This is a genomic window from Thalassospira profundimaris, from assembly GCF_003326795.1.
Lineage (GTDB): Bacteria > Pseudomonadota > Alphaproteobacteria > Rhodospirillales > Thalassospiraceae > Thalassospira > Thalassospira profundimaris_C.
On the sequence record NZ_JPWI01000019.1, the window covers coordinates 1 to 50,309 of the forward strand.

The following is a 50,309-nucleotide window of genomic DNA, read 5'->3' on the forward strand; positions in this document are numbered from 1 at the left end:
ACGGTTTATCCGATGGTGCTTTTTTGTTTTTCACCCCGAAATCCGGTCAAAACTGCCCCGATTGAGATGGTTTCATTTTTCTTTGAAAATCGGTCAGAAAACACTTGCCTCCGTCCGGTGGGCTTTATATAAACCGCGCCACGCACCATGCGGGTGTAGCTCAGTTGGTTAGAGCGCCGGCCTGTCACGCCGGAGGCCGCGGGTTCAAGTCCCGTCACTCGCGCCATTCCCTCCCGATGGGAATGAAACAAAAAAGCACCACGGTTCATCCGATGGTGCTTTTTTGTTTTTACCCCCGAAGCCCCTCCCTTCCTGCCTCGCAGAATCAGATTTCGACCAACAACAATGCCTGCGCACATGACACCGTCGAAAAATCAACCATTTGCACGGTAAATTCTGGTGAAATCTGTCATTTGTTCAGTTTTGCGGCAATCCTGACCGTCTGGTCATTGATTAATCGTATAAATTATGCTCAGCTTTGCGGGCATTAAGCGAAATACTTGCAGGCCGCCCCACTTTCGGGCTTGTAGGCATTGACCGCGATCTGCCTGCCGTGCGCCGACCGGTGCACAGCCCCGGATTGTTGTTTGATTGTCTATCGGTCTTCGCCTTGGCCTGCAGTCCCACAACAACAAACGGGAGGCGCATCATGCGCAAATTAATCGCAGGGCTGGTCATGGGGACCGCGCTCGCTACCATGCCGCTGGCGGCACAGGCTGAAACGCCGAAAAACGTGCTTGTCATGGCGAATGCCATTGATGACATGATCACCCTTGATCCTGCTGGCATGTTCGAGTTTTCCGCCCTTGAGTATGAAGGCAATACATATGATCGCCTGATTACCTTTGATAACGACGATGTCTCAAAGATCTCCGGTCAGGCTGCCGAGAGCTGGGATATCTCCGAAGATGGCAAGACCTTCACCTTCCATATCCGTAAAGGTATCAAATTCGCCTCCGGCAATGATCTGACCGCTGAAGATGCGGCCTTCTCGCTGCAGCGCGTGATCCTGATTGATGGTTCTCCTGCATTCATCCTTGGTCAGTTCGGTCTGACCCCGGAGAACGTCAAAGAAAAAATCCGTGTTATCGACGACTACACCTTCTCGATGGAAGTTGATCAGCCTTACGCACCAAGCTTTGTGCTGTATTGCCTGACCGCTGGTGTTGGTGCTGTTGTTGACAAAAAGGTTGTCCTTGAAAACGAAGTAAATGGCGACCTTGGCGCAGAATGGATGAAAACCAACTACGCCGGTTCCGGTCCGTTCAAACTGAACAAATGGACACCGGGCGAAACCCTTAGCCTGACCGCGAACGAAGACTACTGGGATGGTGCGCCCGCAATGAAGCGCGTGATCATTCGTAATGTCAAAGAAGCCGCATCGCAGCAGCTGCTTCTGGAAAAAGGCGATATCGATATCGCCCGTAACCTTGAAGCAGACCAGATCGCAGCCATTTCCGGCAATGACGACCTGAAAGTCATGCCGAAGGGCAAAGGCGCTCTGTGGTACCTTGGTCTGTCCCAGAAAAATGAATATCTCTCGAACCCGAAAGTTCGCGAGGCTCTGAAATACCTTGTCGATTACAAAGGTATTTCCGAAACCATCATGGCCGGTCGTGCACAGACCCATCAGGCATTCCTGCCCGAAGGCTTCCTTGGTGCCTATAACGAAAATCCGTACAGCCTTGATATCGAGAAAGCAAAAGCGCTTCTTGCCGAAGCAGGCCTTGCTGACGGTTTCTCCGTAACCATGGATACCCGCAACACCACCGCCGTCATGGCAATGGCACAGTCGATTCAGGCAACCTGGTCGCAGGCCGGTATCAACCTGGAAATCATTCCGGGTGACAACAAACAGACCCTGACCAAATATCGTGCCCGTCAGCACGACATCTATATCGGTCGTTGGGGCCCGGATTATCAGGATCCGCACACCAACGCTTCGACCTTTGCCTGGAACCCGGACAATTCCGACGATGCATCGGCAAAGCCGCTTGCATGGCGTAACTCCTGGAACCCGGGCAGCATGACCGAAGAAACCGATGCTGCGATCCTTGAGCGTGACAATGCGAAACGCGAAGCAATGTATATCGAACTTCAGAAAAAAGTTCTGGCTGATGGTCCGTTCGTGATCATGTTCCAGGAAACTGAAATTGCTTCGATGCGTGGTAACGTGAACAACTTCGTTCTCGGCCCGTCATTCGACACCAACTACTATCGCTTTGTCACCAAAGACTAAGGAGACAACGGTCGTAATGTCCGCTGTTACACGCAAAAACCGGGACGGGCGCACACGCGCCCGTCTCATTTCCGGCAAGGCAGGAAGCTTCCTGCGCATTGCCTTCTCGCTCGCCATCACATTCTTTGGCCTGCTGCTTGTTACCTTCCTGATCGGTCGCGTTTTGCCGATTGATCCGGTTCTGGCCGCAGTCGGCGACCATGCTTCACAAAGCACCTATGACCGCGTTCGCGAAGAAATGGGGCTTAACCTGCCACTTTGGCAGCAATTCTTTATTTATGTTTCCAACGTCCTGCAGGGTAATTTCGGCCAGTCGGTTCTGACCTCGAACGCTGTGCTTGACGACATCAAACGTGTCTTCCCCGCGACCTTGGAACTGGCGACCATCGCCACCATCATTGGCGTTGTCCTTGGCATTCCCGCTGGCGTATTTGCTGCGATCAACAAAGGGAAATGGCCTGACCACGTCGTGCGTGTGATTGGTCTTGCCGGATATTCGATGCCGATTTTCTGGCTCGGCCTGATGGGACTTCTGGTCTTCTATATGAAACTGGACTGGGTTGCCGGGCCGGGACGCCTTGATGCCTTCTATATCGATTTTATCGAGCCGACCACGGGCCTGATGCTGATCGACACATTGATCGAAGGCGACATGGATCTGTTCTGGAATGCGGTATCGCATATCATTCTGCCCGCTTCGATCCTTGCCTATTTCTCACTGGCCTATATCGCCCGCATGACCCGTTCCTTCATGCTTGAACAGCTTAGCCAGGAATACATTCTGACCGCACGGGTCAAAGGCATTTCCGAACATCGCATCATCTGGCGTCATGCGCTGGGCAACGTGATGGTTCCGCTGGTTACGGTAATTGCCCTGTCTTACGCCAACCTGCTCGAAGGATCGGTTCTGACTGAAATTATCTTCGCATGGCCGGGACTTGGTCTTTACATCACCAACTCGTTGCTCAATGCCGACATGAATGCTGTTCTTGGCGGAACGGTTGTCGTTGGTGCGGTCTTTATTGGCGTGAACATGCTTTCTGACGTGCTTTACCGCCTGCTCGATCCCAGAGCGCGGAGATAATCATGAATACACAAGCTCACATCTCCAAACCGGGCCTGAAACAATGGCTGACATCTGACACGCCAAAATCACGCTTTCAGGCCAAATGTGGCCGTGCATGGCTCGGCTGGATCAAGTTTTCCGAAAACAAGCTGGCCATGATCGGCCTTTCGATTGTGATCGGCCTGATCCTTGTCACCATTTTCGCACCACTTCTGGCCCCCTATGATCCGCTGGCTGCTGATCTGACCAACCGTATCCAGTCACCTAGTGCACAGCACTGGTTTGGCACCGACCAGCTTGGTCGAGATATTCTGTCGCGCCTGATCTATGGTGCGCAATACACCCTTCTGATTGTCGGTCTTGTGGCCATTACCGCCGCCCCGCTTGGCCTTCTGGTTGGCACGGCTGCCGGTTTCTTCGGGGGCTGGGTCGATGCCACCCTGATGCGCATCACCGATATCTTTCTGGCCTTCCCGAAACTGATCCTGGCACTGGCCTTTGTCTCGGCACTTGGTCCGGGACTTGAGAACGCCATCCTTGCAATTGCCATCACCGCATGGCCGCCCTATGCGCGTATTGCACGTGCTGAAACCATCACGGTGCGCAAATCCGACTTCATCGAAGCTGCCCGCTTGCAGGGCACATCGAATATGGGCCTGATCGTCGGCCATATCATGCCGATGTGCATGAGCTCGCTGGTCGTGCGTGTCACCCTTGACATGGCGGGCATGATCCTGATTGCAGCGGGTCTTGGCTTCCTTGGCCTTGGCGCACAGCCACCAATGCCCGAATGGGGTGCCATGGTGTCTGACGGTCGCCAGTTCCTGCTTGAACAATGGTGGGTTGCGACCGTTCCCGGTATTGCCATCTTCATCGTCAGTCTTGGCTTCAACCTTCTGGGTGATGGCCTGCGCGATGTTCTTGATCCGCGTGGAGGGGATTGATCATGAGTAACGAACCCCTTCTGACGGTCAAGAACCTCGAAGTCACCTTTAACACCCCGAAGGGTGAAGTGAATGCCGTACGCGGTGTTTCCTTTAACCTTGGGCGTGAACGTCTTGGCATTGTGGGTGAGTCAGGATCTGGCAAATCCCAGACCGGGCGTGCGATCTTGGGTCTTACCGCAGCCAATGGCCGCATTACCGCTGATCAGCTGACCTTCCACGATGTTGATCTGGCCAACCTCACGCCCAAGCAATGGCGCAAGGTGCGCGGTGCGCGTATTTCCATGATCATGCAGGATCCGAAATACTCGCTGAACCCGGTCATGACCATTGGTGACCAGATCATCGAAGCCTATCGCGAACACCACAAGGTCAACGCCAAGGAAGCCCGTCATCGCGCGATTGACATGCTCGAAGCCGTCAAGATCCGTGACCCGGAACGCGTTTTCAATTCCTACCCGCATGAAGTATCGGGCGGCATGGGGCAACGCGTGATGATCGCCATGATGCTGATCCCTGATCCCGAACTGATCATCGCCGATGAACCGACATCGGCCCTTGATGTCACGGTTCAGCTTCAGGTGATGGCAATTCTTGACGATCTGGTACGCGATCGCGGCATGGCACTTATTTTCATCAGCCATGACCTTCAACTGGTTTCAAGCTTCTGCGACCGGGTTCTGGTGATGTATCAGGGACATGTGGTCGAAGAACTTGCGGCCTCTGCCCTGCACGAAGCCAAACATCCCTATACCAAGGGCCTTTTGAACTGCTTGCCGAAAATGGATGGCGATCATGGCGATCTGCCGATCCTTGAACGCGAAGCAAGCTGGGCAGAAGGATAAGAACATGATCGAGATTTCAAAACTCAATGCCTGGTTCGATGATCATCACGTTCTGAAAGACGTCGATATCTCTGTACCTGCAAATGGCTCGTTCGGTCTGGTTGGTGAATCCGGATCGGGCAAATCGACGGTCCTTCGCACCATCACCGGCCTTGTTGATGACTGGGAAGGCAACATACTGGTCAACAGCAAGGAACTGGGTGCCAAGCGCGACAAGGCGTTTTACCGTCTTGCCCAGATGGTGTTTCAGGACCCGTTCGGATCGCTTCATCCGCGTCACACCATCGACCGCATTCTGACCGAACCGGTCAATATTCACGGTCTTGGCAATTCCGATGCCCGTGTGGTCGAGGCGCTCAATCAGGTCGGTCTGGATAATTCGTTCCGGTTCCGTTACCCGCACCAGCTTTCCGGTGGTCAGCGTCAGCGCGTGGCTATTGCCCGTGCACTGATCCTTGAACCCAAGATATTGCTGCTTGATGAACCGACATCGGCCCTTGATGTCTCCATTCAGGCCGAGGTGCTTAACCTTCTCAGCCGCCTTCGGCGCGAGCTTGGCCTGACCTATATCATGGTCAGTCACGATCTCGCCGTTGTTGCGCATATGTGCGACGATATCGCCATCATGAACCATGGCCGCATTGTCGAACGTGCCACCGCAGAACAGCTTGCCGAAGGCAAACTTGAACATCCCTACTCCCAGCAGCTTTACAAGGCCGCCGGGGGTTATGACCGTGCTGTCGTTGACAGCTTTGTCGACTGGGATTGATCTGATCTGTGCAATGCCTGAATACGGGAACCTGATTGAATGACGATTGCCACCAATCCCTCACGCCCGGCAAGCTATCGCCCCAGCTTCACCTGGGATGCCCATGCCTGTCTGCCGCTTGATGAAAAGACGCCCGAAAGCCTGCTTGATGAGTATGTGAAGGGCAATGTGGATTATGTCTGTGTCAATGTCGGCATGGACATGAACACCATCCCCCACATCATGCGTGTGATTGCCGCCTTCCGGGCCAAGATCGCAGCCCACCCGGACAAATACATGCAGATCGAAAAGTTTGACGATCTTGCCATCGCCAAATCCAAAGGCCTGCTGGGTGTCGGCTTTGATCTTGAAGGATCGGTCATGCTCCAGGACATGCCCGAAATGATCCCGGTTTTTGCCAAGCTCGGCGTCAAGCAAATCCACTTTGCCTATAACCGCAACAATTCGGTCGCGGGCGGCTGTCACGATGTAGATATGCCACTCACCGACCTTGGTGTGGAAATGGTCAAATCGGTCAATGCCAGCGGCATGATCATGGATTGCTCGCATACCGGGCGGCAAAGCTCGCTTGATATCATGCGCGTTTCATCAAAGCCCGTGGTGTTCAGCCACGCCAATCCCAAGGTTCTTGGCGGTCATGAACGCTGCGTCGATGATGAACAGATCAGGGCCTGCGCTGATACCGGCGGTGTGATCGGCATTTGCGGCTTCCAGCGCTTCATCAAATCCCCGAACGCACCCGAAGTTCCCGATATGGTCCGCCATATCAAATATGCGGTTGATCTGGTCGGTGTCGATCATGTCGGCATCGGCCTTGATACCATGCCCGAAGTCGCCGGATGCAACGACTTCCCTGATGGTGTTGACCGTTCATATTACTGGCCGGTCACCAGCGGCTATGGCCCCGGTGCAGGTGGTGCAGCGGTGTTTGACCCGAAAAAGCTCCCTGCCCTTGCCGACGCCCTGATTGGCATCGGCTATTCGACCGATGACGTCGACAAAATCATGGGTGAAAACTTCATCCGGGTTGCGAAGGCCAGTTGGTAGCACATCTCCGTTCGGCAAGCATGCGAGAGAAACTGGAAAGTTTTTTAGGTATCTCGCATGCTTTCTTTCCCAAACCTTGCAAGTGCCATTTCAAGAAACGCGCGCAATCGACGCGAACGACGCATGTCCCTGTGGTATCCGACCCATGTAGTTCTTGAAGGAGGCCTCTCTGCCAGCGGCAATTCGACAAGCCCGGAATATGATCGGGCCAGCAACCTTGGCAACACAGCAGCTCCAACTCCTTCCTGGCACAACCTTGCCTGAACATCGCGGCTGTTGCTGCGACCAGCAATGTGCGAATTCGGAAACATGGACTTAAGCCACCTGGCATCGGGCATGTCCGAAAATGCATCGTCCATCGTAATGACATTCATTACCTCCGGCCGGTCGGCGCTATGGCCGTCCTGAACATAGACGCCATACTCAACGGTCAGAATTCTGCGTGAGATAACATCAGGCTCGGTAAACGGAGTAATCCGGAAAACGATATCTGCTTCTCTGCGAGGTAAACTCAATAGTCGCGCGTCCGTTAGAAGTTCGACACTGACATTCGGATAAGACCGGCAAAACTCCCCGATCAACGGGGACAAAACATGCCACCCGAACCAGTCTGAAGACGAAACACGCAGGCTTCCATCCAGAGATTTTTCTGACCCGGTTAACTCACGCTGCAGGGCAAAGGCTTCCTCTTCCATGCGCTCTGCATGACCCAGAATAACGCTACCCTCGTCTGTCAGAATAAATCCGTCCGGTGTTCTCTGAAAAAGGCGGCATCCCAAACTGTCTTCAAGTTTCTTGATGCGCCGCCCCATTGTTGGCTGCGTCATTGCAAGTCGACGGGCGGCGGCGCCAAGCGTCCCTTCCCGTGCGATTGCCAGAAATATTTCGACGTCACTCCAGTTCATCATACCCATTCTTTTTTGCATGAACATTTCTCATTATCCTTCATTTCCATTCACAAATCAAACTCTCACAATCAGACCATCCAAATCAAACAGGAGTAAATCTGATGACCAAAATGAAAGCCGCTCTCCTCGAAGCATATGACCAGCCGTTCCGTATTACAGAGCTTGACCGACCTGTCCCGGCAGAAGGCGAAGTTCTGGTACGTATTGCAGCAAGTGGTGTAAATCCGCTTGATTCCAAAATCCGTTCGGGAAAAGCCGCACATGCTCGTCATCCGCTTCCGGCTGTTCTCGGCATTGATGTCGCAGGAACCATCGAACAGGTGGGACCGGGTGTAACCTCGTTCCATGTCGGCGAAGAAGTTTACGGCATGACGGGTGGCGTTGGCAGCGTCCAGGGATCTCTTGCCCAGTACGCGGCTATCGATGCGCGGTTGCTTGCCCCAAAGCCCTCGAATTTTTCCATGCGTGAGGCCGCTGCACTACCACTGACATTTATCACCGCGTGGGAAGGCCTTGTTGATCGCATCGACTTGCAGCCTGGTCAAACCTTGCTTGTGATCGGCAGTGGCGGCGTTGGCATGAATGTTATCCAAATTGGAGTGGCACTCGGCGCCACGGTCTATGCCGTAGATTCCGGTACAAAAGCCGATACGATCAGATCCCTGGGTGCAACACCAATCGACTATCAGGAACAGGCCGTCGAAGACTATGTCAAGGAGCACACCAACGGCAAAGGCTTTGATGTGGTCTATGACACGATTGGCGGCGCAGGACTTGATGCCGCATTTGCAGCAGTTACTCGATTTGGTCACGTGACCAGTTGTCTGGGATGGGGAGCCCACTCCCTCGCCCCTCTTTCCTTCAAGGGTGCCAGTTATTCTGGTGTAGCCCGCCACATGTTTCTGGAGTGTTCGTCACTTGTATCTGGAGGAAGCGGAAAAACGTTTTCTTCCGATCTGAGAGCATTCTCAGAGGCCTTTTATATCACTCTCAGAAGGCTCAAAGAAACGGCCACAGCACTGTACCACTGTGGCCGTTCCGCGTGTAGGAGTAGAGGTTGGTAACAGCAACGGCTCACGCGATGAACTTATTGGTATTTTTAGAGATAAATTGCCATGCCGCCAGTTATGTCTCTCGACCAGCTATCCATCCTTGATCAAACCCAATCTGACTATCGTTTCTGCCACCTCTCGCTTTGAAGGCACAGGGACGCCCTCTGGCAAATGCTTTGGCAAACTTAGCCATGCCTTTCCTATATTGCCTTTAGCGCCTCCTTTCAGGATACGCATGAAAGGTAAAACCCACGGCGGTGCGGTATTATCCTCTTCCGGCTCAAAATACTCAGGTGCCGGTTCTATTTCGGGCAAGATCTCCACCTCAACGTCCACATCGTCATAGGACCTCGGCACAGCCAATATCCGCGATATCAGCGCATCGAAAGCACGAGCCGGAAGATCCGAGTAATGATATTTGAATCGCTTGCCGCCTAGTCCCTTCGCATCAAGTCTGCGCCAGCCACGGGCGTTTGCAAGCCGGGTAATTGCGGCCTTTGAGGCAGGCATCCCCGGCAACCGCAAATCAAGCAATTCCTGTGCATCATACCATTCCTGAATACGGTTTTTATCGTGCAAAACCTGAACCAGCACGGCCTCAAGATATGTTGTCCGACGCTGGCAATAGGCCCATTCTTCTATGGGCACCTGCACTGTCAGGTCGAAACTATCGGTTTTGTCCGTCATGCAACCTCCATAAAACCGAAGTGCCGGATAAACCCGGCACCGGTACAGGTCAGGCAGTAGCGGCCATATCCGTGCCGCTACTATCCGGATCAATGTCGGAGATTGCACCGCTGTCGCGGAGTTGTTCGATTATCCGCTGGACGGTCTGTTTTTTAAGATTAACCGCTTTGGCGATTTCCTCGACTGGATGACCTTGGCGATAGGTCGCAATGATTGCATGGTCACGTACAGAGAGCTTTGGATAGCTCTCATCAGCACTTGATGTTGTCGCATTTTCCTGCTGACTGCTGTGTTCTGTCGAGGCCATTTTATGCATCATCATCCCGGCTCGCAGTCCCCGTTGCTCAGCTTCCCGCAACTGATGATCCAGATTTTCCGTCCCGGTACGATGGAATTGTTCGTCAAGTTCATCTGTTGCAATCGCTATGTTTTTACGGATTGCGCCGACCAGCGTCACGAGCCCGGAAATTGAATTATTCAGAGGATTGCGGTCCAACATGCTCAAATCCTGACTGCCAGAGATCAGGCAATCTATCAGGTCCAAAACATCCATTGAGTCCTGAAGCCCTTCCATAGGGCTGTGGCTATTGAACGGATAAGGGTTTTCCATAGGGTTTCTCCAGTGTGCTTTCTAGGGCATCCACTGTCTGCGACCACCGCAGACAGCCGGGGGCTAGAAACCGTCACTGGTACGGCACCATGACCTTTGGGCTTACGCCTTGGACATTCGCCATGGTCCCCCGGCCTGAAATCCGCAAATGTAGGCCTGTCGGAATTCAGGCACAAAAAAACACCTTCAACGACCTCAATCTAGGAAGCCGTTCGGCGGTGTTTGCCGCCAGTGGATGGGTTTCTAGGCCCGATGAAAAGATATTCGCATGGGCCGGTTTCGTCAACCTGTTTGAGAACGCAATGATTGCGTTCTCCATAATGGAAAACGACACAATGTCGTTCTCCATATTTTCTGAGGTGCCTATTGAGAACGACATCGTGTCGTTCTCGCAGCGTGGTCGATGCAAACGACACGATGTCGTTTGCAAACTTGCTATGAGCTACCTTGAATGTTTGATTTAACAATGGACACGGTGTCCGTTGCTAAACGCAATCATTTCGTTTAGCAGATTTCTTTACGATCCACCCATTGCGTAGCCTGCATAGACGGATGGCACAAAATCGGGGTTGTCGGATTTGACTTCCTTGACCCGCATGTTTGACGGGGCGTTCTCGAAGGAAACCTTAACCTCACCACCAAAGCGGCCCTGAGGCTGCCCATTTTGCCGCCCGATCGCGGGTGCTATCGCCGACGCGGCATTGCCCATAGCACCGGGCATCTGACCAAAGCCGCCGGCATCGACACCAATCCGTTCTTTGACCCAATCAGGCATCCAGTCCATCAATTCGGTCACGGCAGAACTTAGCCAGGCAATCAGTTCGGACATTTTTGCCTGCATACCTTGCAAGAGACCATCAATCCATTGCCCGCCAATGGCCGAAAGGCTGAAACCGGAGAAGGTCGAAAAGACGCTTTTGACGAATGAATTGAATGTCTCTTTGACACCTTCCCACAACTCAGAGAAGTACTTTCCGATAGGTGCCCATGCCCGCTTGATGGCAATCGATGCGCGTTGCATCGCCTCAATAAAGAACGTCGAAACGGCTTCCCAGTTGTAAACAACGAGGGCCAACCCAGCCAATGCCGCGACCACCGCAGCAATCGGGGTCAAGAGTAGACTGAACCCTGTGGCAAACACCCCAGCGGCAGAAGCCGCAAGCCCCAGACCGAAAACCAATGGCCCAATTGCAGCCGCCAGAACACCCGCAACAAATGCAACCTGTGTCAGCAAGGGATTTGCCTTTGCGAAATCCCGGAAACCAGCAGTCACGCGCTGAATCGTAACGATCAAGCCATCCAGCCCGCCTTTGATGCCAAGCATTTCGGTCATTACTTCGCCGATCTCGGTAAAGAACAGGCCGATATTATCCATCAATGTTGAGAGTTTGCCGAATAGGGTTTTGGACTGTTCTTCCATCTGTTTGTGGAATACGCCGCCCTGCGCTGTCATGGTTTCCATTGCTCGGGTGAGAATGTCGAAGCTGATCCGCCCCTGAGACGCAAGTTCGAATATCTCGTCTTTCGATTTTCCCAGCCCTTTTGCCAGTACGTCAATGACTGGAACGCCCCGGTCAGAAAGCTGCAAAAGCTCCTCGGTCATAGCCTTTCCTTTGGCCTTGACCTTGCCATAGATTGCGGCCATTTCAGTCAGTGGGATATTCGCACCAGCCGAGATATCGCCCAGCATGGTGAGCTTTTTGATTACCTTGCCACCTTCAACGCCGAACGCGAGAAGTTGTCTCGCGGCCTGTCCGATCCCTTCCATCTGGAAGGGTGTGCGTGCAGCGAACTCAGACAACCCCTGAACCATTTTCTTGGCAGCGTCTCCACTGCCCAACATAGTTCGGAACGATGTTTGAAGTTGCTCCATTTGCCCGAATGCTCGCAAGGCAAAGCCACCAATTGCCGCAAGAGGCGCTGTCACCTTCATAAGTGCTTCGCCACCAAAATCGCGGAACCGCTGCCCCACATTACGGGCAGCTTGACCAAGCGCCTGTAACCGTTCCCGCGCGGCAGCAAGATTTGCCTGAAGACGATCCAGACGCGCTCGGCGAGCAATATCGCCTAGTGCAGCGCCGATCTGGCGGGCCGGTTTGGTTACCCGATCAACGGCCTGAATGATCATCTTGAGATTCAATTCGCGAGACATGGTTGCTCTCCAGTGTTTTTTCCAAAGCGCACAAGCCCGAAAATCGCCCCGTCAGTGCGCGTAACATGATTTGATAGGGATGGGTGCGAAAACATCGGACACACATCTCTTAGCGGCTCTTATCGCCTCTTAAGCAATGGAATAGGCATTGCCAGAAGGATTATGATCCCTTAACGTCAAGCATCAGGATCGAAGAGTGCAATCTGGTCACGGCGAGACGCCCAACCTCGCTACGATCTAGTGGTCGCATCTGGACGATATTGCACCGACCAGATTGCAATATTGAAGCATACTTCAAAAATAATGGATGATAAGGCTGCGTATCTCCCGGAACAGTTCCGGGAGTTTTCATTTTGTCTATCCGTGAAATGTTCCGGTCTATTCAAATGGATCGGAATAACATGCGCCATTTACCGGATATCTATTACCATCAATCTTTTTTGGCATTGGCCGATATTATCGGGTTTCATGCGGCCTTCACATTTGTGAATGCGATGCCTCAGTCAGACCGTTTCTATATCCCGAAGAAGTTTGTGGCTGACCACAGGATTTCCCTGACTGTTGGTGATGATAATTTCCGTAAGCTCATTGATGCTTTCGGTGGCTGTCATATTCTGATCCCGAAATCACCAGAAGTCTCCAGTAAGAAACATCGCATCATCGGAGTACTGATGGAGGGCAACCTGTCTCAGCAGGCAATCGCTCAACGGTTTAACGTCACTGAACGTTACGTGAGGAAAATCTTCGCTGAATTGCGTGACATCGGGGTTGGACGCCCCGAAACACCTGACACCCGCCACCCTCAAATTTCACCTGAACTATTAAGAATACTGGGATGGAATGCTGACAGCCCCGAAAGTTTAATTGCAAATTGCAATGAACAGACTGCCGCTCGTGTCGCGACTAAGCTCAATTTGCCACAAGAAAAGTGCAGCAGCGTGCGGAGCCTCATCAACTCGATATTGAAAGATACGCCTCTCACCAAACGGGCGATATCCTGCCTTTCGGCTTCCAATCAGATCGCGTACCGGGAAAATCCCGTACAATTTCTGGCAAAACTTAGAGCCGCTGCCGAACCAAATGGCCACGCCATCCTCCAAAAGGATACTGTAAAATGACCGATACCCTGATGGCGATGCAGACACCGCAAGAAGATGCATACAAAGGGCGCTTCAAAGTGCGGGTTATCCGGGCAGGGTTGTCGGGTAACATGAATTTTTATCCCGACGAAACTTTGAAAAAAGCGGTACCTCTTTTTGAGGGTGTCCGGGTTTTTGTTAAATCTGACAACGAACATCTGAAGAGCCAAGGTAAAGATGTTCGCAATTTGATCGGTAGAATTGTTGATGTGTCTTTCTCTGACGGACAATCTCCTGACACCGGTCAGATTGAAGGCACTTTGGAAATGATCGATCCGACCGCTCCTGAATCCCAAAAGCTGAAGTCAGCGTGGGACCGAAAAATGACCGACCTAATGGGTCTCTCCATAGATGCAAAAGGAAAATCTACAGTCGGCAAAATTGGGCGGCAGCGTGCACGCATCATTACCGATTTTTCGGCTGTTAGTTCCGTGGATTTGATCGTTGAACCCGGTGCCGGTGGTCAAGTCCTCAACCTGATTGAAAGCAATGGAGCTCAAGAAATGGACCCGCAATACCTGAATGATGAAGACGTCAAAGCCACCGTCAATGCCACTCGCTTGCCTTTGGTCGCCAAACAGAAATTGATCAACCAAAATTCGTCCCCCTCTCAGGTGACCTCCGATGACTTGCGGGAAGCCATAAATACAGAGGCCGACTATTTGGCATCGGTATCCGATAGCGGGAAAGTTAAAGGCTTGGGTGATGACGCTTACCACTCAAATAGCCGCGTCCAGATCCTCGAAAGCCGGGATGAAAAGGTCAGCAAGATGCTCGATGCGTTTTTTGATCCTTCGGACCGTTCAGTTATTTCAATCCGCGAGTGCTATCTGGATATCACTGGCGACCGAACTTTTTCCGGAATTTTGCGCAACTGCGATCAGGCACGGCTTCGGGAATCTCTTGGTAGTCAGAGTTTTGGTGATGTTCTGGGTGACAGTATTTCTCGTCGTCTTGTCGCCGAATACAACAATCCCAGCGTTTATGACGTTTGGCAAAATCTTGTCAGCATTGTTCCAGTGAATGACTTCCGTGCCCAGGAGCGCACGCGGTTTGGTGGCTATGGCGACTTGCCGAAAGTTCTAGAGTCAAATCCATACACCTCGCTGTCCTCTCCAACCGACGAAAAAGCCACCTACTCGGTAGAAAAGCGTGGCGGCACTGAAGACCTCACTCTCGAAATGATCACCAACGATGATGTCGGCGCGGTCCAACGCATCCCGACAAAATTGGTACGATCAGCCAAGCGAACTTTGTCAAAGTTTGTTCTGGATTTCCTGAAAAACAATCCTGTCGTTTATGACGGGGTTACCTTGTTCCATGCCACTCACAACAATCTGGGTACGTCAGCACTTGACGCGGCATCGGTTGCTGCTGGAAGGCTTGCTATCAAAAGTCAGCCAGAGAAGGATTCCGGCGAAAAGATCGGGATCGGGCCGCGTTTTCTCTGGGTGCCGGACGAACTGGAAGAAGAAGCTGTCAATCTGTTTCGTAGAAATACGGAACAGGACAAAACTTTCATCCAATCTCTCAGCCTTGACGTTATCCCGGTTTGGTACTGGACAGATGTGAATGATTGGTGCCTGTCAACTGACACCAATGACGTTCCCGTTATTGAACTCGGTTTCTTGGGTGGAACAGAAGAGCCGGAAATTTTCGTTCAAGACAGTCCGACCAGTGGATCAATGTTCACGCACGACAAAGTGACTTACAAAATCCGCCATATCTATGGCGGCACGGCGCTTGATTATCGCGGGGTCTACAAATCCGTAGTCGCCTAATCGACCTTGGGCCACTGGCAGCTTCTGGCCCAATGCCGCCACCATGTAGATTGTGCTTCTCACGTGGTGGCGGCTTCCCTTTTCATATCTTGGCAAATCAATAGGATCGTAATGGACTTCGCAGAACACAACTACGCAGACGCCGCAGTCGATCTAGCGGAACAACTAGATGATGTTCCTCTGATGATCGCCGATGTGGTACTTGACGATGTGCGGCGGTACTTGTGGCTGCGACAATTCTCCGGTGCCTCGAAACAGGCATTAATTCTTGGTATGACAACCGAAGAAACAGAGCAGGCCATCCAGATTGCCAACTCATTGGATGGATCAGTGACCTTGAATGAGGCCGAAGAAATCATCCACGAAGCAAGGGCGATAATGTGGGGGGCAACCTTCTCTCAGATACCTCGTTCACACTTTGCTAAGAGCATTCTGGCCAATGCCGGAAAAAAGGGTGAGAGTGTCCATTAATCTGTGCTGACGAGAAGTTTTTATTTACTCTTCAGCATGCACCAGAAAATGAAACTTCCTGAATTTTAACAAGTCATATCAGCTACATACAAAGAACCGTAAACATAGAGAGAACCAGTAAGCAGACTTTACGGTTGCGGTTCTAAACCGTAAAACCGAAACTTCTGTCAATCCGAATGAATGGTCAGGTAATTTACCCAAATTCGTTCCGGGTTGGGCGAAAGTTATCGACCGAAATACCCACTCGTCAACAGTGTTTAAGCATCTGAACTATAACAATAATTATTGAAATTTTGATCAACTCGGAAACTATCGCTGAAGTGGGAAAGTTCGTTCCGACTTCTCTCGCCCAACCCGGAACCACCGACAATGGCCGCGACTACCTTGATCCCGCGCAAACATTAGATTAAGAGCCGATTTAGAGACCGTTCAGTGCGCACTGACTTTCTCCAACTTCAACTGGCGAAAACTGTGACTTTCCGTTTTACTCCAGATTCAAACACCTTTTGGGTGCGGGCCAATGCAACACCGCATAAGATGTTTATTATCAATGCCATCCCACTAAGTCCCGCCTTATCCCGGTATATCCCGGATTACTCTAAGAACAAGTGACGGTTAACATCTGGTGTCTTCACCCTGATGCCTCTTCTCGACAACGAAGGCCGTGCCCATCATGGTGACATCATGCGCAAAGCCACACAGCTGGCCGAGGCAGGCAAGCTCTCTGTTAAACTTGACCCCCGCAACTTTGGGCTGACCGATGTGCTCGAAACCCACAATCTGCTGGAAAACCGCCTGAATGAAGGGAAGCTCGTAATTTCCATTTCACACTAGGTAAAATGTCTCAGGCAATGCCGTGATTTACCCGAACATAACGAAGCCCCGTCCTGCAAGCGCCGACTGATCATCAAGAATGTTAAAACCCGGCTTTGCAGGACGGGGCTTCTTTAAATTTCCGGGATTATCTTGCCTATACCCTGATCTCATCCTTACGCACCGGACGCGGGCGGCCTTCGGCGTCGATGGCGACAAAGGTAAAGGTTGCCTCGGTGACCTTGATGCGTGGCGGCTGGTTGCGGCGAAGCACCCAGGCTTCAAGATGCAGCACGATGGATGTGTTGCCGATCCGTTCGATATCGCCATAGACGCAAACCGTATCGCCGACATAAACCGGGCGCAGGAAGGTCATACCGTCAACGGAAACCGTCGCAATACGGCCCTCGGCAACCTGGCTGGCCAGAACACCACCGGCAATATCCATCTGTGACATCAGCCAGCCACCGAAAATATCCCCGCTCGGGTTGGTATCGGCGGGCATGGCAAGGGTGCGGGTACAAAGATCGCCCCGTGGCATGGTGTTTTCACTCATCAAGTTCTGCTCATTTGCTGTCGCCATCAGGCTCACTCCTGTTTCGGGCCTGTCGATAAAGACGGGCCAATTTTTTTATTGGACCTCCCGGTCTCGATTTTCTGCGCCAATGCCGCAAAAATGTGATCTATGGTCAAGACCACTACTTGCATTGAACCTGAAAACACATTTTTATGGGCTGTGCGAACCGACATATGGCACAGACCAGTGGACATATGGTACTCGTTTAGCGCCGAGGCATCCAACGCTCAATATCGAGAAACAGATATGCGTTGTTGGACCTTGTTTTAACACAATTAAAAGAAGTTGCGTTCCGGGGCATGACCGACCTTTTTGAAGATTCAAACCAATCAACAGACAAAGCCTATTCCGCCAAGGATATTGAGGTTCTCGAAGGCCTGGAGCCTGTTCGCAGACGCCCCGGTATGTATATCGGTGGCACGGATGATGCAGCCTTGCACCATCTGGTCGCAGAGATTCTCGATAACTCGATGGACGAAGCGGTCGCAGGCCATGCTGACTGGATCGAACTGGAACTCAGACAGGACAACACAGTCCTTGTCCGCGACAACGGTCGTGGTATTCCGACCGATCCGCATCCGAAGTTCCCGGATAAATCAGCCCTCGAAGTCATTCTGACCACCCTGCATTCGGGTGGCAAGTTTTCGGGCAAGGCCTATGAAACATCCGGCGGTCTGCACGGTGTCGGCATGTCGGTGGTGAACGCCCTGACTGAAAAATTCCGTGTCGAGGTCTGCCGTGACCGCAAGATGGTGTTTCAGGAATATTCGCGCGGTGTGCCGCAAATGCCGCTTCAGGATGGCGGCGCGATCAGCAACCGTCGCGGCACCACGGTCATCTTCAAACCCGATCCCGAGATTTTCGGTGCACGGGCGAAGCTCAAGGCAGCAACCATCTTCCGCATGGCGCGATCAAAGGCCTATCTTTACAAGGGCGTTGAAATCCGCTGGTCGGTTGACCCGCTGCTTCTGACAAGTGACGACCCGACCCCGCAGCAGGAAGTCCTGAAATTCCCGAACGGTATTCTCGACTATCTGGAAATGACGCTTGAGGGTCGCGACCTTGTGACCGAACGTCCCTTTGCGGGCGAAGCCAAGTTTTCCGATAGTCCCGGTCGTGTTGAATGGGCAATCGGCTGGCCCGAAAGCGGCGAAGGCTATTTCCATTCCTACTGTAACACCGTCCCGACCCCGCTTGGCGGGACGCACGAAGCGGGCTTCCGCTATGCTCTGACCAAGGCAATCAAGTCCTATGGTGATATGACCGGCCAGAAAAAGGCCGCAGCCATCACCGCCGAGGACGTCTTTGGCGGCGGCTGCGTGATGCTTTCGGTCTTTATCCCCGACCCGCAATTCCAGGGACAGACCAAGGAAAAGCTGGGCACACAGGGCGCAACCAAGCTGGTTGAAACCGCTGTCCGTGACCATTTTGACCACTGGCTGACCGGGGATACCGAAAACGCCAAGCGTCTGCTTGAACGCATCATCCTGCGCGCCGAGGAACGTCAGCGCCGCAAGGAGAAAAAGGAAACCAAGCGTCAGTCGGCAACCCGCCGCCTGCGTCTGCCGGGTAAACTTGCCGACTGTTCGCGTTCAATTGCCGCTGGCACTGAAATCTTCCTGGTCGAGGGTGACTCGGCAGGTGGTTCTGCCAAGCAGGCCCGTGATCGCGAAACGCAGGCTGTCCTGCCGCTGCGCGGTAAAATCCTGAACGTTGCGTCGGCGACCTATGAAAAGATGATGGCCAACCAGGAAATCAAGGACATGATCGAAGCCTTTGGCTGCGGTTCTGGTAATGATTTCCGTTTGAACGACCTGCGCTACGAACGCATCATCATCATGACCGATGCTGACGTAGATGGCGCGCATATCGCGTCGCTTCTGATGACCTTCTTCTATCAGGAAATGCCTGGTCTGATCGAAAGCGGCCACCTCTACCTGGCCATGCCGCCGCTTTATCGTCTGACCCAGGGTGGTAAATCGATCTATGCGATGGATGACGCCGAGAAGGAAGTCATCCTCAATACCGAGTTCAAGAACCCGAACAAGGTCGAGATTTCCCGATTTAAAGGTCTGGGTGAAATGCCGCCGCAGCAGCTGCGTGAAACCACAATGGCGCATAAAAAGCGTACATTGCTGCGTGTCACCCTGCCCGATGCGGCCGAACCCGATGAACGCGGACAGACCAAGGATCTGGTCAATCGTCTGATGGGCAAAAAACCGGAACTGCGTTTCCAGTTCATTCAGGAACATGCCCGCTTCGTCGAGGATATCGACGTTTAGACAAGACTTGAAAACCTGTTCAAAACCCGGCCATTTGTGCCGGGTTTTTTATCAACTTCCCCATCTCTGCCCCCGTAAAACAGGATCGCATAATGTCGCACAGTTATGCCACCATCCTTGAACAAATCGCCGACCATATTGCCACTGCCGACTTTGGCACAGCGCGCAAGGCTGACTATATCCCGGCTCTGTCTTGTGTTCCTGACGAACATTTTGCCATGGTGATCTGTGGCACCGATGGTCAGGAATTTGCAATTGGTCAGGCCGATTTGCCCTTCTCGATCCAAAGCATCTCGAAAATGTTCGCGCTGGTCCTGGCACAGCGAGCACATGGTGATGCCCTTTGGCAGGCCGTGCGTCGAGAACCATCGGGATCGGCCTTCAATTCCCTGATCCAGCTTGAACAGGAACACGGCATTCCGCGAAACCCGTTCATCAATGCCGGGGCAATCCGCGTCGCCGACCTGATCTCGTCGCGCTATGCCAATCCGGATCGTTCTGTGGCGGAATTTCTGGGTCAGCTTTGTGGCAAACCGGCCATTCGTGTCGATAACGACGTTTATCTGTCCGAGGATCAGCATGGCGACCGAAATCGCGCCATTGCCTATCTTATGAAAAGTTTTGGCAAGCTCGACAATCCGGTCGAAGATGTCGTGCGCGCCTATTTCAAGCAGTGCGCGGTTGCCATGACGGCGCGCGAACTGGCCCGCGCCTGCCGTTTTCTGGCATGCAAGGGTGTCGGCATGGATGGCAAGCCGGTCATCACGCCCGAAGAAACCAGTCGCATCAATGCGCTGATGTTGACCTGCGGAATGTATGACGGGGTTGGTGACTTTGCCTTTACGGTCGGCATTCCAGCCAAAAGCGGGGTTGGCGGCGGCATCATCGGCGTTATTCCGGGGGAATTTTCGGTGTGTGTCTGGTCCCCGCGTCTGGATCAACGCGGGAATTCCGCCGCCGGCATTCGCGCCCTTGAAATGCTGATCCGGGCCATCGGACGGTCTGTGTTCTAGGCCCTTTGATCACATGCACCCCGTTCAGGGATGTCCACTATCCTTGCATCAGAATGCACAAAGACCCTCAACCGGCGCGATAACGATGGTGTGATTGCACACCATTTTTGATCGAATTTGCCTTACCACACCGTATGATGACAGAATGACATCAAAGGACTTGTCCAATGAACACGCGCATATTTGAAAGAGCACCTCTTGCCGCTGGTTGCGCCATCCTGCTCGGGCTTGGCGGATGTGGTGTGGCCTTGATCGAAGCCCCGAATTATCACGTATCCGAAGTGCAAAGTTTTAAGGTTGCGGGCGCGCCAAGCGGAGTCATGATGCTTGAAATTATCGACCCCGATAATACCCTGCCCGCACAGACATGGGCCGATGCCTTGTCCGACCAGCCACCACCACCGCGCCTGCGTTTTGTCACAGACCCTGCAGACGTTAAAGACGGTCAAACTCTGAAAGCGGAAAACCGTCTTGTTGCCGTCGTCAATCCTTCCCAGAACACGTTTGGCAATGCGATTTGCACCGACCCGCAAACCGGCGGAATGGAAGGCATTTCTGATCGCCTGATTGTCCGGTTCGGATTTTGCGTCGGCGATGATCTGATTTCGGAAACACGCGCACGTTTCGTGCCCGAAAATTTCGAAACACAGCTCTATAATAACGCCGACACTATCAGTTTTCAGCTATTCCCGCGGCACATGCGCAACAACGATGATGATCGCACCTGCAGCCCGTTTGAAACGGTTTGCTGAACTTCACATTACTTAATGCAGCACATGTGAGTGCGACTAATCAACTATTCCCGCGCAGCCGAAACGATCAGTCCCCGATCAGCCTGCTGGCGAGAACCGGTAATGCAAACGCACGCATCCGCGATCAAGCATTTGCGTGCTGATCAATGTCGGACTGCTGCGAAAACCTGTCTGGGGGAAAAGCGGTTTTCCCCCACCCAGTATTTCCGGCATGACGTAAATTTCAATTTCGTCGAGTGCGTCTCGTTCAATGAACGCCATTTGCAGCTTTCCACCGCCCAGCATCCAGACATCCCCATCATCAAAAGCACGAAGCTCGGAGATCAATGCGTCAACGTCACTTCGCACGTCAATATCCGCGACGGGATTATCAATCGGACGGGATGTGACCACAATTACCCGCTTTCCGTGATAAGGCCATTCCGACGGTTGGCTTGCAACAAAATCATAGGTTGCCCGCCCCATCACCAGGGTTTGAATACGCTTGATGAACTTGTTGTAATCGTATGCACCAAGATCCATCCCGTCATATGCAAATAACCAATCGAGATTGTCATTTCTGTCCGCGATCATCCCGTCAAGACTGGTTGCGATATACCCAAGAATTCTTGCCATGACCAAATCTCCGTTGATTTATAAACGAATATACGTTTATAAATAATCATGGCAAGAAACAAGACAATTCCCGACAGTCAGGTGCTCGACACCATCTTTGAAACCGTGCTTGAAACCGGACCGTCAAACCTGACATTTGCCCGGGCATCAAAAGCCTGCGGCCTTTCACCAGCGACACTTGTGCAACGCTACGGCACGCGTGATGCTCTGCTCCTTGCGACATTGCTCCGCGCTTGGGACCGGCTTGATGCTGAAACGCATGCAGCGGATCAGGAAGAACCATCAAGTCCGAATGGCGCAATCGAAATTCTGCTGCGCCTGATGCCGCCGGAAACAGCAGACCGGGACACCAGCAACGGCTTGCTGGTTCTGCATGAAGACATCCGCAACCCGCAACTTCGCGCACGCGGGGCTGCCTGGGGACATCGCCTTGCCGCAATACTTGGCCGCCGCCTGTCAAAACAGCCCGAAGAAGGAAGAAAGCTTGGCTGGCAAATGGCCAGCATATGGCAAGGGGCACACACATGGTGGGCTTTCACCCGTGAGCAACCTGCCGATCAGACAATCAGGGAAATGCTCCAAGAATGGGTTGCCCGCAACACATAAAAAAATCCCGCCCTACCGTACGAGAAGATCAAGCAACGCACTGGCGAAAATTTCCGGCTGTTCAAGTGGCACATAATGTCCGGCCCCGGCAATTTCGTGATAGGTCGCACCGGGAAGAGCATCCGCCATCTCCCGGTGGCTTTCCGGACTGATGATCCGGTCGTGGGTCCCGACAACTACGCTACAGGGCACAACAACATCGCCAAGATCCGCCATGCTGTCCGGGCGCATGGCTACCGCGTGGTTCTGGCGTTCAAACACACCGACCCCGCAGGCGTCACCCATTGCCGTCAACAGTGAAACCAGCGTCTCATCATTGCGATTATCAGGATGCAGCATCTCGTCAAGCATCCCTTCATTGACTGCGACAAACGGTTGCCTGGCTGCCACGAAACGCGATAGCAACAATCGCCGGCGTCGGACCGCCTCGCTGTCGGCTGTTGCCCGGGTATTGACCAGCATCAGGTGACTGACCCGTTCCGGGGCCTGACGCATGATTTCAAAGGCGGCATATCCGCCCATCGACATACCCACCAGCGCAAACCGTTCGGGTACGGCTTCCAGCACCGCACGTGCCATATCCGATACCGTATCCTGATCAAACAATTCGCAAAATACCGGTACAATGGCGGGCTTTCTGACGTCGCGAAGATCATCATAAGCCGTCAGCGCCTGATGCCACATGCGCTGATCGGCCAGCATGCCCGATAAAAACACAACGGGCACGCCATCGGCTGATGCGTGCCCGATATTCTGATCCGGTCGGGATATCATTTGATCAGCGCACTCAATTCCTTGAATTCCGGGGTACCCGCCACGCGCAGCCATTCAAACATCACGCTTTCGCGCGTCACGATCTTTGCACCGGCATCGCGCATGCGTTCAAGGCCGAAAATCTTGTCTGACATGCTGCGCGATGTTACCGCATCGGCAACCACATAAACCTCGCGGCCACGCTCGATCAGTTCCATCACGGTCTGCAACACACAAACATGGGTTTCCATGCCGATGACCACCACCTGATCACGGCCCGGACTTTCTTCCATTTTCTCGATAAAACCATCGGCGGGGATGGCTGAAAACGCCACTTTGGAAACCACATTTCCACCTTCGGAGGCATCGCTTGGCTTTTCGATCAGATCAAGAATGGGTTTTGCCGTATGCCCAAGGCCCTTGGGATATTGTTCGGTGACAATCACCGGAACACCCAGCCGATTGGCGCATTTCACAAGAAAACAGCAATTGGCGATGATCTGTTCAGGCTCCTGACAGGCCGGATAGAGTTTTTCCTGAACATCGATAACCAGCAAACTTGCACGCGTTGCATCCATCAGCACGGCTTTTCTCCCCTGTGCATTATCTATTTAGACAGGTTACGCCGCCAAATTGTTGCAAACAAGCCTCTCAACAAGGTGTTTATCGGTTTTCGAAGCGAATTTTGCGGCGTTTTTCTTGACTTAATTAAGGGTTAGCTTTACGACGCAAACAGATTTTTGCATATCCGCTTAACTTAACGCATTCTATTGCGGGAAAACGAACCATATGAATTTCGCCGATCTCGGTCTGAGCGAAGATATCCTCAAAGCCGTCGCAGACGCCGGCTACGACACCCCCACCCCGATCCAGGCTCAAGCTATTCCGTCGGTGCTGATGGCGCGCGACATTCTGGGCTGTGCACAGACGGGTACGGGTAAAACTGCCAGCTTCACCCTGCCGATGCTTGATATCCTGCATCATGGCCGCGCGCGTATGCGTATGCCGCGTTCCATCATTCTGGAACCGACCCGCGAGCTTGCAACACAGGTAGCGGCAAACTTCGACACCTATGGCAAATACATGTCTTTGTCGAAGGCATTGATCATCGGCGGCGAGTCTGCTGTCGAACAGGGCAAGATCCTGGAAAAAGGCGCTGATGTGATCATCGCGACGCCGGGCCGCCTGATTGATACCTTTGAACGTGGCAAACTGCTTCTTTCCGATTGCAAATTGCTTGTGATCGACGAAGCCGACCGCATGCTCGACATGGGCTTCATCCCCGACATCGAAAAGATCGTCAATATGCTGCCCAAGCAGCGCCAGACGCTTTTCTTCTCGGCGACCATGCCCACTGAGATCCGTCGTCTTGCCGACAAATTCCTGTCCAATCCAAAGGAAATCACCGTTGCCCGCCCATCCAGCATGGCATCAACGGTTGAACACAAACTTGTGGTCATGGATGACATGGACAAGCGCGAAGCACTTCGCCGTTTGATCCGTGCCGAAGACGTCAAGAACGCCTTCGTATTCTGTAACCGCAAAAAGGATGTCGACATCCTTTTCAAATCTCTGACCAAGCACGGCTTTAATGCCGGACGCATGCATGGCGATCTGGCACAAAGCGAACGTACCGAAACGCTTGCGAAATTCAAAACCGGCGAGATCACTTTGCTGGTCTGCTCGGATGTTGCCGCACGCGGTATTGACGTAGCCGATGTATCGCACGTCTTTAACTTCGACGTTCCTTTCAACTCCGAAGATTACGTCCACCGTACCGGCCGTACCGGTCGTGCAGGCCGCGACGGCAAGGCCTTTACCCTTGCCGTGCCTGAAGACGGCAAGCTGGTCGCGGCAATCCAGAAGACGATCAATATCGACATTCCGCTGACCGACCTTGAAGGCATTGAAACGCTTGAGCTGGACTTCACCGGCAAGAAGCGTCGCAACAAGAAAAGCCGCAAGTCATCAAACACCCGCGATGACAAACCGGCCCGTTCGGCAAAGTCGAATGAGCGTGCAAAACCGGAAGCCCCGGCAAAGTCCCAGACGGAAGCCCCGGCTGTCGCCAAGGAAGAAGAAGCTCCCAAGGCACCGGCACGCGAAGCCAGAACCAATCATGACCGCCACGAACGTCATGACCGGACCGAACGCGCGGATCGTAACGACCGCAATGATCGCAACAACCGCAATCATCGCCGTGATCGTGACGACCGTGATGACAAACCGGTTGTCGGCTTTGGCGATCACGTTCCGTCCTTCCTGCTAACAGCAGTTCCGGCATCAAGCCTTGGTCGCAAGTCAACCGACGACGAAGACGTGAAAGAGGAGCCGAAAAAGGCCCCTGCACGCAAGGCGGCGGCAAAATCGACAAAGACGGGCAAGACCACGCGCGCCAAAACGCCGCGTCGCGCGCCTAAAAAGGCCGCTGACGAAGCACCGGCAGCCGATGCAAGCCCGGCGACCGAGGCACCTGTTTCGGCCAGCACAGAAACAGAAGCGGCGCCGGTTGCAGAAAAGCCTGCTGAGAAAAAACGCGCTCCGCGTCGTCCGCGCAAAAAAGCAGCCCCAAAGGCCGCAGCTGCGGAAAGCGCCGAAGCTGCTGATACGGCACCGACCCCAAGCGAAGGCTAGGCCGGACAGTCCGTCCAAAGAAAACCTGTTAAAGACAAAAGGCCGTCAGAACAGTCTGACGGCCTTTTTCTATTGTGCGATATGCAACCTGATTTAAACGGCGCGGAACAATCCGGTAGAACTCGGCTTTTCGGGGCGGCGCTTGCGCATCAGTTTGAGCATGGTTTCAATCGTGATTGAAAGCAGCGTCGCATGGGTGATCTCCTCGATCTCGTCCATGACAAGCGAAAGCGCATTTCCGGCATTGGTATTCTGGACAATGCTGTTGGACGGGCCGGTACCGACCTCCTCAAACAGTTGCACCACATCGAGAAGCGTCGTGCGCTTGGCATTCCCACAGAAACGATAACCGCCCCCCGCACCACGCACGGACTCAACAAGTCCCGCACGGCCAAGATCACGCAGAACCTTTGCCAGATGATTGGTCGAGATATTATACCGCTCGGCGATTTCCGATGCCGACAGCTGACGGTCGGTATCTTCGGCCAATTCAAGCACGGCATAGAGGGCAAACAGGGTTGCCTTTTGCAAGGACATCATGGCTTAAGCCCCCTCTTCCATATCGGTTTCAAGCTGGATGAACGGGCCGGCCATCATGCCCTGTGACCGGAAGAACGACATAAGGTCGGTGGCATCGCGCGGGATCATGGTACGGACCTTGGTCACCCCGGCATTGCGGAAACAGCGGCAGATTTCGTTATACAGAATGGTGCCGATCCCGCCCATGCGCAGATCCGGCTCGACACTGACCGTCCCGACCCAGCCACACGGTACGGAATTGAATTCCCAGGACCGGACTTCCCCAAAGATACAGCCAAGCAGCGTACCCTCTTCCTCCGCGACCAGGAAAAAGCGGGAATCCTTGCGGTTGCCATAACGGGTAAACAGATCGTCCCAATATTCGGGTTTACGCAAACCTGTGGTGCGGTCATCAAGACCGACGACATTTGGCAGGTCTTCCAGAACCGCCGGACGAATATTGATTTTATGCTCGCCAATCGTAACCAGGTTATATCCCGGCGTATTTTGCGCAGCGTCCACCTTATATGCCTTTCTGTAACGTGGTTGGCCTTGCCAACCTCCCCCGGCTTCCGATCAGGAGAATAACCACAATCAAAATAAGTAAATTGGTACGATTATACTACACTGCACAGATGGCACGCGGCAATGATAAGTTCCGCTGCAGGTGCGAGGGAAATTACACTAAACCCAAGCATTCCAAGGAATTGAAGGACATACTGTTATTCATTAGTTCTTGCAAGACCCAAGCAGGCATCAAAGCACGCGCTATGACTTCATTCATATACAGTCCCGCACCGTAAAAAATGCTGCGTTCGACTACGCAAAGATTGACAGAAACCCGAAGTCATGGCTTATCGCGCAGCAGAAAATACTTACAGCCAGTTCGAAATTTGGCAAAATCTGCCAACGCAATTCGATCCTTAATGGACCGAATGCAATCTGGCTATCTATGACCCAAAGGAGTGTGGCACGCTATGGCGCGCAACGGATTCGACGCAATTGATCGCAAAATTCTTCGTGAAATTCAGGAAGACGGGCGAATCTCCATGGTCGAATTGGCAGACAAGGTCGGCCTGTCTGTTTCGCCCTGCCTGCGGCGACTTCGCAAACTCGAAGAAAGCGGCGTCATTCGCAAATATGTCGCCCTGCTTGATCCGGCCCATCTGCATCTCGGCGTGAATGTCTTTGTCACTGTGTCCCTGACCCAGCATGACGAACCGTCGCTTCGCCGGTTCGAAACCGCCGTTCAGGCTCATCCGGAAATCGTTGATTGCTATGCCATGGTCGGCAATCAGGATTACATGATGCGTATTGTCGTGCCAGACCCGGCTTCCTATCAGCGCTTCCTGTCCGAAGTGATGATGAAGCTTCCGGGTGTTGCCAACATGAAATCAAGCTTCACCCTGCACGAAGTCAAGAACAGCACCACCCTTCCGGTTTCCGACATCGACTGATCAATGACGGCCTGCCATCGCAGGCCTGACGCCAGAACATGGAACGCGCCGTCAGGCACCATCTGGCACCGTCATCCCCGCGCAGGCGGGGACTTCGAACCACATGTTCAAGACACTCTATCTCTGCTCCGGCTCCAGTTACGCCCTTGCTCTGCTCTGACTCTGACTCTGGCGTTGCACTGACGCTGCTCCGTGGCCTGCCCCAGACCCCGGCCCCCACACCGCACACCGCATCCGAACGCAGCCCAGCCTTACACCGCTGCCGCACGCCTGTCGGGAATAATGGTCGGAAACAGGATGGCAAGCGTCACCCCGCGCAGCAGGAAGAAGGCGTTAAACGACGCCCATAGCAAATGATTACTGCCCATCGCAACGGCTCCCCACGCCATCAGGCCGTAAATCCCCACAGACACCAGCATCATATTGCGCCAGTGCTTGGTTTGCATCGCGCCCAGAAACACCCCGTCAAACTGAAATCCCAGAACACCGGTTACTGGCAATATCACCGCCCATAACAGGTACTCATAGGACGCATCGCGTACTTCGGGAATACTTGTCAGCGCATCAATGATCCATGGTCCGACGGCGGCAAATACAATTACCATCGCAACGGCGGAAACAAGGCCCCAGATCGTGGTCTTGCGCACTGCCCACAGAAACTGTTTGCGCCGCTCTGCCCCATACGCCTGCCCGACAAGGGTTTCAGCCGCATGGGCAAAGCCATCAAGGGCGAATGATCCGAACATCAGGAAATTCTGCAACACGGCATTGGCAGCAAGCGTCACCTCGCCAAACCGGGCCGAGAAACTGGTGAACAGCGCAAAGGCCGATGTCAGCGCCATGGTCCGGATAAAGATATCACCATTGATCTTCATCAGCCTGGCAATCTGGCTACGGTCAAGAATACCGATCCCCCGCCATGTGCCGCCAAGACGTTTGAGATGCGGCTGCATCAAAAACCAGCCCAGCACCACGCCGGAATAATCGGCAATAACGGTCGCCCCGGCCACCCCTTTGACATCCCAGCCGAACCCCTGCACAAACAGGATATCCAGAATGATGTTCAGCGAATTGAGCACCACCTGAAAAATGAACACTGCCCGGCTGTCCCGCATCGCCAATAACCAGCCCAGCATGCAATATTGCATCAGGGTCGCGGGTGACGCCCAGATCCGGACATGGAAATAATCCCGTGCTGCGGCCTCGACTGCTTGTGTCGGCGCAATCAGCGACATCGACAGTTCAATGATCGGCCATTGCAGCACCATCACGGCAAGCCCGGCGACAATCGCAATCAGGGCGGCACGGGCAAAGACCGCACGCACGCCATTGGGATCACGTCGGCCATAAGCCTGTGCCGCAAGCCCGGTGGTCGCCATGCGCAAGAAGCCGAAACTCCAGAACACATAGGAAAAGACAAGCGCCCCGACGGCAACCGCCCCGATATAGTGCGGGCTGTCAAGATGACCGACCACGGCAGTATCAACCGCGCCAAGTAACGGCACAGTCGCATTGGACAGAATAATCGGCAGGGTCAACGACAGAACGCGTCGATCCCCTTTGCCGAACCAGCGGCGCGGGCGGTTCATACGGGCCTCTAGATTTATCTTGATACGGGGCGCTCCGGCGAACCGGAAGATTTCTTGTGGCACAGAAAAGCCAACGGCAAAAGGCAGGTTTTTTGATTATACCAGCTCAAAAAATCCACATCGTTGAATGTGACCGGGAGTCATACCTATCATTTCGCGCATGATGATTTTCATTTTGGGGAATTTTCGACAATTTTTCGGAATACCGAAAACTGAAACTTCACCAGAAACCAACGCAGATCACTGTTTTTAAACAGAAAATAATATTTCACAAACCCGACCAACCGCATAAGGTCATTTTCCGAAAACCGATACCAACGGATAGATATCGGCGCGTTCAGACGATAATTCGGCGGCAAATTTGGTAAATTTCGCCTATACGCCCCTTTCCATCCACAAACTTATCCACAGGATAGCCTTGCAAATTGCAATTCCCGAAGAGCCAAAAGCTGACCGACAGTCGATATGACAAAAATGACTGGTCGTCTGACCGCTGCGTTGCTAATCAGGGGGAAAGGTTTATTCAGGAAAATTATGATGAGCACCGACACTTTATTATCTGGTCCGACCCTGCCTGCTGCATCTGGCACAACCAAAAACATTGTGATCCTGCTGCATGGTTACGGGGCTGACGGAAATGACCTGATTGGTCTGGCGCCACATCTCGCACGTGCCCTGCCCGATACCAGCTTCTATTCCCCCAATGCACCCTACCCGTGCGAAATGTCGCCATTTGGCCGTCAATGGTTCAGTCTGGCCGAATATGATCCGGAATTTCTCCGCCGCACGCCAGAAACCATGTCCGGCGCTCTTGCTGCCATGGCCGAAGGTGCCGATAAAAGTGCATCCTTTGTCGACGGCTTTATTGATCACCTGATGAAAACCCACGGCCTGACCGAGGACAAGGTCGCACTTGTCGGGTTCTCGCAAGGGACCATGATGTCGCTTCAGACCGCCCCGCGCCGTGCCAAACAGCTTGCCGGTGTTGTCGGTTTCTCGGGCGCCCTTCTTGGCGATGCAGCCTTTGGCGCAGAACTGAAGTCACGCCCGCCGGTCCTTCTGGTTCACGGCGCTGCCGATCCGGTCGTCCCGATCGAGGCATCTCGGATTGCAAAGACAACCCTTGCCGCAAACGGCATTGATGTTGCCCTGCATGAACGCCCGAACCTGCAACATGGCATTGACGAGGAAGGCCTTGGCCTGGCGCTTGAATTCCTGCGCAAAAATCTGGGCTGACCACCCGCTTTCCAGACCGCACGCACTGCCTGCACAGACAAAACACCCGCCGGTTCCGGCGGGGGTTTTTTATTTCCCCGACCGCCAGAACATATTTGCATGCGATTAGCGGTCTGCGTGTGCCAGATCGCCCGAGCACAACAGAATAGAAACATTACAATCAGATATTAAACCAAGCGTTTCAAATAGTTGATGAAATTCGACAAGGAACATGCCTATACTTTTTAACAGGCCGAACCACTCATTTAGACAAATAACAATGCTTTGGTATAGACATCTGTACCTTGGCTAGGACGGAACAGCAGGAAAACGGGTACAGAACATGCTCCAAAACATCCGGATTGGCAAAAAGGTCGCCAGCCTTTCAATATTATCCCTGATCGCGCTATTGGCGATTTCCGCCTTCGAGCTTGTCGCCCTGCGCGACGCTCTTCTGGAAGACCGCAAAGACAAGATCCAGGCCACGACAGCAATGCTGCTCAGTTCAGCCAAGGCATATCAGGCCCGCGTTGACAGCGGCGAACTCAGTCAGGAAGACGCTCAGACCGCCTTCTATTTCTCGGCGGCTGCGTCGAAATTTGATGAGGGCACCGGGTATTTCTTTGCCTATGACAGCAAGGGTATCTCGACAATGCATGGCGCGAATGCCGCCCTTGTCGGCACGGATATGAGCAAGGTTCAGGATCCGACAGGATCCTATATCATTCAGGACATGCTGAAAGTTGGCCAGCAACCCGGTGGCGGATTCTTTTCCTATTGGTGGCCAAAGCCCAACATGCCCAAGGAAGAATTGTTTGAAAAGCTGTCCTACGCAGCAACCCTGCCCTGGGGGCATATCATCGGCACCGGGATCTATATTGACGATGTCGATACTGCCTTCTGGGAACAGGCAATTCTGGTACTTGTTATGATTGCGATCATCCTCGCTATCATGAGCTTCGTATCCATTGCGATCGGCCGCAATATCACGGTTGGTTTGAAAAAGCTGTCTGCCCGCATGGCCCGGATTGCCAGTGGGGACCTGAGCGGCGAAATCGAAGGCCAGAATCGTGGTGACGAAGTTGGCGACATGGCGCGTACGGTGGTTTCCTTCCGGCAACAGGCCGTCGAAAACCTCGAACTGCAGGAACGTCAGAAACAACTTGAAATACAGGCTGACAAGCAACGCCGTCAGGACATCACCGACATGGCCGACAGTCTTGAACAGCGGGTCAAGGTTCTGATCAATGCCATTTCGGGTTCCATTACGGAAATGAAACAGGCCACCTCGACCATGGAAGAAGCCAGCAGCACCAACAGCCAGCTTTCAGCGGCCGTTGCCTCGGCGACGACCCAGACATCGACCAACGTGCAAACTGTTTCGGCCGCGACCGAGGAACTTACAGCTTCGTCTGATGAAATCGCCCATCAGATCGCCCAGTCCGCCGACATTGCCAATCAGGCCAATGATCAGGCCACCCGCACCAATCAGACCGTGACCGGACTTGCCGAAGCAGCCCAGAAAATCGGTGACGTTGCCCAGTTGATCGGCGACATTGCCGAACAGACCAACCTGCTCGCACTCAACGCCACCATCGAGGCCGCGCGTGCCGGTGATGCCGGCAAGGGCTTTGCTGTCGTCGCAAGCGAGGTCAAAAACCTTGCCAACCAGACCGCCAAGGCAACCGAGGAAATCAATCAGCAGATCCTGTCAGTTCAGAATGAAACCGGCGAAGCGGTCGAGGCGATCCGCCTGATCTCCGAAACCATCGCCCGCGTTGCCGATAGCTCGACTGCCATTGCTGCGGCAGTCGAAGAACAGCACGCTGCCATCGGTGAAATTTCACGCAACGTCCAGCAAGCGGCTGATGGCACCGCCGAGGTTTCACAGCGTATCGAAACAGTGAACCAGAATGCCGGTCGCGTGTCTTCGGGCACCACCCAGTTGGCCCATTCTGCGGAAAAACTGGTCGAAGAAGCCCAGTCACTTGATGAAGCGGTCGAACACTTCCTCGCCGATTTACGTAAGCGGGCAATCGACTGATATATAGGGACTTTTCATCACATCACAGGAGCCGCGAACACTGGTTTGCGGCTCCTTTTTCATGTGCATTCTTGATAAAATTTGCACAATGAATTGATCCCGGCATCCGGCGTTCCCATATCAAAATCAGCTCATATGAAATTCCACAATGCGAAATTGATTGTGTAATGCGGAGGATAATACTGGCATTACATCAATACATGATAATATTAAAATAATAATAAATAGACCTTGCTGCCAAATTCGTCGGAGGAAACAATGCTCGGCAACATAAAGATCGGTCTCAAGATCACCGCACTGTCTGTCATTGCCTTGCTGGCAGTTGTCGCCATTGCAGCCATACAGCTTCTTGAATTGCGCAACTCCCTGCTTGAGGACCGAAAGGAAAAAATTCGCGCGACGACCGAATATATCGTCACAATCGCCCAGCACTATCAGGACAAGGTAACGTCCGGTGTCTTAACCCAGCAAGAAGCCATCGCACAGTTCCACGAGATCGCCGGGTCCGGAAAATATGATGGCGATATTGGCTACTTCTTTGTCTTTGCCAAAGATGGCATGACGGAAATGCACGGTGCAAACCCTGCTTTGGTCGGCAAGAATTTGGGGACACTTCAGGATTCCGCAGGCAATTATTTCATCCGTGACCTGATCAAGGCCGGCAACAATCCCAAAGGTGGTTTCTCGTCCTACTACTGGCCAAAACCTGGCGAGGACAAGGACAAGACATTTGAAAAAATGTCCTATGCACATCCCCTACCCTGGGGAACCATTATCGGTACCGGCATCTATATTGATGATGTCGATGCGGTATTCCGGGAACAGGCCATCTATGTCATCCTGATTGGCGGCATTATTCTGGCAATCATGGCAATTGCCGGTCTGCTCATCGGTCGTGACATTACAACCGGACTTCACAAACTGGCTTCGCGCATGCGCGTCATCTCTTCTGGCAATCTCGAAGGCCAGATCGAAGGACAACAACGCAAGGACGAAGTCGGTGAAATGGCCCGGACCGTGGTTTCGTTCCGCGAACAGGCCCGCGAAAATGTCAAACTTCAGGAAAATCAGCGCGCCATGGAACAAAAGGCCGATGCCGACCGGCGTCAGGCCCTGCTTGATATGGCAGACTCCCTCGATCAGCAGGTCAAAGGTCTGATCAGATCCATCTCGACCTCGATCAAGGACATGCAGGCGGCAACTGATGAAATGCGCGATGCCACCAATATGAACAGCGAACTTTCCAACGCGGTTGCGGCCGCCACCACCCAGACATCGACCAATGTCCAGACTGTCTCGGCCGCGACCGAGGAACTCACGGCATCTTCGGACGAAATCGCCCAGCAAATCGCCAACTCTGCCGACATTGCCAATCGTGCGAACGAAGAAGCTTCCAAAACCAATGAAACCGTCACCGGCCTGGCCGATGCCGCCCAGCGTATCGGCGATGTCGCCAAACTGATCGGTGACATTGCTGAACAAACCAACCTGCTGGCCCTGAATGCCACGATTGAGGCCGCGCGTGCCGGTGATGCCGGCAAGGGCTTTGCCGTCGTCGCAAGCGAGGTCAAAAACCTTGCCAACCAGACCGCCAAGGCAACCGAGGAAATCAACCAGCAGATCCTTGCCGTTCAAAATGAAACCAGCGAAGCGGTTAATGCCATCCGTCGCATTTCCGAAACCATTGCGTCGGTCGCGGACAGTTCAAGCGCGATTGCCGCTGCCGTCGAGGAACAGCACGCCGCAATCGGCGAGATCTCTCGCAACGTCCAGCAAGCTGCTGACGGCACACAGGAAGTCTCCGAACGGATCGAAACCGTCAACCAGAATGCCGAAAAGGTGTCCTCTGGCACCACCCACCTTGCCGGTTCGGCACAGAAACTGGTCACCGAAGCTGTGGAACTTGATGAAGCTGTCGAAGCATTTCTCGAAAATCTGCGCAACAACGCCCGCATACCGGCCTAGCCTGAATGCCAAGCCGGCATTAAACTGTCTTTGCCGGCTTGGCTCACTACCGTTCCGAAACGTGCAGTGACAGGCTGCTCGTTCTGGTATGCGGATGGTGATTTGAAATGACGTCTGTTCTGGATCTTAAGCACATTTTCTTGCAACTGTCGGGCTGTCTGATGCTTGGCTCGGCGCTGCTTCTGGCCAATGGCTGTGATGCCAGTGCCGATGGAACCAGCCTTGCCCTGCATGGCATTGACACATCCCACCATAATGGCGACATCAACTGGCAACAGGTCCAAAATAGCGGCATTGCCTTTACCTTCGTCAAGGCAACTGACGGGCTGGATTATCTTGATCCGACCTTCACCGATCACTTTGCCGCAGCACGCAAGGCCGGACTTTTGCGCGGGGCCTATCATTTTTATGAAACCAATGATGACGGTGCCGCACAGGCGGCATGGTTCATCAAGAATGTGACGCTTCAACCTGGCGATCTTCCGCCCGTGGTTGATATCGAACGCATCAAGGCCCCGATCAAAGGTGACCTTCACCAGCAATTCGAAACCTTTCTCTCCTTGCTTGAACAGCATTACCATCGCCGCCCGATCATCTATACCGGACGTAAATTCTGGGAACACGCCATGAAGGAACATTTTCCGGGTAATCAGCTCTGGATTGCCGAATATGGTGTTGACCAACCCACCATTCCGGTCGAATGGGCCAGTTGGAGCTTCTGGCAATATACCGAGGAACTGACTGTTCCCGGAGTTCCCACCAAAGTCGATGGCACCTATTTTAATGGTGATTCCAGACGCCTTGGCGAAATCCTTATTCCCGTCCGGTAAGTTCGGATCCCTTAAAGACAAAGGGCGGAAAGTTATCTTCCGCCCTGTCCTCGACAATTCATATGACGCTGCTGATCAGCGTTATTTAGATGCCTTGATCGTAATACTGATCGTCACATCATCGCCGACCTGGCTGACATCGGCCCATTGACCCTGCCCGACACCAAAATCCGTCCGCTTGATGGTAACACTGCCCGTTGCTTCTGCTTCAGTGCCGTTGATCACCAAATCGAATGGCAGGGTCACTTCCTTGGTCACGTCCCGGATCGTCAGATCGGCAACCGCCTGATAGGAACCCGGGGCAACTTCGGAAAACGACTTGGTGACAAATTTGGCCGTCGGCCATTCACCGGCATTAAACCAGTCAGCAGAAACAATCTGGCTATCGCGGTCGGCATTCTGGGTATTGACCGATGCAATATCAATCAGCACCTCGACCGACGATCCCGCAAGATCATCTGGCGAAAAGGCAATTGATGCACTGAAATCTTCAAACGCCCCATTGAATTCCGCGCCAAGCTGCGTGCCGGTAAAGGCAATCGCGCTGTCACCGTCCTCGACATTCCACTGATCAGCCGCCTGTGCAGGCGCGCTCAGTGCCAGCATTGATGCCACCAGACCTGCGGCAAGCGGGCGCAGGGATGTTTTGAAATTCATGCTCATCAGGAATTCTCCTTGGCTGTGTTGGATGCAGGGATATCCCCATCCTGATCACCCGATGCTGGCAACATCCGGCGCAATGTGGCGTCACGGTCAATAAAATGATGCTTGAGCGCCGCGGCAACATGTCCAAGCACCAGTACAACAATCGCCCAGGACAAAATGAAATGCGCAGTCCGCAGTGTCTCGAACAAGCCCTGATCCGGCGCCACCAGATTGGGCAGTGTAAACAGACCAAACACACTGACCGGGAAATTTGCTGCCGACGACATCATCCAGCCGGTCAGCGGCATGGCGATCATCACCGCATAAAGCCCGAGATGTCCCAGCTTGGCCGCCAGCCGCTCAATCGAATGTTTGCCAAGGGCGGCCGGGGTTGGTTCATACAACCGCCACAGAATGCGCAGAACCGCAAGCATCAGAACCGTCACCCCAAGCGACTTGTGGCGCGACATCCATTCAAGTTTGGCCATGCCCAGTGGCAGGAAATCCATATACCAGCCAACAGAAAACACACTGATAAACAGGGCTGCCATCACCCAGTGCAGGCTTTTGGTGATACTGCCGAATCCGGTATTGTCACTACGCAGCGCCATATCGCACACCTTCCACGCAAAAGAAGAAAATGGCGGGCTTGCTGAAACGCAGGACCCGCCATATTCAGGAAACCTGTGGCTTATTTCTGCTTCAGGAATTCCGAAGAGATCTGCAACTTGACGTCATCGCCAACGCCCGGAACCAGGAAATTCATGCCATATTCCGAACGGGTCACGGTACCGGTTGCACCGAAACCAAGAACATGGTCGCCGGTCATCGGGTGATCGCCTTCACCGGTCAGCTTGACATCAAGAACCAGCGGCTTGGTTTCACCTAGAAGGGTCAGATCGCCGGTGATTTTCGCCCCATTCTCACCAACCAGTTCAACTGCGGTGCTTTTGAAGGTCGCGGTCGGGAATTTTTCAACATTCAGGAAGTCAGCCGTTTTCATGTGCGCGTTCAGCGCATCGACACCGCTATCAACCTGATTGAGATCAATCGAAATTTCAGCAGACGACGCTGCCGGATTTTCGCGATCAAGGGTCAGCTCGCCCGTTACACCGGCAAAACGGCCCTGGAAATCGGAAAAACCAAGATGGTTTACAATAAAGATCACGCTGGTATGCGTCGGATCGAGTTTATAGCTCTCGGCTGCCTGCGCTGCAAAAGATGCCCCCGAAAGACCTGCGGCAACCGCCATTACCAGACCGGCTTTTTTCATCACTTTAAACATTGTCTATTCCCTCATGTTCGACTTACGACCAGTCATGCTGCATCGCAATTTGTGATCCGAGAATGACAGCCCCCACACCTGCTCTCAAGCCGGTGCTGCGGCAACATATATTTTCCATTGCGGAAACAATAATTGGCAACATCGCCCTATTTAGGACAATATCCGAACAGTTAAATATAACGTGACAAGGAAATAATTCCGCCATAAACGGCAGAAAACCGGGACATATGACCTGATCACAGCCGTAAACCGGTTTCAGAATTTTCTGTGAGTTCAAGGCAATGGCCCGGATCGTTGGCCCGGATCGGTGAACGATCCCGATAGCGGCACCCGACAGGCTGTTACGGGTCTTCCGGTGCCGGTTTGCCCTGCGGCGCAGCCGGGGTCGCCTCCTTGGCATCTGCCGGATCAAGGCAGTCCTTCAACCAGACATCATAGACCGGATGTTCAAGGCCCGACAGTCCGGGGCTTGATGCAAACATCCAGCCCGAAAACAGCTGTTCACGGGTCGCCTGACCATCGTCACGCACATCTGCGATTTCAAGGAAACTCGCACTTTCCGGGCGCTCTTCCGGCGGGGTGCGATAGCAGGCATCAACCCGGATCGAAAGCGTACCGAACGAGGCAACCTGCCCGACCGGCACTTCAAAGGTCGAAATGCGGGCCGTAATTTTATCAAGCCCCTGAAGCTGGGCTACCGGTGCAGGACGATAATCAAGGGCGGCATAGGCCGTACCGATCATTGCACATGTCGAACAGATCGCGGCAATCGCAAAAGATCGTTTCATCTTGGAATTCAGTCCTGTTTGTCACTTGTATCATAGGGATTGTGCAGCTCGGCCACGAGATCACGCATCACCTTGCGAAACTGTTCCTCGTCGCAGCCCATCAGAAGCGCATCTTCAAGCGCATCCTGCATCATTTCGCGCAGTTCGCCGAAATTGTCGTTCAAAACCTTGATCTTTTCCACGCAAGACAGCGGCGAACCATCGGTCGCCTGCCATGTCGGGAAATGTTCCATCTGTTCGGTTTTCTTCATCGACCGCTCCGACTTGTCCTTGCAGGGCTTCTTTTCCTGCCTGCGCTGTATATGTTCACCGCAAAAACCGGCAAAATCATGACCGTCTGTTGCCCCCCGAACGGGGTATCCGCAACGGGCATCATGCCACGATATAGTATCCGAACCTGTTAATCGCTGCTGTTGGTCGAAGAATAAATGACCTGACCAATCAGGTCCTCAAGATTGACCGAGCCTTGCGTGTATTCAATTTCACCACCGGCCTGGATCATGTCGATATCGCCCCCCGGTTCAAGGGCAACAAACTTGCCGCCCAGCAGCCCGTCTGACGCAATCTTGGCCGAACTGTCCATCGGCAAGGACAAATCCGAGCGCAGCGACATTTTGACAACCGCCATATAGGTATCAGGATCAAGTTCCTGTGCCGTCACGCTGCCGACCGTGACTCCGGAGATACGGACATCATTACCGACAACCAGACCGTCAATGCGGTTAAAGCTGGCTTTGATCTCATATCCCTCAACCGTATTGATGCCTGCACGGCTGTATGAATAGGCCGCAAATCCAACCGCGACGGCAATCACCGCAGCACCAGCAAGGGTTTCAATCAGTCTGTTGCTCATGGACCTTATCCGATCTGTATCTCATTGACTGGCATATTGTCTTGCACAGCGCCAAAACACAACCGCCCAAAACACAACCACTTAATACAATCACGTAAAGACAAACGGGCGCGAGTTACCCCGCGCCCGCTGAAATTTTCAATTCTTCCGGCAGATCAGCCTTCCGGCGACCATGCCTGATAGTCACCGGTCGCTTTCGCGCGCTTGCCACCATTATATTCATGGCCCTGCGGACGATATGCATGCTTGGTCCCGGTCAGGTTCGGCAGATGCTCTTTCTGCCACTCGTAACGGTCTTCGGCTTTTTCAGACAGCGGCGCATCAACGGTGTAATGCAGCCAGGCATGCCATTCAGCCGGAACTTTCGACCCCTCGACCACACCTTTGTAAACGACCCAACGTTTGGTGCGACGGCCCTTGGCCGGAGTCTTTTCAGTGTAATAGACATTGCCGAAACGGTCTTCGCCAACGCGCTTGCCAAACAGCGCAGTAAAAATACGGGTGCCGACGGTGGCCATGTTGGGTCTCTCTCCAGATCTGGTTTGTCCGCCCGAACTGACAAGGCGGAACAGGGAACATGCGGTCTGCCCCCTGTCGAACAAGAGACTTATATGTCGTGATGTTGTTTGAAAGTCAATGTTTCAAGGACATTGACCGGCGCGATATCACAACATTTGGTCACACGGCACATCAGGTGCACAAATCGCCTCAACCCAAACGGGAACTGAAACCCTGTCACAATGATATTTACCGCTTCAAAACAACCCACAACTGCTTGTAGTGCGACGACTCTTTGATCTGCGTATATCTGGGGCGTCTATCCACCCGGTTATCCACAATCACACACATATATGTAGTATGTACCATCGCTTGATATGCTTTGTTTTGCGCGCATGCTGAAATCAATACTTTCATATAAATATCAAACTGTTATCATGACGACATGTGCTAACAATGCCAATGAAACAGCACATTTTCAGCTTCATGCTGGAAATGGAACGCAAACAGCGGTAGCTTTGGTCTGTGTTGTGGGGAACCAACCGTCCCGACACTACATCTAGTCCGAGTCTTATGACCGGCATACAATCTCGCGGGGACAGAAACCGCAGTTTTCCGGGCCTCCCGGCCTGATTCAGAGATTGTTAACGAGAATCCCGTCAGCATCGAATCAGCAAGACAGCAACCGACCCACTACATGTTGTGGTAAAAATTGATGTCAACCACAAAGATTAGTGGACTGTGGCGAAATTTTGCCATTATAGTCTTTCCCACGGACCGGATGGTTCCAAGGGGGGACCACACCACCGACTTCAAATAGATGCGACGCGCCAAAAAAGCCGGAAAATAACGGCCCTTGGGGCAGCGCAATAGCGATGAGCAAACTATATAGAATCAGGCGATGTTGGCGCATTACCAGATAGCGCCCCCTTACGTCTGATCAGAACCGGAGCAGACCATGCGGATTACCAGAAAGTTCACTCAGGACGGTGTCAGCCCATATGCCGACATCGAATTTCGTAAGTCATCTTCTGTCATCAAAAACCCGGATGGTTCCGTTGTTTTTGCGATGAATGACATCGACATGCCCGCTTCCTGGTCACAGGTGGCGAGTGACGTTCTGGCTCAGAAATACTTCCGCAAGGCCGGTGTTCCGGTTGCGCTCAAACCCGTCAAGGAAAAGGACGTCCCGTCCTGGCTGTGGCGTCAGACCGCTGACACCGCCAAACTTGACAAGATGCCAACTGAAAAACGCTACACCAGCGAAACCAGCGCGACCCAGGTCTTTGACCGTCTCGCAGGTACCTGGACCTATTGGGGCTGGAAAGGCGGCTATTTTGACGCCGAATCTGATGCGCAGGCTTTCTTTGATGAAATGCGCTATCAGCTTTCCCACCAGATGGGCGCTCCGAACTCTCCGCAGTGGTTCAACACCGGTCTGCATTGGGCTTATGGCATTGATGGTCCGGCACAGGGTCACTCCTATGTTGATTTCAAAACCGGCGAACTGACCAAATCGGCAAGCGCGTATGAACACCCGCAGCCGCATGCCTGCTTCATTCAGTCCGTTGCTGACGATCTGGTTAATGAAGGCGGCATCATGGATCTCTGGACCCGTGAAGCCCGTCTGTTCAAATTCGGCTCCGGTACAGGTTCGAACTTCTCCAACGTTCGTGGCGGCGGCGAGACCCTTTCGGGTGGCGGTCGTTCCTCGGGCCTGATGAGCTTCCTGAAAATCGGTGACCGCGCAGCTGGCGCCATCAAGTCGGGTGGCACCACCCGTCGTGCGGCCAAAATGGTCGTGGTTGATATCGATCACCCGGACATCGAAGAATATATTGATTGGAAAGTGGTCGAAGAGCAGAAAGTTGCTGCCCTTGTTGCCGGTTCCAAACTTGCTGAAAAACACCTGACTGCTGTTCTTGCAGCCTGCACCAACTGGGACGGTGCGGCGGATTCCGAAGACCGCTTCGTTCCGCGCCAGAACCCGCAGCTCAAAGAAGCTGTTCTGGCTGCACGCGCCGTGATGATCCCGGATTCCTATATCAACAAGATCATCGAGTTCGCGCGTCAGGGCTTCACTGAAATCAGCTTCAAGACCTATGACACCGACTGGGATTCCGAGGCATATCTGACCGTATCGGGTCAGAACTCGAACAACTCTGTTCGTGTATCCAATGACTTCCTGCAGGCAGTTCTCGACAATTCCGACTGGAACCTGACCCGCCGTACCGATGGCAAGATTTCCAAGACCGTTAATGCACGTGATCTTTGGGACAAGGTCGGCGAAGCAGCCTGGGCTTGTGCCGATCCGGGCATCCAGTACGACACCACGATTAACGAATGGCACACCTGCCCGAACTCGGGTCGCATCAATGCGTCCAACCCGTGCTCGGAATATATGTTCCTTGATGACACCGCATGTAACCTTGCATCGCTCAACCTGATGAACTTCCGTTCTGACGATGGCGGCGTGGACATCGCGGCTTACGAACATGCCGTTCGTCTGTGGACTGTGGTTCTTGAAATCTCGGTTCTGATGGCACAGTTCCCGTCCGACCGTATCGCAGAACTCTCCTATCGTTACCGTACCCTTGGCCTTGGCTATGCCAACATTGGCGGCCTGCTGATGAGCATGGGTATCTCGTACGACAGCGACGAAGGCCGTGCAATTGGCGCGTCCCTGACCGCGATCATGTGTGGCGTATCCTATGCGACCTCGGCCGAAATGGCTGGCGAACAGGGTCCGTTCCCGGGTTATGCCGATAACGCCGATGAAATGCTGCGTGTCATGCGCAACCATCGTCGTGCGGCTTATGGCGAACAGGAAGGCTACGAAGGTCTTTCGATCAATCCGGTTCCGCTGGTTGCTGCTGACAGCCCCTATGCCGATCTTCCGGTAGCAGCGCGTGCTGCTTGGGACAAGGCACTGGAACTTGGCGAAAAGCACGGTTACCGCAACGCCCAGACCACTGTTATTGCCCCGACCGGCACCATCGGCCTGGTCATGGATTGCGACACCACCGGTATCGAGCCTGACTTCGCACTCGTGAAGTTTAAAAAGCTCGCTGGCGGCGGTTACTTCAAGATCATCAACCGTACCGTTCCGGTTGCGCTTGCAACGCTCGGCTATACCGAAAACCAGATCCGCGACATTGAAAAATACGCGGTTGGTCATGGCACCCTGGTTGGTTCGCCGGCGATCTCGCATGACGATCTGCGCGCCAAAGGTTTCGATGACGACGCAATTGCCAAGGTCGAAGGCGCGCTTAAAAACGCATTCGACGTCAAATTCGTCTTCAACAAATACACCTTCGGTGATGATTTCTGCATCAACACCCTTGGCCTCGATGCCAAAGCCATCAATTCGATGGACTTTGACATGCTCGCAGCCCTTGGGTTCGACAAGAAACAGATCGAAGCAGCAAACACCTATGTTTGCGGTTCGATGACCCTTGAAGGTGCACCGCATCTGCGTGACGAAGACCTTCCGGTCTTTGATTGTGCAAACCCGTGCGGCCGTATCGGCAAGCGTTACCTGTCGGCAGAAAGCCACATCCGCATGATGGCAGCGGCCCAGCCGTTCATCTCGGGTGCGATTTCCAAAACCATCAACATGCCGAGCAGCGCCAACATTCAGGATTGCAAGGACGCCTACATGCTGTCCTGGCGTCTGGGTCTTAAGGCAAACGCCCTGTACCGTGATGGTTCGAAACTCAGCCAGCCGCTCAACTCTGCTCTGGTTGAAGAAGACGATTACGCAGATCAGCCGACTGCCGCCAAGGCAACCGCTGCTTCAGAACAGATCGTCGAGAAAATCATCGAACGCGTCATCCGTGGCGACCGTCGTTCGCTTCCGGGTCGCCGCAAGGGTTACACCCAGAAGGCCACCGTTGGCGGTCACAAGGTTTATCTGCGCACCGGTGAATATGAAGACGGCAAGCTTGGCGAAATCTTCATCGACATGCACAAGGAAGGCGCTGCTTTCCGCTCGTTGATGAACAACTTCGCCATCGCAGTTTCCATCGGCCTTCAGTATGGCGTGCCGCTGGAAGAATATGTCGAAGCCTTCACCTTCACCCGGTTCGAGCCGTCAGGCATGGTTTCGGGCAACGATGCGATCAAGATGGCAACCTCCATCCTTGATTACATGTTCCGCGAACTGGCCATCTCCTATCTTGGCCGTAACGACCTTGCCCATGTTCAGCCGTCCGACATCCTTCCCGATGCGGTTGGCGAAGGTGTCGCCGAAGGCGATCTTGGTGAAGAAGGCAAAAGAACCGGCGATCAGGCGATCGAAACCATCCGCAAGGTGGCATCAAGCGGCTTCGTGCGTCGCAACCTCTATGTGGTTGACGGCGGTGCCCAGACCGAAGAACGCGTGATCGAGGTAAAGTCCACCGGCACGGACGGTCATGGCCATAATCACAGCCATGAAACCACCGCAAGTGCTGTGACCACCGCTGCACCGTCAGCACCGCAGAACAATGCGATCCTGACCGCCAGCGAAGAAGTCATCGCCAAAACCGATGCCAAAATGGACAAGATCCGCGAAGCCCGCATGAAGGGTTACGAAGGCGACGGTTGCCCCGATTGCGGCAACTTCACCCTGGTCCGTAACGGCACCTGCCTGAAATGCGACTCTTGTGGCGCGACCACCGGTTGCTCCTAAGAATAGATAAACTAAAGGCCCCTCTCTTGGAGAGGGGCCTTTTGCATTTGTAGACTTCGCTTCGCCCTATTTTTTCTACCGAGGTGGATTTTCGTGACAGAGTGCGGTTGGCTTCTCAGTGTTGAAGATATTTCATCGATAATCCAATCATTAGCGGTTTCTGCAGTAGCAATACCAGCATTCCTTGGAATTAATTCCTGGCGAAAAGAACACGTCGGTAAGAGGAAATTACAGCTAGCAGAAGAGGTTCTAGCAGCCACCTATGAGCTTCAGTCTGTAATTGAATGGGTTCGTCATCCTGCCAGCTGGGGCGATGAAGGCAACGAAAGACCGAACCGAGAAGACGAGCCGATTAATCGACAACGCTTGAACGATGCCTACTACTCTCGCATTGCTCGCCTAAAGGCAGACTCACAACAGTTTTCCAAACTACATGCCATTAGACCCGTCTTTCGTGCATACTTCGGTGAGAGAGCGCAAGAGCCATTGCAGGTGCTGTTTACAACCAGAAACCGCATCAATAGCGCAGTAGCGGCGTTGATCAATCAACGGGAAGGCGAAGAACTACCCCAAGACCTGAGGCAGCATTATGAGTCGATTATTTGGGATATGAGTACCCCTGATCAGCCCGACGAAGTTAAAAGAGAAGTAAACCTCGCGGTTAGTCAACTCGAAGCAATTTGCTTCCCTATATTAAGAACGAAGTGATTCTATGGAACAGCCCAAACTCACTTCAACAGAGAACGCCCTCTACCACGACACCGCCCTGATCGTTCTTGATGTGCAAAAGGCGATGGATAATCCGTGCTGGAATGCCAAAAACAATCCCGGTTATGCCGATGTGATTGCCAAACTGCTGGCGGCCTTTCGGGCGGCAAAGCTTCCGATCATTCATATCCGCCACGAAGAAGCCAATCCGGCCTCAAGCTTTTATGTCAACGGTCCCGGACAACCGTTCAAGGATGAAGTCACACCGCTTGACGGTGAAACCATCATCGCCAAACAGCAAAACTGCGCCTTTGTCGGAACGCCCCTTGAACAGTACCTGCGTGACCGCGGCATCAAGCGCCTGATCTTTACCGGTGTGGTCATTCATAACTCGATGGATGTCACCATCCGTATGGCCCATTGTCTGGGCTTTGAAAACTGGCTGCCGCTCGATGCCACCACCGCGATTGATGTCACGGATGCCAACGGCAAACGGTTCGATGCCCAAACCGTGTTTGATCTTTATGCCGCCGTGCTGGCTTCGGAATATTGCAGCCTGACCCAAAGCACCGATGTGATTGCCAACCTGTCCGCATAACGATATGCGGCCCACAAACCGGCCCTCCTATCCACATTTGCGCAATATCTATCCACTTAGTGTCAAAAATCGACATCATCCTCCCTTTAAGAATAGCCCTTCCCATGCACCACCCCTAAAGCTCTTGCAACGGGACCGATCCGTCGGCACCGATCAAAAAGGACATGGGCATGGCGAACAATGCATAAGAACAGAATCACCTTCAAACCGGGACGATCTGATCGTTCGCCCCTCACCGCTTGCAAGTCTTTCTTTAAAAAAGGGCTTTATGCGCTGGCCCTGACCGGACTATCCCTGCCCTTTGCCAACAGCGCTTTCGCCCTGAGCACGGGGTGTACTGTTTGGAACACTTCAACCACCAGCAACGGCGTAGTGGCCAGCAACCAAGCGTTTGGCGCTTGGGAGGTGGCCAAGGTCACCTTCAAACACAACGACGCAGGCGGTGCATCGCCAGTTAACTATACCTATACCTATACGGATAATGTAAACGCCGCCAATTCCCGCGCCGCCACGGCGGGCAGCATTAGCCTCGGCGAAACAGTCACCCTCACCATTCAGATTCCGGGCGATACAACAAACGGCAGGCTTTTCATGTCTGGCCCCGGTGCGGAGTACAACATAACGGTAAGCTGCGTTGCCGGAACAGAACCGGTCGCGGAAGAAGAGGAGGCTGAAAAAATAAAATCCTCCGCAAGCACGTCATCCGCTGTTATCGGTGCTGTCTCGCGATCCCAAACCACGGTTGTTCAACAAAATATCGCATCGCGCGTCTCATCGGTAATCAGTACAGCCAACACTTCCAATACGGACAATGTGGCGGGCCTTACCACCTCTGTGCGCGAAACCGGCCCCCATCGCGCCAGCCTGATCGACACCACCGCTGGTCATGATGATCGCAACAACAACGGCAACAGCATCACCGACCGCAATGATGCGCTGCGTCGCATGGCGATGATGGGCAGTTTTGACAGTTCCACCGGTCAGGGCATGCAAATGCTGGGCCTTGGCCCGACCGATCAAGGCGATGTGGGCGGCGCCAGCGGCATTGATGGCCGTGCGGCCTTTGCCACCACCACGCCCTTTACCGTGTGGGGGCATGGCTCCTTTACCTCGGTTGATAGTGACTATGTCAATGGCGGTACGGACAACCGCTATGACGGCGATGTCTGGGGCTATAATGTCGGGCTCGATTACAAATTCGCCGATGCGCTGATTGCGGGCCTGTCGCTGGGCTATAACGATACCGACCTGACCACCGCCTTTAACAGTGGCAGCTATCAGGAAACCGGCTGGGTCGCATCGCCCTATGTTATTTATCGCCCGATGGCCAATCTCAACATCGTCGCCGAGGCCGGATATGGCATGGGTGATATTGATGTCACCCGCGACAACAATACGGTGTCGGGAAATACAGACTCAGACATGTGGTATGCCGCGATGACCACATCCTACCGGGTTCAGCCATATGACACCCTACCGGTGTCCCTGACCCCTTCCCTGGCCTTTATGGCCGCCCGTAAAACCGTCGATGGCTATACCGAAAGTGACGGCACAAACAATGCCACCACCCGGTCGAACACCCGGCAGATCAAACCGGCGATAGAGGCCGCCTATGATTTCGCGCCCACTCAAAGCCTGACCATAACGCCCTTCCTTGAAACCGGCCTGATCTATGATTTCACCGATGAAATCAACAATGACAAAACCGCGTTCAATATTGGTGGCGGTGTGCGACTGTCTGACCGCAATACGGGGCTCAATGCCGCCCTTGAAGGCGACTATCTTGCCGGGCGCGCTGATTACACCGAGTACACCATCGGGGGCACGGTGACCTATGGCTTTGCCCTGCTCGATCAGGATGGACGCCAAATCGGGATTGTCACACCGTTCTTTACCAGCAAGCTCAATGAATATGACAATCAGCGCGTCCGTACCGGCCTTGGCTTTGATGCCGGACGCCTGACCAGTGAACTCGCATTCAGCCACATGATGTCGGTGGCCAATGACGATGACAACAGTGATACCAGTGCGGTTGAAGTTACCATGTCAGTGCCTTTCTGATCGCAGTCTCCGGGAATAGGATAGATCACCGGCATCAGACTTCTGATCTTTACCGGTCTGGTGATCCATACCCTGATGGACCACCATCCGCGGGGCCGAACATTCCCGGTACAGGCTGACATGTGTCTGATCTCCATGCCGCTACTCTTGCATTGGAATATTGCCATCTGACGGACAGCAAAGCCGTCATTTACGCCCTGGCAATGTTTCCGGTTGACCAACAAAACAAGTCAATATCAACACACTGTTGACCAAACGTGACTAGTCAACCGTTCGACCAGAGCGCATATTCACCTCAGATGATTTCATGATCGAGGTAGTTTCATGACCGAGATGTCACATAATTCCGGAAGCACTGCCAAAAGCCTTGCGCCGATATTTATCTCTCACGGCTCGCCGATGCTGGTTGCCCGTCAAAGCACGCCCGCCTTTGATTTCTTTGTTGGCCAGCTTGGCCCTCAGACAGACGGGGTCCGTGCCATCCTGATGGTTTCGGCACACTGGCAAACAGCTGAACCGACCATCTCGACCTCCGCCCGTCAGGAAACCATTCATGACTTTTACGGTTTCCCGCAACCGCTTTATCAGTTGCATTACGACGTTGCCGGCGCCCCGGCACTGGCACAGCAAATCGCCGATCAGATCGGCCTCGCGACGGATCGTACCCGCGGCCTTGATCACGGTGCATGGATGCCAATGATCCTTGCCCGCCCCGATGCCGATATCCCGGTATTTCAGCTTTCCATGCTCGGCCATGGCGGCCCCAAGGAGCATTACGAGCTGGGGCAGAAACTGCGCGGGTTGCGTGACCTTGGTGTTCTTGTCGTCGCAAGTGGTGCCATGACCCATAACCTTCGCGTCCTTGATCGGAACGAAGGTGCGATTGATCCCTGGGCGGTTGAATTCACCAACTGGATGATTGATCGGGTCAGGGCTCGCGATATCGACGCCCTTCTCAATTATCGCAGCCTCGCACCGCATGCCGTCATGGCCCATCCCGAGGATGATCACCTGATGCCGCTTTATGTAGCGCTGGGTGCCGCATCCGATGACTTCGAACCCGATCTTCTGCATGACAGTTACGAGTTCGGCAATCTCGCCATGACCGCATTGCGTTTTTATGATCAGGGCGAAGCCAGGATCGCGGCCTAACCCGCTGGCGTAAATTCAACAGAATCAAAAAGGCCGGAAGAACTCATCTCCCGGCCTTTTGTCTAGAACATCATGCGAATGCCCGTGACCACATAGGTGGCCTCGTAATCCTCGCCGTCATGTTTGGCGAAATCGGCGGTATCCCCGAACTTCCGTTCATAGGCAACCCCCACATAGGGCACAACCGCACGATCAATCAGATCGTAGCTCAGTCGCAAGCCGAACTCGGCACTTGAAATACCCTTGCCGACTTCGATTTCACGATCTTCCGAGAACGCCGCATTGATTTCGAACGATGGCGTCAGGATCAACCGGTTGGTCAGAAGCCCTTCATACTCGACATCAAGCCGCGCAGAACCATCACCGGTCTCGCTGACGAAAAGATCGGCATCGACTTCAAACCATTGCGGCGCAAGCCCGACGACACCAACGGTCCCGTACCAGCGATCCGCGCCCTCGGGGGTGTCAATCCGAACCCCGCCCTTGGCATCGAAAAAGTCACTGATCGGGGTTTGCAGGACAAACCGGTTTTCCAGCTTCTCGTAGTTATCCGCATCAAGGTCACGTTCGCCCTCTCCCTGCCAGCGCAGTTTCAGTTCGTCCGTGCCGACAAAGGCGTCCGTATCCCAAACAAGGCGTTTTTCGCTTTCGTCACCGACGCGGTATTCAAACTGTTCGGCCTGAAACCCGTAATAAATCCGGGCGTCCATCGCCATACCGGCACTCGAAAACGAACCCAGCGCCAGTGCGACACCGCCGCCAATCATCAGATCAAATCTTTTCATGATGGATCAATTCCCGTTCTCAAGTTTGGCGACCGTTGGTCCGCCTTCGACAATGACCTTGCGGAACATCCCGGTCGCCATGTGATAGCTCAGATGGCAATGGAATGCCCATTCACCGGGCTCATCGACTTCGGTTTCCGAATAGACCGTGGTGCCGGGATTGATGCTGATCGTGTGTTTGACCGGGTTCCACTTGCCCTGCCCGGTATCAAGGATCGACCACATGCCATGCAGATGCATCGGATGGGTCATCATGGTTTCATTGACGAACTTGAACCGTACCCGTTCACCGTATTTCAGGCGGATCGGTTCGGCATCCTCGTATTTCACGCCATTGATCGACCAGCTATAGCGTTCCATATTCCCGGTCAGGCGCAATTCGATCTCGCGGGTGGCCGGACGTTCGGCATAAAGCGGCTTCTGTGCTTTCAGATCTGCGTATGACAGGAACTTTCCGCCATTCGCCGCTTCGGGGATCAGGCCACTGCCCGCCGCATAAAACGGGTCAGCCTTGTCAGCCATACCCATCATCGAATGATCCATTCCGGCCATGTTCGAATGGTCCATCCCCGGCATGGTATCCTGTGCGTTGCTATCCATTTCCTCCGTTGCCGCCGTCGCCATTGCACCATGATCCATTCCGGCCATGTCACCGTGGCTCATGCCCATATCAGCCATGGTCAGAAGCGGTGCCTCGGTTCTGAGTTCCGGCATTTCGGCGCGCATGCCTTCCCGCGGGGCCAGCGTGGCAAAGGCAAATCCCGACCGCCCCATGGACTCGGCCATGATCGGATAGGCCTTTTCTTCCTTGGGCTGAACAATCACGTCATAGGTTTCGGCAACCGAAATACGGAACTCGTCAACCTTGACCGGTTGAACATTGTTGCCGT

General features: G+C 53.5%; 46 protein-coding genes, 1 tRNA gene and 1 pseudogene. 28 read left to right on the forward strand and 20 right to left on the reverse strand.

Going from position 1 to position 50,309, the window contains the following annotated elements; genetic code table 11:
• Positions 1-149: 149 nt before the first annotated feature.
• From TH30_RS20700 to TH30_RS20735, 7 genes are all read left to right on the forward strand, one after another.
• Positions 150-226 (forward strand) — tRNA-Asp (locus TH30_RS20700).
• Positions 227-649: 423 nt separating this feature from the next.
• Positions 650-2,239 (forward strand): ABC transporter substrate-binding protein, encoded by a 1,590-nt coding sequence (locus TH30_RS20710; protein WP_114099991.1) that lies wholly within the window; start codon positions 650-652, stop codon positions 2,237-2,239.
• Between the two features lie 16 nt (positions 2,240-2,255).
• Complete coding sequence (locus TH30_RS20715; RefSeq protein WP_114099992.1) at positions 2,256-3,323, forward strand: ABC transporter permease; 1,068 nt, start codon at positions 2,256-2,258, stop codon at positions 3,321-3,323.
• Between the two features lie 2 nt (positions 3,324-3,325).
• The gene (gene nikC / locus TH30_RS20720) at positions 3,326-4,249 is read left to right on the forward strand and encodes a nickel transporter permease (protein WP_114099993.1); all 924 of its coding nucleotides are present in this window, start codon (positions 3,326-3,328) and stop codon (positions 4,247-4,249) included.
• Between the two features lie 2 nt (positions 4,250-4,251).
• Entirely contained in the window at positions 4,252-5,094 is an 843-nt protein-coding gene (locus TH30_RS20725) for an ABC transporter ATP-binding protein (protein ID WP_114099994.1), read from the forward strand.
• A gap of 4 nt (positions 5,095-5,098) precedes the next feature.
• The gene (locus tag TH30_RS20730) at positions 5,099-5,863 is read left to right on the forward strand and encodes an ABC transporter ATP-binding protein (RefSeq protein WP_114099995.1); all 765 of its coding nucleotides are present in this window, start codon (positions 5,099-5,101) and stop codon (positions 5,861-5,863) included.
• 39 nt (positions 5,864-5,902) lie between these two features.
• A complete protein-coding gene (locus TH30_RS20735) occupies positions 5,903-6,910 on the forward strand; it encodes a dipeptidase (protein WP_114099996.1) in 1,008 nt (335 codons plus the stop codon).
• Between the two features lie 44 nt (positions 6,911-6,954).
• Here TH30_RS20735 and TH30_RS20740 read toward each other — a convergent pair whose 3' ends face one another.
• Positions 6,955-7,836: a LysR family transcriptional regulator gene (locus tag TH30_RS20740; protein WP_258548812.1), complete on the reverse strand. Its 882-nt coding sequence runs from the start codon at positions 7,834-7,836 to the stop codon at positions 6,955-6,957.
• Positions 7,837-7,919: 83 nt separating this feature from the next.
• On the opposite strand from TH30_RS20740, the gene TH30_RS20745 reads away from it, so the two are divergent.
• Positions 7,920-8,882, forward strand: a complete 963-nt coding sequence (locus tag TH30_RS20745; protein ID WP_114099997.1) for a zinc-dependent alcohol dehydrogenase family protein — start codon at positions 7,920-7,922, stop codon at positions 8,880-8,882.
• A gap of 78 nt (positions 8,883-8,960) precedes the next feature.
• On the opposite strand, the gene TH30_RS20750 is transcribed toward TH30_RS20745, so the two are convergent.
• Complete coding sequence (locus TH30_RS20750; protein ID WP_114099998.1) at positions 8,961-9,557, reverse strand: DNA-binding protein; 597 nt, start codon at positions 9,555-9,557, stop codon at positions 8,961-8,963.
• Between the two features lie 49 nt (positions 9,558-9,606).
• A complete protein-coding gene (locus tag TH30_RS20755; RefSeq protein ID WP_114099999.1) occupies positions 9,607-10,167 on the reverse strand; it encodes a helix-turn-helix domain-containing protein in 561 nt (186 codons plus the stop codon).
• A gap of 89 nt (positions 10,168-10,256) precedes the next feature.
• On the opposite strand from TH30_RS20755, the gene TH30_RS20760 reads away from it, so the two are divergent.
• A complete protein-coding gene (locus TH30_RS20760; protein ID WP_147252103.1) occupies positions 10,257-10,631 on the forward strand; it encodes a hypothetical protein in 375 nt (124 codons plus the stop codon).
• Positions 10,632-10,684: 53 nt separating this feature from the next.
• Here TH30_RS20760 and TH30_RS20765 read toward each other — a convergent pair whose 3' ends face one another.
• On the reverse strand, positions 10,685-12,319 hold the full coding sequence (locus TH30_RS20765; protein ID WP_114100001.1) for a tape measure protein: 1,635 nt from the start codon (positions 12,317-12,319) through the stop codon (positions 10,685-10,687).
• 353 nt (positions 12,320-12,672) lie between these two features.
• Here TH30_RS20765 and TH30_RS20770 point away from each other — a divergent pair, with 353 nt between their 5' ends.
• The 4 genes from TH30_RS20770 (at position 12,673) to TH30_RS20785 (ending at position 16,544) form a co-directional block, all read left to right on the forward strand.
• On the forward strand, positions 12,673-13,437 hold the full coding sequence (locus tag TH30_RS20770; RefSeq protein WP_147252105.1) for a helix-turn-helix domain-containing protein: 765 nt from the start codon (positions 12,673-12,675) through the stop codon (positions 13,435-13,437).
• Entirely contained in the window at positions 13,434-15,239 is a 1,806-nt protein-coding gene (locus TH30_RS20775) for a phage major capsid protein (protein ID WP_114100003.1), read from the forward strand. Before TH30_RS20770 ends, TH30_RS20775 begins: the two co-directional genes overlap by 4 nt.
• Before the next feature lie 111 nt (positions 15,240-15,350).
• Entirely contained in the window at positions 15,351-15,710 is a 360-nt protein-coding gene (locus tag TH30_RS20780) for a hypothetical protein (protein WP_114100004.1), read from the forward strand.
• A gap of 639 nt (positions 15,711-16,349) precedes the next feature.
• Positions 16,350-16,544 (forward strand): zinc-binding dehydrogenase, encoded by a 195-nt coding sequence (locus TH30_RS20785; RefSeq protein ID WP_114100005.1) that lies wholly within the window; start codon positions 16,350-16,352, stop codon positions 16,542-16,544.
• 136 nt (positions 16,545-16,680) lie between these two features.
• Here TH30_RS20785 and TH30_RS20790 read toward each other — a convergent pair whose 3' ends face one another.
• Positions 16,681-17,106, reverse strand: a complete 426-nt coding sequence (locus TH30_RS20790; RefSeq protein WP_114100006.1) for an acyl-CoA thioesterase — start codon at positions 17,104-17,106, stop codon at positions 16,681-16,683.
• 293 nt (positions 17,107-17,399) lie between these two features.
• Here TH30_RS20790 and parE point away from each other — a divergent pair, with 293 nt between their 5' ends.
• The 3 genes from parE to TH30_RS20805 all read left to right on the forward strand — a co-directional run bounded on the left by parE (position 17,400) and on the right by TH30_RS20805 (position 21,147).
• Positions 17,400-19,382, forward strand: a complete 1,983-nt coding sequence (gene parE, locus TH30_RS20795) for a DNA topoisomerase IV subunit B (protein WP_114100007.1) — start codon at positions 17,400-17,402, stop codon at positions 19,380-19,382.
• Positions 19,383-19,474: 92 nt separating this feature from the next.
• Entirely contained in the window at positions 19,475-20,395 is a 921-nt protein-coding gene (locus tag TH30_RS20800) for a glutaminase (RefSeq protein WP_114100008.1), read from the forward strand.
• Positions 20,396-20,562: 167 nt separating this feature from the next.
• Positions 20,563-21,147, forward strand: coding sequence for a hypothetical protein (locus tag TH30_RS20805; RefSeq protein ID WP_114100009.1), 585 nt, complete (start codon positions 20,563-20,565; stop codon positions 21,145-21,147).
• A gap of 144 nt (positions 21,148-21,291) precedes the next feature.
• On the opposite strand, the pseudogene TH30_RS20810 reads toward TH30_RS20805, so the two are convergent.
• A pseudogene (locus TH30_RS20810) lies at positions 21,292-21,762 on the reverse strand (dihydrofolate reductase family protein); the annotation flags it as partial.
• Positions 21,763-21,810: 48 nt separating this feature from the next.
• On the opposite strand from TH30_RS20810, the gene TH30_RS20815 reads away from it, so the two are divergent.
• Positions 21,811-22,368: a TetR/AcrR family transcriptional regulator gene (locus TH30_RS20815; RefSeq protein WP_114100011.1), complete on the forward strand. Its 558-nt coding sequence runs from the start codon at positions 21,811-21,813 to the stop codon at positions 22,366-22,368.
• Between the two features lie 12 nt (positions 22,369-22,380).
• Here TH30_RS20815 and TH30_RS20820 read toward each other — a convergent pair whose 3' ends face one another.
• Both TH30_RS20820 and TH30_RS20825 read right to left on the reverse strand, forming a co-directional pair.
• Positions 22,381-23,142 (reverse strand): alpha/beta fold hydrolase, encoded by a 762-nt coding sequence (locus TH30_RS20820; protein ID WP_114100012.1) that lies wholly within the window; start codon positions 23,140-23,142, stop codon positions 22,381-22,383.
• Complete coding sequence (locus TH30_RS20825; RefSeq protein WP_114100013.1) at positions 23,139-23,699, reverse strand: hydrolase; 561 nt, start codon at positions 23,697-23,699, stop codon at positions 23,139-23,141. The genes TH30_RS20820 and TH30_RS20825 overlap by 4 nt, the downstream gene beginning before the upstream one ends.
• Positions 23,700-23,910: 211 nt before the next feature.
• Here TH30_RS20825 and TH30_RS20830 point away from each other — a divergent pair, with 211 nt between their 5' ends.
• Positions 23,911-25,755 carry a DEAD/DEAH box helicase gene (locus tag TH30_RS20830; RefSeq protein WP_114100014.1) on the forward strand — a complete coding sequence of 615 codons (1,845 nt, stop codon included), beginning with the start codon at positions 23,911-23,913 and terminating at the stop codon, positions 25,753-25,755.
• A gap of 93 nt (positions 25,756-25,848) precedes the next feature.
• On the opposite strand, the gene TH30_RS20835 is transcribed toward TH30_RS20830, so the two are convergent.
• Positions 25,849-26,295 (reverse strand): Rrf2 family transcriptional regulator, encoded by a 447-nt coding sequence (locus tag TH30_RS20835; RefSeq protein ID WP_114100015.1) that lies wholly within the window; start codon positions 26,293-26,295, stop codon positions 25,849-25,851.
• Between the two features lie 3 nt (positions 26,296-26,298).
• Positions 26,299-26,796 (reverse strand): GNAT family N-acetyltransferase, encoded by a 498-nt coding sequence (locus TH30_RS20840; protein ID WP_114100016.1) that lies wholly within the window; start codon positions 26,794-26,796, stop codon positions 26,299-26,301.
• 455 nt (positions 26,797-27,251) lie between these two features.
• Here TH30_RS20840 and TH30_RS20845 point away from each other — a divergent pair, with 455 nt between their 5' ends.
• On the forward strand, positions 27,252-27,731 hold the full coding sequence (locus TH30_RS20845) for an Lrp/AsnC family transcriptional regulator (protein ID WP_114100017.1): 480 nt from the start codon (positions 27,252-27,254) through the stop codon (positions 27,729-27,731).
• 251 nt (positions 27,732-27,982) lie between these two features.
• On the opposite strand, the gene TH30_RS20850 is transcribed toward TH30_RS20845, so the two are convergent.
• Positions 27,983-29,320, reverse strand: coding sequence for an MATE family efflux transporter (locus TH30_RS20850; RefSeq protein ID WP_114100018.1), 1,338 nt, complete (start codon positions 29,318-29,320; stop codon positions 27,983-27,985).
• 537 nt (positions 29,321-29,857) lie between these two features.
• Here TH30_RS20850 and TH30_RS20855 point away from each other — a divergent pair.
• The 4 genes from TH30_RS20855 to TH30_RS20870 all read left to right on the forward strand — a co-directional run bounded on the left by TH30_RS20855 (position 29,858) and on the right by TH30_RS20870 (position 35,374).
• The gene (locus TH30_RS20855; protein ID WP_114100019.1) at positions 29,858-30,556 is read left to right on the forward strand and encodes an alpha/beta hydrolase; all 699 of its coding nucleotides are present in this window, start codon (positions 29,858-29,860) and stop codon (positions 30,554-30,556) included.
• A gap of 322 nt (positions 30,557-30,878) precedes the next feature.
• Entirely contained in the window at positions 30,879-32,579 is a 1,701-nt protein-coding gene (locus TH30_RS20860) for a methyl-accepting chemotaxis protein (protein WP_114100020.1), read from the forward strand.
• Positions 32,580-32,837: 258 nt separating this feature from the next.
• A complete protein-coding gene (locus tag TH30_RS20865; protein WP_114100021.1) occupies positions 32,838-34,544 on the forward strand; it encodes a methyl-accepting chemotaxis protein in 1,707 nt (568 codons plus the stop codon).
• Between the two features lie 107 nt (positions 34,545-34,651).
• On the forward strand, positions 34,652-35,374 hold the full coding sequence (locus TH30_RS20870; RefSeq protein WP_114100022.1) for a glycoside hydrolase family 25 protein: 723 nt from the start codon (positions 34,652-34,654) through the stop codon (positions 35,372-35,374).
• Positions 35,375-35,455: 81 nt separating this feature from the next.
• Here TH30_RS20870 and TH30_RS20875 read toward each other — a convergent pair whose 3' ends face one another.
• From TH30_RS20875 to TH30_RS20905, 7 genes are all read right to left on the reverse strand, one after another.
• On the reverse strand, positions 35,456-36,037 hold the full coding sequence (locus TH30_RS20875) for a YceI family protein (RefSeq protein WP_114100023.1): 582 nt from the start codon (positions 36,035-36,037) through the stop codon (positions 35,456-35,458).
• Positions 36,037-36,630 (reverse strand): cytochrome b, encoded by a 594-nt coding sequence (locus tag TH30_RS20880; protein WP_114100024.1) that lies wholly within the window; start codon positions 36,628-36,630, stop codon positions 36,037-36,039. Before TH30_RS20880 ends, TH30_RS20875 begins: the two co-directional genes overlap by 1 nt.
• 80 nt (positions 36,631-36,710) lie before the next feature.
• The gene (locus tag TH30_RS20885; protein WP_114100025.1) at positions 36,711-37,304 is read right to left on the reverse strand and encodes a YceI family protein; all 594 of its coding nucleotides are present in this window, start codon (positions 37,302-37,304) and stop codon (positions 36,711-36,713) included.
• A 341-nt stretch (positions 37,305-37,645) separates the two neighbouring features.
• A complete protein-coding gene (locus tag TH30_RS20890; RefSeq protein WP_114100026.1) occupies positions 37,646-38,092 on the reverse strand; it encodes a DUF2155 domain-containing protein in 447 nt (148 codons plus the stop codon).
• Between the two features lie 8 nt (positions 38,093-38,100).
• Entirely contained in the window at positions 38,101-38,343 is a 243-nt protein-coding gene (locus TH30_RS20895; protein WP_114100027.1) for a hypothetical protein, read from the reverse strand.
• Positions 38,344-38,492: 149 nt separating this feature from the next.
• Positions 38,493-38,945, reverse strand: a complete 453-nt coding sequence (gene mlaD, locus TH30_RS20900; RefSeq protein ID WP_114100028.1) for an outer membrane lipid asymmetry maintenance protein MlaD — start codon at positions 38,943-38,945, stop codon at positions 38,493-38,495.
• A gap of 155 nt (positions 38,946-39,100) precedes the next feature.
• A complete protein-coding gene (locus TH30_RS20905) occupies positions 39,101-39,463 on the reverse strand; it encodes an NADH:ubiquinone oxidoreductase subunit NDUFA12 (protein ID WP_114100029.1) in 363 nt (120 codons plus the stop codon).
• A gap of 938 nt (positions 39,464-40,401) precedes the next feature.
• Here TH30_RS20905 and TH30_RS20910 point away from each other — a divergent pair.
• From TH30_RS20910 to TH30_RS20930, 5 genes are all read left to right on the forward strand, one after another.
• The gene (locus TH30_RS20910) at positions 40,402-44,115 is read left to right on the forward strand and encodes a vitamin B12-dependent ribonucleotide reductase (protein WP_114100030.1); all 3,714 of its coding nucleotides are present in this window, start codon (positions 40,402-40,404) and stop codon (positions 44,113-44,115) included.
• Between the two features lie 93 nt (positions 44,116-44,208).
• The gene (locus TH30_RS20915; protein WP_114100031.1) at positions 44,209-44,823 is read left to right on the forward strand and encodes a hypothetical protein; all 615 of its coding nucleotides are present in this window, start codon (positions 44,209-44,211) and stop codon (positions 44,821-44,823) included.
• Positions 44,824-44,827: 4 nt separating this feature from the next.
• Complete coding sequence (locus TH30_RS20920) at positions 44,828-45,421, forward strand: isochorismatase family protein (RefSeq protein ID WP_114100032.1); 594 nt, start codon at positions 44,828-44,830, stop codon at positions 45,419-45,421.
• 372 nt (positions 45,422-45,793) lie between these two features.
• Positions 45,794-47,482, forward strand: coding sequence for an autotransporter outer membrane beta-barrel domain-containing protein (locus TH30_RS20925; protein WP_181850421.1), 1,689 nt, complete (start codon positions 45,794-45,796; stop codon positions 47,480-47,482).
• Between the two features lie 324 nt (positions 47,483-47,806).
• Positions 47,807-48,634 carry a DODA-type extradiol aromatic ring-opening family dioxygenase gene (locus tag TH30_RS20930; RefSeq protein ID WP_114100034.1) on the forward strand — a complete coding sequence of 276 codons (828 nt, stop codon included), beginning with the start codon at positions 47,807-47,809 and terminating at the stop codon, positions 48,632-48,634.
• 62 nt (positions 48,635-48,696) lie between these two features.
• Here TH30_RS20930 and TH30_RS20935 read toward each other — a convergent pair whose 3' ends face one another.
• Both TH30_RS20935 and TH30_RS20940 read right to left on the reverse strand, forming a co-directional pair.
• Complete coding sequence (locus tag TH30_RS20935) at positions 48,697-49,419, reverse strand: copper resistance protein B (RefSeq protein WP_114100035.1); 723 nt, start codon at positions 49,417-49,419, stop codon at positions 48,697-48,699.
• Positions 49,420-49,425: 6 nt separating this feature from the next.
• Positions 49,426-50,309: multicopper oxidase domain-containing protein (locus TH30_RS20940; protein WP_181850422.1), on the reverse strand; the 884-nt coding region annotated here is incomplete at its 5' end.

Excerpts from the sequence above, each read along its gene's own strand:
- mlaD (WP_114100028.1), bottom strand. The coding sequence starts at position 38,945 with ATGAGCAACAGACTGATTGAAACCCTTGCTGGTGCTGCGGTGATTGCC.
- TH30_RS20890 (WP_114100026.1), bottom strand. The coding sequence starts at position 38,092 with ATGAAACGATCTTTTGCGATTGCCGCGATCTGTTCGACATGTGCAATG.
- TH30_RS20725 (WP_114099994.1), top strand. The coding sequence starts at position 4,252 with ATGAGTAACGAACCCCTTCTGACGGTCAAGAACCTCGAAGTCACCTTT.
- TH30_RS20920 (WP_114100032.1), top strand. The coding sequence starts at position 44,828 with ATGGAACAGCCCAAACTCACTTCAACAGAGAACGCCCTCTACCACGAC.
- TH30_RS20805 (WP_114100009.1), top strand. The coding sequence starts at position 20,563 with ATGAACACGCGCATATTTGAAAGAGCACCTCTTGCCGCTGGTTGCGCC.
- TH30_RS20785 (WP_114100005.1), top strand. The coding sequence starts at position 16,350 with ATGCCTCTTCTCGACAACGAAGGCCGTGCCCATCATGGTGACATCATG.
- TH30_RS20815 (WP_114100011.1), top strand. The coding sequence starts at position 21,811 with ATGGCAAGAAACAAGACAATTCCCGACAGTCAGGTGCTCGACACCATC.
- TH30_RS20780 (WP_114100004.1), top strand. The coding sequence starts at position 15,351 with ATGGACTTCGCAGAACACAACTACGCAGACGCCGCAGTCGATCTAGCG.
- TH30_RS20730 (WP_114099995.1), top strand. The coding sequence starts at position 5,099 with ATGATCGAGATTTCAAAACTCAATGCCTGGTTCGATGATCATCACGTT.
- parE (WP_114100007.1), top strand. The coding sequence starts at position 17,400 with ATGACCGACCTTTTTGAAGATTCAAACCAATCAACAGACAAAGCCTAT.
- TH30_RS20835 (WP_114100015.1), bottom strand. The coding sequence starts at position 26,295 with ATGATGTCCTTGCAAAAGGCAACCCTGTTTGCCCTCTATGCCGTGCTT.
- TH30_RS20865 (WP_114100021.1), top strand. The coding sequence starts at position 32,838 with ATGCTCGGCAACATAAAGATCGGTCTCAAGATCACCGCACTGTCTGTC.
- nikC (WP_114099993.1), top strand. The coding sequence starts at position 3,326 with ATGAATACACAAGCTCACATCTCCAAACCGGGCCTGAAACAATGGCTG.
- TH30_RS20860 (WP_114100020.1), top strand. The coding sequence starts at position 30,879 with ATGCTCCAAAACATCCGGATTGGCAAAAAGGTCGCCAGCCTTTCAATA.
- TH30_RS20740 (WP_258548812.1), bottom strand. The coding sequence starts at position 7,836 with ATGCAAAAAAGAATGGGTATGATGAACTGGAGTGACGTCGAAATATTT.
- TH30_RS20790 (WP_114100006.1), bottom strand. The coding sequence starts at position 17,106 with ATGGCGACAGCAAATGAGCAGAACTTGATGAGTGAAAACACCATGCCA.
- TH30_RS20750 (WP_114099998.1), bottom strand. The coding sequence starts at position 9,557 with ATGACGGACAAAACCGATAGTTTCGACCTGACAGTGCAGGTGCCCATA.
- TH30_RS20800 (WP_114100008.1), top strand. The coding sequence starts at position 19,475 with ATGTCGCACAGTTATGCCACCATCCTTGAACAAATCGCCGACCATATT.
- TH30_RS20905 (WP_114100029.1), bottom strand. The coding sequence starts at position 39,463 with ATGGCCACCGTCGGCACCCGTATTTTTACTGCGCTGTTTGGCAAGCGC.
- TH30_RS20710 (WP_114099991.1), top strand. The coding sequence starts at position 650 with ATGCGCAAATTAATCGCAGGGCTGGTCATGGGGACCGCGCTCGCTACC.
- TH30_RS20855 (WP_114100019.1), top strand. The coding sequence starts at position 29,858 with ATGAGCACCGACACTTTATTATCTGGTCCGACCCTGCCTGCTGCATCT.
- TH30_RS20775 (WP_114100003.1), top strand. The coding sequence starts at position 13,434 with ATGACCGATACCCTGATGGCGATGCAGACACCGCAAGAAGATGCATAC.
- TH30_RS20745 (WP_114099997.1), top strand. The coding sequence starts at position 7,920 with ATGACCAAAATGAAAGCCGCTCTCCTCGAAGCATATGACCAGCCGTTC.
- TH30_RS20825 (WP_114100013.1), bottom strand. The coding sequence starts at position 23,699 with ATGGATGCAACGCGTGCAAGTTTGCTGGTTATCGATGTTCAGGAAAAA.
- TH30_RS20885 (WP_114100025.1), bottom strand. The coding sequence starts at position 37,304 with ATGTTTAAAGTGATGAAAAAAGCCGGTCTGGTAATGGCGGTTGCCGCA.
- TH30_RS20820 (WP_114100012.1), bottom strand. The coding sequence starts at position 23,142 with ATGATATCCCGACCGGATCAGAATATCGGGCACGCATCAGCCGATGGC.
- TH30_RS20895 (WP_114100027.1), bottom strand. The coding sequence starts at position 38,343 with ATGAAGAAAACCGAACAGATGGAACATTTCCCGACATGGCAGGCGACC.
- TH30_RS20935 (WP_114100035.1), bottom strand. The coding sequence starts at position 49,419 with ATGAAAAGATTTGATCTGATGATTGGCGGCGGTGTCGCACTGGCGCTG.
- TH30_RS20930 (WP_114100034.1), top strand. The coding sequence starts at position 47,807 with ATGACCGAGATGTCACATAATTCCGGAAGCACTGCCAAAAGCCTTGCG.
- TH30_RS20845 (WP_114100017.1), top strand. The coding sequence starts at position 27,252 with ATGGCGCGCAACGGATTCGACGCAATTGATCGCAAAATTCTTCGTGAA.
- TH30_RS20760 (WP_147252103.1), top strand. The coding sequence starts at position 10,257 with ATGACCTTTGGGCTTACGCCTTGGACATTCGCCATGGTCCCCCGGCCT.
- TH30_RS20735 (WP_114099996.1), top strand. The coding sequence starts at position 5,903 with ATGACGATTGCCACCAATCCCTCACGCCCGGCAAGCTATCGCCCCAGC.
- TH30_RS20875 (WP_114100023.1), bottom strand. The coding sequence starts at position 36,037 with ATGAGCATGAATTTCAAAACATCCCTGCGCCCGCTTGCCGCAGGTCTG.
- TH30_RS20910 (WP_114100030.1), top strand. The coding sequence starts at position 40,402 with ATGCGGATTACCAGAAAGTTCACTCAGGACGGTGTCAGCCCATATGCC.
- TH30_RS20850 (WP_114100018.1), bottom strand. The coding sequence starts at position 29,320 with ATGAACCGCCCGCGCCGCTGGTTCGGCAAAGGGGATCGACGCGTTCTG.
- TH30_RS20880 (WP_114100024.1), bottom strand. The coding sequence starts at position 36,630 with ATGGCGCTGCGTAGTGACAATACCGGATTCGGCAGTATCACCAAAAGC.
- TH30_RS20765 (WP_114100001.1), bottom strand. The coding sequence starts at position 12,319 with ATGTCTCGCGAATTGAATCTCAAGATGATCATTCAGGCCGTTGATCGG.
- TH30_RS20830 (WP_114100014.1), top strand. The coding sequence starts at position 23,911 with ATGAATTTCGCCGATCTCGGTCTGAGCGAAGATATCCTCAAAGCCGTC.
- TH30_RS20755 (WP_114099999.1), bottom strand. The coding sequence starts at position 10,167 with ATGGAAAACCCTTATCCGTTCAATAGCCACAGCCCTATGGAAGGGCTT.
- TH30_RS20870 (WP_114100022.1), top strand. The coding sequence starts at position 34,652 with ATGACGTCTGTTCTGGATCTTAAGCACATTTTCTTGCAACTGTCGGGC.
- TH30_RS20715 (WP_114099992.1), top strand. The coding sequence starts at position 2,256 with ATGTCCGCTGTTACACGCAAAAACCGGGACGGGCGCACACGCGCCCGT.